Annotated in this window: 53 protein-coding genes (2 of these 53 only partly in view); 32 read left to right on the top strand and 21 right to left on the bottom strand. The window is 59.2% G+C overall.

Features of this window, described 5'->3' with window-relative positions:
- A protein-coding gene (gene mscL / locus AACY11_RS03415; protein WP_339431414.1) for a large-conductance mechanosensitive channel protein MscL crosses the window boundary here: on the bottom strand, positions 1–140 show its 5' portion. 274 nt of this gene lie to the left of the window's left edge; 140 of the gene's 414 nt are visible here — the first part of the coding sequence; its start codon is at positions 138–140; the stop codon falls past the left edge of the window.
- 285 nt (positions 141–425) lie between these two features.
- Here mscL and katB point away from each other — a divergent pair, with 285 nt between their 5' ends.
- The 3 genes from katB to radA all read left to right on the top strand — a co-directional run bounded on the left by katB (position 426) and on the right by radA (position 3,988).
- Positions 426–1,967 (top strand): catalase KatB, encoded by a 1,542-nt coding sequence (katB, locus tag AACY11_RS03410; protein ID WP_339431415.1) that lies wholly within the window; start codon positions 426–428, stop codon positions 1,965–1,967.
- A gap of 61 nt (positions 1,968–2,028) precedes the next feature.
- Positions 2,029–2,574 (top strand): ankyrin repeat domain-containing protein, encoded by a 546-nt coding sequence (locus AACY11_RS03405; RefSeq protein ID WP_339493865.1) that lies wholly within the window; start codon positions 2,029–2,031, stop codon positions 2,572–2,574.
- 46 nt (positions 2,575–2,620) lie between these two features.
- The gene (gene radA / locus AACY11_RS03400) at positions 2,621–3,988 is read left to right on the top strand and encodes a DNA repair protein RadA (RefSeq protein ID WP_007909773.1); all 1,368 of its coding nucleotides are present in this window, start codon (positions 2,621–2,623) and stop codon (positions 3,986–3,988) included.
- Positions 3,989–4,022: 34 nt separating this feature from the next.
- On the opposite strand, the gene AACY11_RS03395 is transcribed toward radA, so the two are convergent.
- On the bottom strand, positions 4,023–4,391 hold the full coding sequence (locus AACY11_RS03395) for a PilZ domain-containing protein (RefSeq protein WP_339431417.1): 369 nt from the start codon (positions 4,389–4,391) through the stop codon (positions 4,023–4,025).
- Positions 4,392–4,550: 159 nt separating this feature from the next.
- On the opposite strand from AACY11_RS03395, the gene AACY11_RS03390 reads away from it, so the two are divergent.
- The 3 genes from AACY11_RS03390 to yjiA all read left to right on the top strand — a co-directional run bounded on the left by AACY11_RS03390 (position 4,551) and on the right by yjiA (position 7,958).
- Positions 4,551–6,617 (top strand): carbon starvation CstA family protein, encoded by a 2,067-nt coding sequence (locus AACY11_RS03390; protein ID WP_221730122.1) that lies wholly within the window; start codon positions 4,551–4,553, stop codon positions 6,615–6,617.
- 15 nt (positions 6,618–6,632) lie between these two features.
- Entirely contained in the window at positions 6,633–6,830 is a 198-nt protein-coding gene (locus tag AACY11_RS03385; RefSeq protein ID WP_003228401.1) for a YbdD/YjiX family protein, read from the top strand.
- A 153-nt stretch (positions 6,831–6,983) separates the two neighbouring features.
- On the top strand, positions 6,984–7,958 hold the full coding sequence (gene yjiA / locus AACY11_RS03380; RefSeq protein WP_339493864.1) for a GTPase: 975 nt from the start codon (positions 6,984–6,986) through the stop codon (positions 7,956–7,958).
- 118 nt (positions 7,959–8,076) lie between these two features.
- Here yjiA and AACY11_RS03375 read toward each other — a convergent pair whose 3' ends face one another.
- The 5 genes from AACY11_RS03375 to AACY11_RS03355 form a co-directional block, all read right to left on the bottom strand.
- On the bottom strand, positions 8,077–8,787 hold the full coding sequence (locus AACY11_RS03375) for a GntR family transcriptional regulator (RefSeq protein WP_339493862.1): 711 nt from the start codon (positions 8,785–8,787) through the stop codon (positions 8,077–8,079).
- 24 nt (positions 8,788–8,811) lie between these two features.
- Complete coding sequence (locus AACY11_RS03370; protein WP_339432754.1) at positions 8,812–9,516, bottom strand: FadR/GntR family transcriptional regulator; 705 nt, start codon at positions 9,514–9,516, stop codon at positions 8,812–8,814.
- A 50-nt stretch (positions 9,517–9,566) separates the two neighbouring features.
- Positions 9,567–10,880 (bottom strand): C4-dicarboxylate transporter DctA, encoded by a 1,314-nt coding sequence (locus AACY11_RS03365; RefSeq protein WP_339432755.1) that lies wholly within the window; start codon positions 10,878–10,880, stop codon positions 9,567–9,569.
- Between the two features lie 276 nt (positions 10,881–11,156).
- The gene (glyA, locus tag AACY11_RS03360) at positions 11,157–12,410 is read right to left on the bottom strand and encodes a serine hydroxymethyltransferase (RefSeq protein ID WP_221730117.1); all 1,254 of its coding nucleotides are present in this window, start codon (positions 12,408–12,410) and stop codon (positions 11,157–11,159) included.
- A gap of 237 nt (positions 12,411–12,647) precedes the next feature.
- On the bottom strand, positions 12,648–16,496 hold the full coding sequence (locus tag AACY11_RS03355; protein ID WP_339493860.1) for a sensor domain-containing protein: 3,849 nt from the start codon (positions 16,494–16,496) through the stop codon (positions 12,648–12,650).
- A gap of 286 nt (positions 16,497–16,782) precedes the next feature.
- Between AACY11_RS03355 and ettA the strand changes: the two genes are divergently transcribed.
- Entirely contained in the window at positions 16,783–18,447 is a 1,665-nt protein-coding gene (ettA, locus tag AACY11_RS03350; RefSeq protein WP_339432816.1) for an energy-dependent translational throttle protein EttA, read from the top strand.
- Between the two features lie 135 nt (positions 18,448–18,582).
- Here the strand turns inward: ettA and AACY11_RS03345 are convergent, their stop codons facing one another.
- The 4 genes from AACY11_RS03345 to AACY11_RS03330 form a co-directional block, all read right to left on the bottom strand.
- Positions 18,583–19,077: a GreA/GreB family elongation factor gene (locus AACY11_RS03345; RefSeq protein WP_339466267.1), complete on the bottom strand. Its 495-nt coding sequence runs from the start codon at positions 19,075–19,077 to the stop codon at positions 18,583–18,585.
- Positions 19,078–19,148: 71 nt separating this feature from the next.
- Positions 19,149–19,505: a hypothetical protein gene (locus AACY11_RS03340; protein WP_339493859.1), complete on the bottom strand. Its 357-nt coding sequence runs from the start codon at positions 19,503–19,505 to the stop codon at positions 19,149–19,151.
- A gap of 216 nt (positions 19,506–19,721) precedes the next feature.
- On the bottom strand, positions 19,722–21,575 hold the full coding sequence (locus AACY11_RS03335) for an Lnb N-terminal periplasmic domain-containing protein (protein WP_339466268.1): 1,854 nt from the start codon (positions 21,573–21,575) through the stop codon (positions 19,722–19,724).
- A 95-nt stretch (positions 21,576–21,670) separates the two neighbouring features.
- Entirely contained in the window at positions 21,671–22,159 is a 489-nt protein-coding gene (locus tag AACY11_RS03330; protein WP_221730112.1) for a DUF3015 domain-containing protein, read from the bottom strand.
- Positions 22,160–22,459: 300 nt separating this feature from the next.
- On the opposite strand from AACY11_RS03330, the gene AACY11_RS03325 reads away from it, so the two are divergent.
- Together AACY11_RS03325 and AACY11_RS03320 are read left to right on the top strand one after the other, a co-directional pair.
- Entirely contained in the window at positions 22,460–24,898 is a 2,439-nt protein-coding gene (locus AACY11_RS03325; protein WP_339432760.1) for a Lon protease family protein, read from the top strand.
- A 327-nt stretch (positions 24,899–25,225) separates the two neighbouring features.
- Positions 25,226–25,546: a PA4575 family protein gene (locus AACY11_RS03320; RefSeq protein ID WP_339432761.1), complete on the top strand. Its 321-nt coding sequence runs from the start codon at positions 25,226–25,228 to the stop codon at positions 25,544–25,546.
- Here AACY11_RS03320 and AACY11_RS03315 read toward each other — a convergent pair.
- Positions 25,543–27,372, bottom strand: coding sequence for a hypothetical protein (locus AACY11_RS03315; RefSeq protein WP_339493858.1), 1,830 nt, complete (start codon positions 27,370–27,372; stop codon positions 25,543–25,545). The two genes, AACY11_RS03320 and AACY11_RS03315, sit on opposite strands and share 4 nt — an antisense overlap.
- A 161-nt stretch (positions 27,373–27,533) precedes the next feature.
- On the opposite strand from AACY11_RS03315, the gene AACY11_RS03310 reads away from it, so the two are divergent.
- The 3 genes from AACY11_RS03310 (at position 27,534) to AACY11_RS03300 (ending at position 29,202) form a co-directional block, all read left to right on the top strand.
- Positions 27,534–28,022, top strand: coding sequence for a TIGR00645 family protein (locus tag AACY11_RS03310; RefSeq protein WP_339432762.1), 489 nt, complete (start codon positions 27,534–27,536; stop codon positions 28,020–28,022).
- Between the two features lie 134 nt (positions 28,023–28,156).
- On the top strand, positions 28,157–28,462 hold the full coding sequence (locus AACY11_RS03305) for a DUF6482 family protein (RefSeq protein WP_339432763.1): 306 nt from the start codon (positions 28,157–28,159) through the stop codon (positions 28,460–28,462).
- Between the two features lie 122 nt (positions 28,463–28,584).
- A complete protein-coding gene (locus AACY11_RS03300) occupies positions 28,585–29,202 on the top strand; it encodes an FKBP-type peptidyl-prolyl cis-trans isomerase (RefSeq protein WP_221730107.1) in 618 nt (205 codons plus the stop codon).
- A gap of 131 nt (positions 29,203–29,333) precedes the next feature.
- Here the strand turns inward: AACY11_RS03300 and AACY11_RS03295 are convergent, their stop codons facing one another.
- The 3 genes from AACY11_RS03295 to AACY11_RS03285 form a co-directional block, all read right to left on the bottom strand.
- Positions 29,334–29,591: a PA4570 family protein gene (locus AACY11_RS03295; RefSeq protein ID WP_221730106.1), complete on the bottom strand. Its 258-nt coding sequence runs from the start codon at positions 29,589–29,591 to the stop codon at positions 29,334–29,336.
- A gap of 205 nt (positions 29,592–29,796) precedes the next feature.
- Entirely contained in the window at positions 29,797–30,138 is a 342-nt protein-coding gene (locus AACY11_RS03290; RefSeq protein ID WP_339432764.1) for a zinc ribbon domain-containing protein YjdM, read from the bottom strand.
- Positions 30,139–30,264: 126 nt separating this feature from the next.
- Positions 30,265–31,233 carry a polyprenyl synthetase family protein gene (locus AACY11_RS03285; RefSeq protein ID WP_339432765.1) on the bottom strand — a complete coding sequence of 323 codons (969 nt, stop codon included), beginning with the start codon at positions 31,231–31,233 and terminating at the stop codon, positions 30,265–30,267.
- Between the two features lie 241 nt (positions 31,234–31,474).
- Between AACY11_RS03285 and rplU the strand changes: the two genes are divergently transcribed.
- The 5 genes from rplU to AACY11_RS03260 all read left to right on the top strand — a co-directional run bounded on the left by rplU (position 31,475) and on the right by AACY11_RS03260 (position 35,229).
- Positions 31,475–31,786 (top strand): 50S ribosomal protein L21, encoded by a 312-nt coding sequence (gene rplU / locus AACY11_RS03280; RefSeq protein ID WP_007924746.1) that lies wholly within the window; start codon positions 31,475–31,477, stop codon positions 31,784–31,786.
- A gap of 35 nt (positions 31,787–31,821) precedes the next feature.
- Entirely contained in the window at positions 31,822–32,079 is a 258-nt protein-coding gene (rpmA, locus tag AACY11_RS03275) for a 50S ribosomal protein L27 (RefSeq protein WP_016773121.1), read from the top strand.
- A 193-nt stretch (positions 32,080–32,272) separates the two neighbouring features.
- A complete protein-coding gene (gene cgtA / locus AACY11_RS03270; RefSeq protein WP_339493856.1) occupies positions 32,273–33,496 on the top strand; it encodes an Obg family GTPase CgtA in 1,224 nt (407 codons plus the stop codon).
- A 137-nt stretch (positions 33,497–33,633) separates the two neighbouring features.
- Positions 33,634–34,752, top strand: coding sequence for a glutamate 5-kinase (proB, locus tag AACY11_RS03265; protein ID WP_339493927.1), 1,119 nt, complete (start codon positions 33,634–33,636; stop codon positions 34,750–34,752).
- A 9-nt stretch (positions 34,753–34,761) separates the two neighbouring features.
- Positions 34,762–35,229 (top strand): CreA family protein, encoded by a 468-nt coding sequence (locus AACY11_RS03260; RefSeq protein ID WP_221730102.1) that lies wholly within the window; start codon positions 34,762–34,764, stop codon positions 35,227–35,229.
- Between the two features lie 179 nt (positions 35,230–35,408).
- Here AACY11_RS03260 and rpsT read toward each other — a convergent pair whose 3' ends face one another.
- Complete coding sequence (gene rpsT, locus AACY11_RS03255) at positions 35,409–35,681, bottom strand: 30S ribosomal protein S20 (protein ID WP_166216506.1); 273 nt, start codon at positions 35,679–35,681, stop codon at positions 35,409–35,411.
- A gap of 252 nt (positions 35,682–35,933) precedes the next feature.
- On the opposite strand from rpsT, the gene murJ reads away from it, so the two are divergent.
- The 6 genes from murJ to ispH all read left to right on the top strand — a co-directional run bounded on the left by murJ (position 35,934) and on the right by ispH (position 43,417).
- Positions 35,934–37,472, top strand: coding sequence for a murein biosynthesis integral membrane protein MurJ (murJ, locus tag AACY11_RS03250; protein ID WP_339432767.1), 1,539 nt, complete (start codon positions 35,934–35,936; stop codon positions 37,470–37,472).
- A gap of 129 nt (positions 37,473–37,601) precedes the next feature.
- Entirely contained in the window at positions 37,602–38,540 is a 939-nt protein-coding gene (gene ribF, locus AACY11_RS03245) for a bifunctional riboflavin kinase/FAD synthetase (RefSeq protein ID WP_339432768.1), read from the top strand.
- A 13-nt stretch (positions 38,541–38,553) separates the two neighbouring features.
- Positions 38,554–41,385: an isoleucine--tRNA ligase gene (ileS, locus tag AACY11_RS03240; RefSeq protein ID WP_339432769.1), complete on the top strand. Its 2,832-nt coding sequence runs from the start codon at positions 38,554–38,556 to the stop codon at positions 41,383–41,385.
- Positions 41,378–41,890 carry a signal peptidase II gene (gene lspA, locus AACY11_RS03235; protein WP_221730098.1) on the top strand — a complete coding sequence of 171 codons (513 nt, stop codon included), beginning with the start codon at positions 41,378–41,380 and terminating at the stop codon, positions 41,888–41,890. Before ileS ends, lspA begins: the two co-directional genes overlap by 8 nt.
- Positions 41,891–41,897: 7 nt before the next feature.
- Positions 41,898–42,335 carry an FKBP-type peptidyl-prolyl cis-trans isomerase gene (gene fkpB, locus AACY11_RS03230; RefSeq protein WP_339432818.1) on the top strand — a complete coding sequence of 146 codons (438 nt, stop codon included), beginning with the start codon at positions 41,898–41,900 and terminating at the stop codon, positions 42,333–42,335.
- Positions 42,336–42,472: 137 nt separating this feature from the next.
- Positions 42,473–43,417 carry a 4-hydroxy-3-methylbut-2-enyl diphosphate reductase gene (gene ispH, locus AACY11_RS03225; protein WP_221730097.1) on the top strand — a complete coding sequence of 315 codons (945 nt, stop codon included), beginning with the start codon at positions 42,473–42,475 and terminating at the stop codon, positions 43,415–43,417.
- On the opposite strand, the gene AACY11_RS03220 is transcribed toward ispH, so the two are convergent.
- Entirely contained in the window at positions 43,389–43,943 is a 555-nt protein-coding gene (locus tag AACY11_RS03220; RefSeq protein WP_339493855.1) for a GspH/FimT family pseudopilin, read from the bottom strand. The two genes, ispH and AACY11_RS03220, sit on opposite strands and share 29 nt — an antisense overlap.
- Before the next feature lie 130 nt (positions 43,944–44,073).
- On the opposite strand from AACY11_RS03220, the gene AACY11_RS03215 reads away from it, so the two are divergent.
- From AACY11_RS03215 to thiO, 7 genes are read left to right on the top strand one after another with little or no spacing between them, the layout of a single operon-like run.
- Entirely contained in the window at positions 44,074–44,547 is a 474-nt protein-coding gene (locus tag AACY11_RS03215; protein ID WP_221730095.1) for a GspH/FimT family pseudopilin, read from the top strand.
- Positions 44,544–44,993, top strand: coding sequence for a type IV pilus modification protein PilV (gene pilV / locus AACY11_RS03210; RefSeq protein ID WP_339432771.1), 450 nt, complete (start codon positions 44,544–44,546; stop codon positions 44,991–44,993). The genes AACY11_RS03215 and pilV overlap by 4 nt, the downstream gene beginning before the upstream one ends.
- Complete coding sequence (locus tag AACY11_RS03205; RefSeq protein WP_221730093.1) at positions 44,990–45,703, top strand: PilW family protein; 714 nt, start codon at positions 44,990–44,992, stop codon at positions 45,701–45,703. Before pilV ends, AACY11_RS03205 begins: the two co-directional genes overlap by 4 nt.
- Before the next feature lie 50 nt (positions 45,704–45,753).
- Positions 45,754–46,194, top strand: coding sequence for a pilus assembly PilX family protein (locus AACY11_RS03200; RefSeq protein WP_339432819.1), 441 nt, complete (start codon positions 45,754–45,756; stop codon positions 46,192–46,194).
- Entirely contained in the window at positions 46,181–49,261 is a 3,081-nt protein-coding gene (locus tag AACY11_RS03195) for a pilus assembly protein (RefSeq protein ID WP_339493854.1), read from the top strand. The genes AACY11_RS03200 and AACY11_RS03195 overlap by 14 nt, the downstream gene beginning before the upstream one ends.
- Before the next feature lie 15 nt (positions 49,262–49,276).
- Positions 49,277–49,678, top strand: a complete 402-nt coding sequence (locus tag AACY11_RS03190; protein WP_221730090.1) for a type IV pilin protein — start codon at positions 49,277–49,279, stop codon at positions 49,676–49,678.
- A 57-nt stretch (positions 49,679–49,735) separates the two neighbouring features.
- Positions 49,736–50,836 carry a glycine oxidase ThiO gene (gene thiO, locus AACY11_RS03185; RefSeq protein ID WP_339432773.1) on the top strand — a complete coding sequence of 367 codons (1,101 nt, stop codon included), beginning with the start codon at positions 49,736–49,738 and terminating at the stop codon, positions 50,834–50,836.
- Positions 50,837–50,963: 127 nt separating this feature from the next.
- Here the strand turns inward: thiO and AACY11_RS03180 are convergent, their stop codons facing one another.
- The 4 genes from AACY11_RS03180 to AACY11_RS03165 all read right to left on the bottom strand — a co-directional run bounded on the left by AACY11_RS03180 (position 50,964) and on the right by AACY11_RS03165 (position 55,270).
- Positions 50,964–52,310, bottom strand: coding sequence for a sigma-54-dependent transcriptional regulator (locus AACY11_RS03180; RefSeq protein WP_339493853.1), 1,347 nt, complete (start codon positions 52,308–52,310; stop codon positions 50,964–50,966).
- A complete protein-coding gene (locus tag AACY11_RS03175) occupies positions 52,307–53,896 on the bottom strand; it encodes a sensor histidine kinase (protein ID WP_339432820.1) in 1,590 nt (529 codons plus the stop codon). The genes AACY11_RS03180 and AACY11_RS03175 overlap by 4 nt, the downstream gene beginning before the upstream one ends.
- The gene (locus tag AACY11_RS03170; protein WP_339432775.1) at positions 53,886–54,128 is read right to left on the bottom strand and encodes a PP0621 family protein; all 243 of its coding nucleotides are present in this window, start codon (positions 54,126–54,128) and stop codon (positions 53,886–53,888) included. Before AACY11_RS03170 ends, AACY11_RS03175 begins: the two co-directional genes overlap by 11 nt.
- 125 nt (positions 54,129–54,253) lie before the next feature.
- Entirely contained in the window at positions 54,254–55,270 is a 1,017-nt protein-coding gene (locus AACY11_RS03165; RefSeq protein ID WP_339432776.1) for an outer membrane protein assembly factor BamD, read from the bottom strand.
- 151 nt (positions 55,271–55,421) lie between these two features.
- Here AACY11_RS03165 and rluD point away from each other — a divergent pair, with 151 nt between their 5' ends.
- Positions 55,422–56,384 carry a 23S rRNA pseudouridine(1911/1915/1917) synthase RluD gene (gene rluD, locus AACY11_RS03160; RefSeq protein WP_003228314.1) on the top strand — a complete coding sequence of 321 codons (963 nt, stop codon included), beginning with the start codon at positions 55,422–55,424 and terminating at the stop codon, positions 56,382–56,384.
- Positions 56,381–56,453 carry the 5' end (the start) of a peptidoglycan editing factor PgeF gene (gene pgeF / locus AACY11_RS03155; protein ID WP_339432777.1) on the top strand. Its footprint extends 650 nt past the window's final position, so the window shows 73 of its 723 coding nt (coding positions 1–73); its start codon is at positions 56,381–56,383; its stop codon lies off the right edge, out of view. Before rluD ends, pgeF begins: the two co-directional genes overlap by 4 nt.

Below are 56,453 nucleotides of genomic sequence, written 5' to 3'. Positions count from 1 at the left end.
AGGCCGATCGGCGGCATGATCACGTCACCGACAAACGACGAAACGATTTTGCCGAAGGCGGCACCGATGATGATACCGACGGCCATGTCGACCACATTGCCTTTGACCGCGAAGGCCTTGAACTCGCTTAGCACGCCCATAGGTTATTTCCTTGTTACAGATGAGTTTGGTGTACGCAGTGTAAATCAGCAAAACGCGTCCTGCGCGAAACACCTTCTTACAATGCCCGTTTTTATCGACACACTAATCGACGATTAGTTTGCAAAGTGCCACTAATCGCGCGCGAAATACGCCGTAACACCATGAAAAGGAAGAAAAATCTATCAATCATCGAGTTACGAACTTTCTATTTATGTTCGCCGGTTTTGCCCTCTAGCCTCTGTTTGGCGCACCTGGATGCGCCCAAAAAACCAGAGGAACCTGATATGACTTCCACGCTTGGCTTAGGGGCTTTTCCCCATCGCCGCACCCTTGGCGTACTCACCGCCAGCCTTCTGACCTTCTCCGTGCATGCCGCGCCCCTGACCCGGGATAACGGCGCAGCGGTGGGTGACAATCAGAATTCGCAGACTGCCGGTGCCAATGGCCCGGTGCTGCTGCAGGATGTGCAACTGATCCAGAAGCTGCAGCGTTTCGACCGCGAGCGCATTCCCGAGCGTGTGGTACATGCACGCGGCGCTGGCGCCCACGGCACTTTCACGGTCACCAATGACCTCAGTGACCTGAGCAAGGCCAAGGTCTTTGCCGCCGGCCAGAGCACGCCGGTTTTCGTGCGTTTTTCCGCCGTGGTGCACGGTAATCACTCCCCGGAAACCCTGCGCGACCCGCGCGGTTTCGCCACCAAGTTCTACACCGCCGATGGCAACTGGGATCTGGTGGGCAACAACTTCCCGACCTTCTTCATTCGCGATGCGATCAAGTTCCCGGACATGGTGCACGCCTTCAAACCTGATCCGCGTACCAACCTTGATGACGACTCTCGCCGGTTCGACTTCTTCTCCCATGTACCGGAAGCCACGCGCACGCTGACCGAGTTGTATTCCAACTCAGGCACGCCAGCCAGTTATCGGGAAATGGACGGCAACGGCGTACATGCTTATAAGTTGATCAATTCAAAAGGTGAGGTGCATTACGTAAAGTTTCACTGGAAGAGTTTGCAAGGCATAAAGAATCTGGCGCCTAAAGAAGTGACGAAAGTTCAAGGTCAGGACTACAGTCATATGACCAATGACTTGGTGACAAACATCAATAAAGGCAATTTTCCGAAGTGGGACTTGTACATTCAGGTTCTGAAACCGCAAGACTTGTCCAAGTTTGATTTCGATCCGCTGGATGCAACCAAGATCTGGCCGGGTATTCCAGAGCGAAAAGTTGGACAAATGGTACTGAACCGTAATCCGGCAAACGTGTTTCAGGAAACCGAACAAGTTGCCATGGCGCCGGCCAATGTTGTGCCGGGTATCGAGCCGTCGGAAGATCGTTTATTGCAAGGCCGAGTATTCTCTTATGCCGACACGCAAATGTATCGCCTGGGTGCCAACGCCCTGCAACTACCGATCAACGCGCCAAAAGTTGCGGTGAATAATGGCAATCAGGACGGTGCGATGAATGGGGGTGCCAGCCACTCCGGCGTGAACTATCAGCCGAGCCGTTTGCAACCGCGCGAAGAGACGCAAAGCGCGCGTTACAGCCCATCGGCGCTATCGGGCAGCACCCAGCAGGCGAAAATTCAGCGTGAGCAGAACTTCAGGCAGGCCGGCGATCTGTATCGCTCGTTCAGCAAAAAGGAACGTCGTGATCTGATCGACAGCTTTGGCGGCTCGCTGGCCACCACTGATGACGAGAGCAAGCACATCATCCTGTCCTTCCTTTATAAGGCTGATCCCGAATACGGCACCGGCGTGACTAAAGTGGCCATGGGCGACCTGAGCCGAGTCAAGGCGCTGGCGGCCAAACTGGTCGACTGATTCAGCGTTGATGCGACGCGGGGTCTGAATCCGGGCCTCGTTTCGCTCAAGGAGAGTGCTTATGCGTATCTGTCTTTTGTGGCTATCGGGTTGTCTGTCGTTCGCCGCGTGGGCGGCCTCCCCTGAACAGGGGCCCGACGCGATCAAGGCTCAACTTCAGGATTACTATTTCGACGCGGCCCGACGCGGCGACGTACCGATGCTGGACACCTTCATCGAGTCCGGTTACTCCCTCGATACCCGCGACAGCAAGGGTTACACCGCGCTGATTCTGGCGGCGTATCACGGTCAGGCGCCGGCGGTTGAAAGGTTGCTCGCCGCCGGGGCCGATGCCTGTGCTCAGGATCAACGCGGTAACACGGCGTTGATGGGGGCGATTTTCAAGGGCGAGTTGCAGATTGCTCGCCGCCTGATGGCGACCGACTGCAGCCCCGACCAGCGTAACAGCGCCGGGCAGACGGCAGCCATGTACGCCGGATTGTTCAAACGCCTTGAGTTGCTCGACGCACTCAAGGCCAAAGGTGCCGACCTGAATGCCGAAGATCCGCTGGGCAACAGCCCCACGCGTCTGGCCGGCGGAGAAATCCGCACCGCCGCGCCGCGCTGATCGGTGATGGCTGCGTTATCATCGCGGTTTTGCCCCGGGGGTTCAGATGGCCAAGGCCAAGCGCATGTACGGCTGCACCGAGTGCGGCGCCACTTTTCCCAAATGGGCCGGCCAGTGCGGTGAGTGTGGTGCCTGGAACACCCTGACTGAAACCATGATCGAAAGCGGCGGGGCCACCGCGCCCACCGGTCGTACCGGTTGGGCCGGGCAGCAGGCGCAGATCAAGACGCTGGCCGAAGTCAGCATTGAAGAGATTCCGCGGTTTTCCACCGCGTCGGGCGAACTCGATCGCGTGCTCGGCGGCGGTCTGGTGGATGGTTCGGTGGTGCTGATTGGCGGCGATCCGGGGATCGGCAAATCGACAATTCTGTTGCAGACCCTGTGTAACCTTGCCAAGAGCATGCCGGCGCTGTACGTCACCGGCGAAGAGTCTCAGCAACAAGTGGCCATGCGCGCGCGCCGTCTCGGCTTGCCCCAGGATCAACTGCGGGTGATGACTGAAACCTGTATCGAAACCATCATCGCCACCGCCCGTCAGGAAAAACCCAAGGTGATGGTGATCGACTCGATCCAGACGATCTTCACCGAACAATTGCAGTCGGCGCCTGGTGGTGTCTCCCAGGTGCGGGAGAGTGCGGCGCTGCTGGTGCGTTATGCCAAGCAAAGCGGCACGGCGATTTTCCTTGTCGGTCATGTCACCAAGGAGGGCGCGCTTGCCGGGCCTCGCGTGCTGGAGCACATGGTCGATACGGTGCTGTATTTCGAAGGCGAGTCCGACGGACGCTTGCGTTTGTTGCGCGCGGTGAAGAATCGTTTTGGCGCGGTCAATGAGTTGGGCGTGTTCGGCATGACCGACAAGGGGTTGAAAGAAGTCTCTAATCCTTCGGCGATTTTTCTGACGCGTGCTCAGGAAGAAGTCCCGGGCAGCGTGGTGATGGCAACGTGGGAAGGCACTCGGCCGATGTTGGTGGAAGTGCAGGCGTTGGTCGATGACAGCCACTTGGCCAACCCGCGCCGGGTAACGTTGGGGCTGGATCAGAACCGGTTGGCGATGTTACTGGCGGTTTTGCATCGGCACGGCGGTATTCCGACTCACGATCAGGACGTGTTTCTCAATGTGGTCGGCGGGGTGAAGGTGCTGGAGACGGCCTCTGACCTGGCATTGATGGCGGCGGTGATGTCGAGCTTGCGTAATCGGCCATTGCCCCATGATCTGCTGGTGTTTGGTGAAGTAGGCTTGTCTGGCGAAGTGCGTCCGGTGCCGAGTGGGCAGGAACGTTTGAAGGAAGCGGCCAAGCATGGCTTCAAACGGGCGATCGTGCCCAAGGGTAATGCGCCGAAGGAGTCACCGCCGGGGCTGCAGATCATTGCCGTGACCCGCCTGGAACAGGCCCTCGACGCGCTCTTCGAATAAACACTCAGCACCTTGGTGGGAGCGGTAGTGGCTTCTAGATTTCGATCAGAGCGCCCAACTCGCGCTCCAGCTCCTGCGGATCGCCCAGGTTGAACTCAATCAAGCGCCGCAGGCGTTCGATGGACTCCAGGTTGATGTGCTTGCAGACGAAGCCGAGCTGGCCATGGTCGTCATGGGTCAGTTGCGCATCCATCTTGATGACGACCTCATCGTTGAGATGGATATCGACCAGGAAATGCCGCTCCCGATCACCTGGCCACGGCTCAGGCTTTTCGATCAACAGACCCTTTAACGACAGGTCGATCAACTTCACTGGCCAGATGTACTCACCCTGTCTCAGCTCGGTTTTGGCATCGAACGCGATGCGTTTGAAACGGCGACGCTCGTCAGGTTGTTCGCTCATGGCGCAATCCTCCGGATGTTCGCTGACTATAGACCCGCATTCTTCAACCGTGCCAGTGCAGACAAGCGTCTAGACCAACGTCGGGGTATGGCCTTTGTCGCCAGTAGCGCTAAACTCGGGGTGGCTGTCTTTCTTGTCCACCCTGGCTGGAATAAAAAAATGAAAAATAATAATAGCCTGCTACGCCACTTACCCTGGCTAGTGCTGGCAATCGTAGGAGCGTGCGCCCTGGGCGTAGTGGCATTGCGCCGAGGCGAGGCGATCAACGCCTTGTGGATTGTGGTCGCTGCCGTGGCCATTTATCTGGTTGCGTATCGTTACTACAGCCTGTTCATCGCGAACAATGTGATGCAACTCGATGCGCGTCGGGCCACCCCCGCCGTGCTCAACAACGACGGTCTGGACTACGTTCCAACCAACAAACACATTCTCTTCGGTCACCACTTCGCGGCCATTGCTGGCGCGGGGCCGTTGGTCGGCCCGGTATTGGCAGCGCAGATGGGGTATTTGCCCGGCACGCTTTGGCTGATTGCCGGTGTGGTGCTGGCGGGCGCGGTGCAGGACTTCATGGTGCTGTTCATGTCGACCCGCCGCAACGGCCGATCCCTGGGCGACATGGTGCGTGAAGAAATGGGCCGCATTCCCGGCACCATCGCACTGTTCGGCTGCTTCCTGATCATGATCATCATCCTTGCGGTGCTGGCGCTGATCGTGGTGAAAGCGCTGGCGGAGAGCCCGTGGGGCATCTTCACCGTGATGGCGACCATCCCGATCGCGATGTTCATGGGCATTTACATGCGCTACATCCGTCCGGGTCGCATCGGCGAGATCTCGGTGATTGGCGTGGTGCTGCTGCTCGGTTCGATCTGGCTGGGTGGGCAGATTGCCGCTGATCCGGTGTGGGCCAAGGCCTTCAGTTTCACCGGCATTCAAATCACCTGGATGCTGATCGGTTACGGCTTCGTGGCGGCGGTTCTGCCGGTATGGCTGATCCTTGCGCCGCGTGACTACCTGTCGACCTTCCTCAAGATCGGTACGATCATCGCGTTGGCGATTGGCATTCTGGTGACCATGCCTGAGCTGAAAATGCCGGCATTGACCCAGTTCGTCGACGGCACCGGCCCTGTGTGGAAGGGCGGTCTGTTCCCGTTCCTGTTCATCACCATTGCCTGTGGTGCGGTGTCGGGTTTCCACGCGCTGATCTCCTCCGGCACCACGCCGAAGCTGCTGGATAACGAAACCAACGCCCGTTACATCGGTTACGGCGGCATGCTGATGGAATCGTTCGTCGCCATCATGGCCATGGTGGCGGCTTCGGTGATCGAACCGGGCGTCTACTTCGCCATGAACAGCCCGGCCGCCGTGGTGGGTGGGGATGTTGCGTCAGTGGCGCAGATGGTCAGCAGTTGGGGGTTTGCGATCACGCCTGAGGCGCTGCAAGCCGTCGCCCATGACATCGGTGAAACCACCATTCTGGCCCGTGCCGGTGGTGCGCCGACCCTGGCGGTGGGGATCGCGCAAATCCTGCACAGTGTCCTGCCGGGTGAAAACACCATGGCGTTCTGGTACCACTTTGCGATCCTGTTCGAAGCGCTGTTCATCCTTACCGCTGTGGACGCTGGCACCCGTGCCGGACGTTTCATGCTCCAGGATCTGCTCGGCTCTTTCGTTCCTGCGCTCAAGCGTACCGAGTCGTGGACGGCCAACCTGATTGCCACCGCCGGTTGTGTGGCAATGTGGGGCTGGTTGCTGTACCAAGGCGTGATCGATCCACTGGGCGGCATCAACACCTTGTGGCCGCTGTTCGGTATCTCCAACCAGATGCTGGCCGGTATCGCGCTGATGCTCGGCACTGTGGTTCTGATCAAAATGAAGCGTCAGCGCTACATTTGGGTCACGCTGCTGCCAGCCACCTGGCTGCTGATCTGCACCACGACGGCGGGTTTCATCAAACTGTTCGACGCCAACCCGGCAATCGGTTTCCTGTCGCTGGCCAAGAAGTACAGCGATGCCTTGGCCAACGGTCAGATTATTGCCCCGGCCAAGAGCATCGATCAGATGCAGCACGTCATTTTCAATGCTTACACCAATGCCACGCTGACCGCGCTGTTCCTGTTCGTGGTATTCAGCATCCTGTTCTATGCGCTCAAAGTCGGCATCGCCGCCTGGGGCAAAAAAGAGCGTACGGATAAAGAATCGCCATTCCAGGCTCTGCCGGATGCGTAACCAGAGGATTGCACCATGTTCAATGACCTGAGTCGCCTCGGTAAATACCTCGGTCAGGCTGCGCGCTTGATGGTCGGCATGCCCGACTACGACACCTACGTCGAGCATATGCAAACCAAGCACCCGGACAAACCGGTGATGAGCTACGAGATGTTCTTCCGCGAACGTCAGGAAGCCCGTTACGGTGGCAAGGGTGGGCCCAAGTGCTGTTGAGCTGACAGCCTGAGGTTGCTGCAATCCCCCTGTGGGAGCGGGCTTGCTCGCGAAAGCGCAGTGTCAGTTGATGATTGTTCTGACTGATGCACCGCCTTCGCGAGCAAGCCCGCTCCCACATTTGTTTTGTGTTTCTTTTAAGGAGATCGAGTTTTGTCCTCTCCCATTCCGGTCACGGTACTCAGTGGTTTCCTCGGTGCCGGCAAAACCACCTTGCTGCGCCATCTATTGAAAGCCGAGCACGGCCTGAAAATCGCCGTGATCGAAAACGAATTCAGCGACGCCGGCATCGACACGCAGTTGCTGGGCGACGAGCCGGTGCAAGTCATGACCCTGGCCAATGGCTGCGTCTGCTGCACCATCCACACCGATCTGACCAAAGCGCTGTACCTGCTGCTCGAACGGCTGGACAGCGGCGAAATCGCTTTCGACCGCCTGGTGATCGAATGCACCGGTCTGGCCGATCCGGCGCCAGTCGCGCAAACCTTCTTCATTGATGAAGAATTGCGTGAGCGCTACATTCTCGACGGCATCATCACACTGGTCGACGCGGCCCACGCCGAGCAGCACCTGACCCAGACCATCGCCCAGGCGCAGATTGGTTTCGCCGACCGCTTGCTGGTGAGCAAGACCGATCTGGTCGACGAAGCGGCATTCACGGCGCTGAGCGAACGGCTGACGCGGATCAACCGTCGTGCACCGATTCGTGTGGTCGAACACGGCAATATCGATCTGGCCGAGTTGCTCGATGTGCGCGGCTTCAACCTCAATGCCGACCTGGGTGGCGGGCTGAGTCTGCGGCCGGTGAGCCAGGCGCCGTCCATCGACCGCATCTCCAGTCTGGTGCTGCGCACTGAGCAACCGCTGGATATCGATCAGCTCAGTGAATTCATGAATGAGTTGCTGGAGGAGCACGGCAAGCAATTGCTGCGCTACAAAGGCGTGCTGCACATTGCCGGTGAAGATCGACGGTTGGTGTTTCAGGGCGTTTTGAAACTCTACGGTTTCGACTGGGATACGGAGTGGGCCGAGGGTGAGGCGCGGGACAGTGTGATCGTGTTTATTGCCGATGATTTGCCGGAAGAGAAAATTCGGGCGGGGTTTGCCAGGGTGGCGGCGCAAGGCTAAATGTTTGCGCAGGCATTAAGGGCCTCTTCGCGAACAAGCCCGCTCCCACAGGTTATGGGGTTGGTCACAAAATCTGTGGTCACCCTCAATCACTGTGGGGGCGGGCCCGCGATGGCGATCATCCGGTGGCGCACTGTTCATTGACGCAATACAACAGAGTGTCTTCCAGATGATCCAGATGTTGGTTCATCAGCATTGCGGCCTTTGCAGCATCCCCATTTTCCACTGCTTCAACAATCGCCAGATGCTCCTGCCACGCGCAATAACGGCGCGTCGATCCATCACAGCGCGCAATCGCCAATGACGTCAGCGGCACCAGACTGCCGAGAAAATGCGCCAGCGGTGCATTCCCCGCCATGTGCGCCAGTTGCAGGTGGAACTCCCCGGACAACCGAATCGCCATCGCCCGCCGATCCTGCTCGACAGCCTGGCGTTCACGTTCGATCAACGCTCGCAGGCGTTTCAATTCTTCGGCTTGTGGCCGCAGACAAGCCAGGCGCACCAGCGTGCTTTCGGTCAGGCGCCGTGCATGCAGGGTTTGCCGCGTTTGTTCGGCATTCAGCGCGGTGACACGCGGACGATGATTGGCGCGCAACACAATGATGTGTTCATGGGACAGCTGCGTCAGCACCCGCCGCACGTCCGCACGGCTGACACCGAACATCTGCCTGAGGCTGTCTTCGGTGAAACGGCTGGCAGCATCGAGACGCTGTTCGAGGATCGCGTCGAACAGTCGCGGATACAGATCGCCCACCGGCACTTGCAGGCGGGAGAAGGGCAGGGCCGCCGAGGTTTGGCGAGGGTGCGACGGCGTGGCAAGACTGTTCATGGCCGGTCTCCAGTGTGAAGAAATTCAGGTGTTCAAGTGGTCTTCCGGAATGTTCAGCTCGATGCCCATCCGCTGGCCTTCGCGCAGGATGTGTCGACGCATTTCGGCACTGGCCTGAGCGCTGTTTTTGCTGCGGATCGCGCGCACCACCGCTTCGTTTTCTTCGAGGCGTTCGGCCAGATGTTCCGGGGAATTGCGCAGCACGTCGGCACTTTGCTTGAGGGCGTTGCTGGTCTGTTGCACCACGCTTTGGAAAATCGGGTTTGAGGTCAGGGTGAACAATTCTTCGTGGAAGGCGATGTAGGCGCTGACCCCGGCTTCGCTGTCGCCGGCCTCCAGGGCTTCGCGCATGTCCATCAGGGTCAGGCGCAACTGGCCGACTTCCTTGCTGCTGATCGATTGGGCCACGAGGCCGACAATGAACGGCTCCAGGGTGTAGCGCAGTTGCAGCACGTCTTCGAGGCTGGCGCCGGCCACTGCGCTGTCGTGGCTTTGGCTGTCACTCCGTTGCGCGTCGAGCACCACCACGCCTTTGCCCGGCATCGAGCGCACCAGGCCGAGGGTTTCCAGGACGATCACCGCTTCGCGCAGGCTCGGGCGGCTGATGCCCAGTTGTTCGGCCAGTTCGCGCTGGCCGGGCAGCATGTCGCCGGAGCGCCACTGACCACGGGCCAGCGCGGCCCGGAGTTTTTCTACGACTGAGTTGACGACGGTTGAGGTGGTAATCACTTGTCTTGCTCCATGAGCCGTGCCTGCGGGTCAGCAGGCACGGCGGTCATTCAAAATTCTTTGGCGGCTGCTTGAGCGACCGGTTTTCTCGCTTGAAAGGTATAGCCCTGCTGACCGCTGAGCACCTTGTTCGCGCGTTGCACATCGATGTCCTTTTCCCAGCGCGCGATGGCGACGGTGGCGACGCAGTTGCCGATCAGGTTGGTCAGCGCTCGGCCGATGCCCATGAACCAGTCCACCGCCAACACCAACACCAGACCGACCACGGGGATGGCGGGAATCGCCGTCAGCGTTGCGGCGAGAATCACCAGCGCCGAACCGGGAATGCCGTGGGCACCTTTGGAGGTGATCAGCGATACCAGCAGAATGGTCAGCAGATCGGTCATGGCCAGCGGTGTGCCGGTGGCGTTGGCGATGAACACGATGGCCAGGGTCAGGTAGATCGAGAAACCGTCGAGGTTGAACGAGTAACCGGTCGGAATCACCAGCCCGACGGTCGAGCTGCCGATGCCCAGATGTTCCAGTTTGCGCATGATCTGTGGCAATACGGCGTCGGAGGACGCGGTGCCCATGACGATCAGCATTTCTTCACGCAGGTACTTGAGCAGCGGCCACAGGCGCAGTCCGGACAAGCGCATTACCAAGCCAAGAATCAAAGCGACAAAGGCCATGCACGTCAGATAGAACAAACCGACCAGACTGCCCAGATGCTGCAGCGAATCCAGGCCATATTTGCTGGTGGTAAACGCGATGGCGCCGAACACGCCAATCGGCGCCAGACGCACGATCATGCCCATGATCCGGAAGATCACATGGCTCAGCTCGTTGATCAGCCGCGAGATCCCGGAGGCGGCTTCGCCGACCAGATTCAATGCGCTGCCGAACAGCACCGAGAACAACAGCACTTGCAAAATGTTGTTGTCGGCAAAGGCACCGATGACGGAGGTCGGGATCAGATCCATCAGGAACTGCGTGGTGGTGTGTATGTGCTGGCCGCGTTCGGCGATATCGCCGATGTCGGCGGCGGACAGTTGCTCCAGATGGATATTGGCGCCGCTGCCGATCCCGGTGCTGAACGCAAACACCAGGCCGATCACCAAGGCGATGGTGGTGAGCACTTCAAAATAGATGACTGACTTGAGGCCGATGCGCCCGACCTTCTTCAGGTCGCCCGCGCCACTGATGCCGCTGACCACTACGCAGAAGACGATCAGGCCGATGAGCATCTTGATCAGTTTGATGAAACCGTCGCCGAGGGGTTTGAGCTGGGCGGAATATTCGGGAAGGGTCAGCCCGCAGACGATGCCGAGCACCAGTCCGAGAACCACTTGGAGGAAGATTGAACGCGAGCACCATCTGAGCATGGGAGGAATCCTGGTCGGTGTCCTGGCTGCCGTGTGCGGGGCACATCAGATTCAGGACTTAATTATTGTGGTCTTACCGGTATGTCCAGTGCAGGCGCAGTCTAGGCGCTGTTTTTTACGGATCGCAAGTTAAAAATGACGAATTGGCATGACCGGTCTTACCAGTTGTGCGCAATCCCCCGATCTTGAGCGGTTGTTGACCCGAAACTTTTTTGCAGGCGAAAAAAAACCGGCCATCACTGGCCGGTTCTTCATGCTGCGGGTTTAACGTCGCACTTAAGCGCCGTAGACCGGCAGTTTCTTGCAGATGGCTTTGACTTTCTCACGAACGGCGTCGATCACCGCTTCGTTGTTCAGGTCAGCCAGGATGTCGCAGATCCAGCCGGCCAGTTCTTTGCACTCTGCTTCCTTGAAGCCACGCGTGGTCACAGCCGGCGTACCGAAGCGCAGGCCGGAGGTGACGAATGGCGAGCGTGGATCGTTAGGCACGGAGTTCTTGTTCACGGTGATGAACGCTTTGCCCAGCGCGGCGTCGGCGTCTTTACCGGAGATGTCCTGCTTGATCAGCGACAGCAGGAACAGGTGGTTTTCAGTACCGCCGGAGACCACGTCGAAACCGCGCTCGATGAACACGCCGGCCATGGCTTTGGCGTTTTTCACCACTTGTTGCTGGTAAGTCTTGAACTCAGGCTGCAGCGCTTCCTTGAAGCAGATCGCTTTGGCGGCAATCACGTGCTCCAGCGGGCCACCCTGGGCGCCCGGGAATACGGCGGAGTTCAGCTTCTTCTCGATGTCGGCGTTGGCGCGAGCCAGGATCAGGCCGCCACGCGGACCGCGCAGGGTCTTGTGGGTGGTGGTGGTCACCACGTCAGCGAAAGGCACCGGGTTCGGGTAGACGCCCGCGGCGACCAGACCGGCCACGTGAGCCATGTCGACGAACAGGTAAGCGCCAACCTTGTCAGCGATCGCGCGAAAGCGTGGGAAATCCAGAATCTGCGAGTAGGCAGAGAAACCGGCCACGATCATTTTCGGCTTGTGCTCAACAGCCAGACGCTCGACTTCGTCGTAGTCGATCAGGCCGTTGGCGTCGATGCCGTACTGCACCGCGTTGTACAGCTTGCCGGAGGAGGAAACGCTGGCGCCGTGGGTCAGGTGACCACCGTGGGCCAGGCTCATGCCCAGAATGGTGTCGCCACCTTGCAGCAGCGCCAGGTAGACAGCGGCGTTGGCTTGGGAACCGGCGTGCGGCTGAACGTTGGCGTAATCGGCGCCGAACAGTTCTTTGGCGCGGTCGATGGCCAGTTGCTCAACCACGTCGACGAACTCGCAACCACCGTAGTAGCGCTTGCCCGGATAACCTTCGGCGTACTTGTTGGTCAGTACCGAGCCTTGAGCCTCCATCACCGCAGGGCTGGTGTAGTTTTCCGAAGCGATCAGCTCGATGTGTTCTTCCTGGCGCTGAGCTTCTTGCTCCATGGCGGCAAAAAGATCGGCGTCGTACTTGGCAATAGTCAAATCACGGCTGAACATGGCGGTCCTCAAGGATCGGGGGCAGAAAAGGGGGGCATTCTAACCCAATGGGTTTTGGATGGCATATGAAACGACATCATGTCGCAGACAAGTGGCATTCATGACAGATGTGCGGTGTTTTTACTGGCCGCTTCGCGAGCCGGCTCGCTCACGCTAACCGAGGCCAGCCTGCGATTTTGTGATCGACATCAATCCTTGTGGAAGCGAGCCTGCTCGCGAAGGCCGCGCCACAGATTTTCAGTCGAACATGAAGAGCGCATCGTTACTGAATTGCGCCTCGAACCGGCTCGCCGGCATTGGCCTTCCAAACAGATACCCCTGCACCTCATCGCAGCCATGCTCACGCAGGAAGTCCAATTGCTCATGGGTTTCCACACCTTCGGCGATCACCGCCAGGTTCAGGCTGTGGGCCATGGCGATGATCGCCCGGGCAATCTGTGCGTCCTGCTCGCCGGACGGCAGGCCGTCAACGAAGGTGCGGTCGATCTTCAGCACGTCGATCGGGAATTGCTTGAGGTAGTTGAGCGATGAATAACCGGTGCCGAAGTCGTCGACCGCAATGCTCAGGCCCAGGTTTTTCAGCCCGTCGAGAATCTGCATCGCCTCGCAGACTTCGCGCATCAGGATGCTTTCGGTCAGTTCCAGCTCCAGGCACGCCGGCGGCAGGCCGGTTTCCTTGAGGATATTGGCGATTCGCGTGCCAAGTTGGCCGTCGGAGAACTGCCGCGCCGAGATGTTCACCGACACTTTGGGCACACGCACGCGGTTCTGGTGCCAGGTCTTGAGTTGGCGACATGCTTCGCCGATCACCCAATCACCGACGTCTACCACCAGCCCGAGTTCTTCCAGTACCGGAATGAAATCTCCCGGCGGCACCAGTCCGCGACGCGGATGACGCCAGCGCAGCAGCGCTTCGGCGCCGGTCAGGCGTTTGCCGTCGCCACTGAATTGCGGCTGGTAATACAGGACGAATTCGTTCTGCTCCAAGGCATGGCGCAGGTCGCTTTCCAGCTCCAGGCGCTCAAGCGCACTGGCGTTCATGTCGGCCTGATAGAACTGGAAGTTGTTCTTGCCGCGTTCCTTGGCGTGGTACATCGCGGTGTCGGCGTTCTTCATCAACTGGCTGAGCTCGTTGCCATCCTGCGGGCTCAGGGCGATGCCGATACTGGCCGTGACGAAGAACTCGCGGCCTTCAAGCACGAACGGGCGCACCAGACTCGCAAGAATTTGCTCGGCCACATGGATCGCGCGGTTCAGCGCCATCTCGCGGCTGGAGCGATGTTGCAGCAGCAGGGTGAATTCGTCGCCGCCCATCCGCGCCACGGTGTCGTCATCGTCGACGCAGGCCAGCAGGCGCGTGGCCATGTCCTTGAGCATGCGGTCGCCGGCGGCGTGGCCGAGGGAGTCGTTGATTGGCTTGAAGCGGTCGAGGTCGAGGAACATCAACACCACCCAGGACTTCTGCCGCTCGGCCGATTGCAGTGCGGTGTGCAGACGATCCTGGAACAGTGTGCGGTTCGGCAGGTGGGTCAGGGCGTCGTAATAGGCGAGACGATGAATCCGTTGCTCGCTGGCCTTGCGCTCACTGATGTCGCTGAAGAAGCACACGTAACTGGCCAGGTCGCCTTCGTCATCGAGCACGGCAGTGATGCCGACCCATGCCGGGTAATGTTCGCCGTTACGGCGCTTGAGCCAGACCTCGCCTTCCCAGGTGTTGTGCTGATGCAGTTGCTTGAGCACGTAACGCAGGTGCGCATCCTGTTGCTCGTCGACGGTGAGCATGTTCGGCAACTGGTCGAGCACTTCGCTGACCGCATAACCACTGACGCGGCTGAAGGCTTCGTTGGCCTGGACGATGTACCCGGCCGGGTCGGTGATCAGGATCGCCGACGTAGAATGCTCGAATACGGTGGCCGCCATGCGCAGGTCTTTCTCGGCGCGGCGCTGTTGGCTGATGTCGCGTCCGACGCCGAGCACGCCTTCAAACGCGCCGTGCTCGTCCCACACCAGCACCAGTCGCAACTCGATCGGGATCTTGCGGCCATCGGCGCGCAGGCAGTCGAACAGGAATAACTGCGTCTGCACTTGATTGCGCAAGATTGCCAGTTGCTCGGGTTTGTCCAGCGCCTTGCTGACCCGATCCATCAGGGTGTAAATATCGCTCAGTTGCTGCGGATTGGCGATGGTCGATTGCCAGCCGTTCTGGAAAATCCACTCGGCGTCGTAACCCAGCACCGCTTGCACCGACGGGCTGACGTAGTTCAGCGAGAGCTTGCTGTCGGTGGAAAAAATCACGTCGCTGATGCTTTCGGCGAGCATGCGGTAGCGCTGTTCGCTGTCGCGCAGCGATTCGCTGGCCTCGATTTGCTCGGTGATGTCTTTGGCCACACCGATGATCCGCGTGACCTGATCATGTTTGTCGCGGGCCAGCGCTTGTTCACGAATATCGAAGCGCCGCCATTCGCCGTCGCGGTGCCGGAAGCGCAACTGGCACTGAAGCAGTTGACTGTAACCGGCGTGACGCTGCATCTGACGCGAGCGATGGTAATAGTCGGCGTCTTCCGGATGCAGGAGTATTTCCCAGAAGTACTCGCCCATTTGATGCAGTTCGGTGCGGTTGTAGCCCAGCGTTTGGCCGAGGTGGTGGTTGCTGAAAATCATCCGTTGGCTGACCACGTCTTGCACATACAGATGATCCGGCACGGTACGCACCACGTCCGACCAGAAACCTTCGCGCTCCAGCAGCGACAGTTCGATGAGTTTACGGCTGGTGATGTCGTTGATGCTCAGGATCACCGCTTTATAGTCGTGCTGCTCCTGCGGCAGGCGTAGAACCATCCACAGGTGTTGATCGCGACCGTTGGTGTCCGGCAGTTTGATTTCCAGTTCCAGCTGACTTTGCTGTTGAAGTACGGCGTCGAGTACCTGATTGCCGATCGCGCAGTGAGGGTGCGGATGACCGTCGATCAACAGTTGCCAGGCGTCGTCGCAGGAGTTGACGTTGAGCAATTGCAGCGCTACCTGATTGACTTCGGTAACGCGCAATTCCTGCAACACCTGCTGACGCTGTTGCGGCTGGTCGAGCCAGGCCTTGAGTTGATCGCTGCTCTGGATCTGCGCCTTGTCGAAAAACTGTTTCAGGCCGGAGAGGTCCAGCACGCACAAGGCGACGCCGGTGCCGTCGAAGATGTCCTGATAACGCCGGCGCCCCTCATGAACCTGGCGCTGACGGCGACGCATGTTCAATAGTGCGATCACCGGCAGCAGCGAGAAGGCCAGGCCCAGTAGGCATTTGCCGATGAACGCGGGCAGCAATTCTTCGAGCACGCGCTGGCGGTCGAACAAACCACGCAGTTGCCAATCGCTGCTGCTCAGCGCAACGGTGAGCACGGTGTTGGCCAGATCGTCGGGACTCAGCACGCCTGGCTTGGCGGATGACAGTATTTCGTCGCGACTGATGATCTGGTGGTTGAGGCGGTTTTCCACCAGCCACAGCGGACGCAGGCCGGTTTCACTCTGCTTGGTCAGCGAGTCGAAGAATGTCGGGGTCAGGCGCAGTGCCCAATAACCACGAACGTTGCCGCTGGCCTGATGCAATAACAGGTGTACCACCGAGCCATCGTCGGCATTGCTGAAGTAGTGCGCTTGGGCGCGGCTGCGGCGTACCAGTTCGCTAAGGTAGTCGGCGTCGGAGCTTTCGGCACTGCTGTCGCTGAGGATTCTCCCGGAGGGGCTGAGCAACGCCAGGCTGCGCAGGTCCGGCAGTGATTTTTGAAGCTTGCGTAACAGCGCCTGCTGTTCGTCGGCTGATTGCGGTTGTTCGACGATCGGTAGCAGATTGAGGGCAATTTGCGCATTCAGCGCCATGTTCAGGCTGACCTGAGAGGCGAGGTCGGCGGTGTAATCGATGGTGTATTGGCGCTGGTTTTTCTGGGTTTCGTGCAATTGATCAAGCAATTGCCAGAACAGCAACGCCAGCAACAAGAGCACCAATGTGGCCAGCGCACCCTTTAATGTTCCGCGCAGGGGGGAGCCTGGCGCCGGTTGGGAGCTGCTCACGGAGGCTGGCGGAGTGACTTTGGACAAGCTGTAATCCTGCGGTTTGGCTGGACTGGCGCGACGTGCACTATAAGCCGGACGCCCGAAGGGCGGCTAGCATGCCTTGAGTCGTGGCGAAGTGCCAGCCCCGCGCGGCTGGACTGCCACCGGTCATTCAGGTAGCTTTGCCGGTTACGCGGGAGCGTTCCAGCTCCTAGACTCAGACTTTTTTCAGCGCGCACGCATTGATCAACATCAAGTGAACGACGCGCACGGTCTGGCCGGGCATCGCCTGCGCTCCAATCATTCATCTGTCACTGACCCAAGGTTCTCCATGGCTCAATACGTCTTCACCATGCATCGGCTGGGCAAAGTTGTTCCGCCGAAGCGGGAAATCCTGAAAAACATTTCTCTGTCGTTCTTCCCCGGCGCCAAGATCGGCGTACTCGGCCTCAACGGTTCGGGTAAGTCCACGCTGCTGAAAATCATGGCCGGCGTCGACACCGAGTTCGAGGGCGAAGCCCGTCCGATGCCGGACCTGAACATCGGTTATCTGCCGCAAGAGCCACAACTTGACCCCACCAAGACCGTGCGTGAAGTGGTCGAGGAAGCGGTCAGCGTGATCAAGAACGCCCAGGCGCGCCTGGACGAGGTCTACGCGGCTTACGCTGAAGAAGATGCCGACTTCGACAAACTGGCGGCAGAACAGGCCAAGCTCGAAGCCATCCTGCAAGCCAGCGACGGTCACAACCTGGATCGCCAACTGGAAGTCGCCGCCGATGCGCTGCGTCTGCCGGCGTGGGATGCCAAGGTCGAACATTTGTCCGGCGGTGAAAAACGCCGTGTGGCCCTGTGCCGTCTGCTGCTGTCCGCCCCGGACATGCTGCTGCTCGACGAACCGACCAACCACTTGGACGCTGACTCCGTGGCGTGGCTGGAGCACTTCCTGCACGACTTCCCGGGCACCGTGGTTGCGATCACGCACGACCGTTACTTCCTCGACAACGTCGCGGGCTGGATTCTGGAACTCGACCGCGGCGCGGGCATTCCTTACGAGGGCAACTACTCGGGTTGGCTCGAAGCCAAGTCCGATCGTCTGGCGGCCGAATCCAAGCAGCAGTCGGCTCACGAAAAAGCCATGAAAGAAGAACTGGAGTGGGTGCGCAAAGGCGCCAAGGCCCGCCAGTCGAAATCCAAGGCTCGTCTGCAACGCTTCGAAGAAATGCAGTCGCAGGAATTCCAGAAGCGCAGCGAAACCAACGAGATCTACATCCCGGCCGGTCCGCGCCTGGGCGACAAAGTCATCGAGTTCAAGAACGTCACCAAGGGCTACGGCGATCGCGTGTTGATCGACAACCTGTCGTTCTCCATGCCTAAAGGCGCCATTGTCGGCGTGATTGGCGGTAACGGTGCCGGTAAGTCGACCCTGTTCCGCATGCTGATGGGCAAGGAAACGCCGGATTCGGGCTCCATCGAAGTCGGCGAAACCGTGCAACTGGCCTGCGTCGATCAGAGCCGCGAAGACCTCGACGGCAGCAAGACGGTGTTCCAGCAGATCTCCGACGGTTCGGACCAGATCCGCATCGGCAACTACGAGATTCCGTCGCGTACCTACGTCGGTCGTTTCAACTTCAAGGGCGGCGATCAGCAGAAGTTCGTCAAGGACCTGTCCGGTGGTGAGCGCGGTCGTCTGCACCTGGCGCTGACCCTGAAAGAGGGCGGCAACGTCCTGCTGCTCGACGAACCGTCCAACGACCTCGACGTTGAAACCCTGCGTTCGCTGGAAGAAGCCCTGCTGGACTTCCCGGGCGCCGCCATTGTGATCTCTCACGATCGGTGGTTCCTTGACCGCGTCGCGACGCACATCCTGGCGTACGAAGACGACTCCCAGGCGGTGTTCTTCGAAGGCAACTACACCGAGTACGAAGCTGATCGCAAAAAGCGCCTCGGCGAAGCAGCGGCCCAGCCACACCGGGTACGCCACAAGAAACTGGCCTGATACTGGGCGGGTTGCATAAAAAGCGGAGCCTTCGGGCTCCGCTTTTTTGTGCCTGGTTTTTTAGCAGGGCTTTGATGGGCGGCAGGTGAGGTGGGCAACATTGGTCGCCGATGCGATGTGGGCCCAAGGCGTGGTTTACGAAGGTTCGACACGGATCACTTCAATCAGTTGGTCACCGGCGGGGCGCTGCCACAGCACCTCGTCGTTAAGCTGGGCGCCGAGCAATGCCCGGCCCAGTGGTGAGCCCCAGTTGATCAAGCCTTTGGCGGCGTCGGCCTGGTCTTCACCCACCAGTTGCACGCGGCGCTCGGTGTTGTGTTCGTCGGCATAGGTCACCCAACTGCCGATCTGCACCTTGTCGGTAGAGGTCGCGGCGACGGCGACTTGGGCACTGCCCAGACGTTGATTGAAGTAACGCAGATCACGTTCAAGATCGGCCAGACGTTGTTTGTCAGCCTGTTCACCCTTGGCCGATTGCTCGGCGTGCAGGGCTTGCAGCTCGGCGACTTTCCCCTGCAACTGGGCGAGCCCCAGCGGTGTGACGTAATTGGGTTGCGTGCTGACCTGCCGTTCGACGGGCTGATCGGCTTGCGCGGCGGCATTGTCTTCGTTAACGAAAGCGCGGCTCATGGTGTCCTCCTCTTCATAGAGTTTGGGCCATGGTCGCCGGCATTTGGTTTCACTGGATGTCTGGAAGCGACCTACTGCGAGCGGTAAGCCCGCCCGGCGCCCTGATCTTTCTGGCGCTGCCAGGCGCGTTCGCGTTCGTCCCAGTGTTCGTTGCGATACTCCTCGCGACCCTTGTTTTCCAGCATCGCCTGACACTGGCGAAAGCCGTCGGTCCAGCCTTCGGCGTATTGGTTGTCCTTGAGATAGCGCGGCACGTTCTTGCGGAATTCGCCGCTGATCGAGCCGGCCGCTTGCCGGCCGCTGACACAACCGTCATCAAAACCGTCGGCGAAGGCCGGTGGGTAACCTTTGGCGATCAAATCTTCGTGAGTGGTCTGGCAACCGCCCAGCATCAGCAAAACACCTAGCAAACCCGCACACCGCCACATCGCACTCTCCCGCGCCGGTTCTCGGCTGATAGGGAAAGTCTAGAAGGGGATTCGTCGGGCGTTGGTGAAAGGTGTGTGAGTAATTCGTTGAACACTGGAGATTCCTGTAGGCGGGCTTGCTCGCGAAACCGGTGTGTCAGCCGACATTTGAATCGCCTGACACGACGCCTTCGCGAGCAGGCCCGCTCCCACAGGGGTTATTTGCTGGGCTTCAGATCAGTAGTGATACCACTTCACCTCGAGCATGACTTCGGTTTCAGGCGTGGCCAGATGACTGAACTCGCGTTGCGCACTCAGGCGCAAACCAAGGTTGCGCGACAATTCCCACTGCTGATTCAGGCTCAGGCTACGGCGCACTTCGCCGTTGGTGAAGTAATCACCCTTGGCCTCCAGGCTCAGGTTGCCCAGCGGGTTTTTCCACAGTACGCCGCTGTTGAAGCCTGCGGCTGGCGCAATGAAACCGGCGAAGTCATTGTTGTGTTCGACACGTACCGTGCCCAGGGCAAACCCGAGCACATCTTCGCCCAACTGCCACGTGCCGCCGCCACCACCGTTGACGTGGCTGACCAGGGTTTCGTCATCATGCTTGCCCGGCACACGCTCAAGACCGCCGGTGACTTGCCACGACAATGGCTGCAACAACTCATTGCGCGGCGTCAGCGAGCGAATGGTCGCCAGATCCAGTTGCTGGAATTGCCAGTGGTTGCCTTCGTACTGGCGCAGCTTCATTTGCAGGATTTCGATCTGCGCGCCGAGCGGGAAACTTTCGGCGTTGTCGTTGAGGTCGTGATAGGCCATGCGCAAGCCGTATTCGCCGAACGCACGATCACCACGGGTGCCGAGACCGGCCTGCCAGGTGCGCGATTCGTGGCCGTCTTCAGGCAGGCCCGGTTGCGCAATGTCCAGCTCGGGTGCGGGGTTCTTGTTGATTGCCCGCAGCAGTTCGAAACTGCGTTGCGCTCGTTGCGGATCGCGCTCCTGGCCGTTGGCGCGGTAGCGTTCCAGGCGATAAGCCGCGTCGATGATCAGTGCTTGGCGCTCGCGAGGCAGCGCTTTGAATGTCGGCTCTTGCAGTTGCTGTTGATCGGCGCTGACGTTCAGTACCCACGCCTGTTCGTCATCGGTCAAAGGCTCGGCGCGACTGAGCAGTTCACGTTCACGAGAGGGGCGGTATTGAATGCTTTCCACCAACCCGGCTTCTTTCACCGCTTTGACCGTGTCGGTGGGAATTGCCGTCAGCGGGAATTGTTCGGTCAGGCGCAAACTCGGTCGCGCGACCTGCAGCAATTCGAGCAAGCGGTAGGAGCAGTTTTCGTCGAAGAAGAAATAGTCGAACTGGATCTGCTTCAGCTCCCACACATGCTCGACCATGCGCGCGGTTTCTTCTTGCGTCAGATTGAGCCGGTACTCCCACAGATCGCGGTTTTCCAGGCTGCGGTATTCGGAGAGTTTTTCCTGATACGGCACCAGCGCAAACAGCCCCGGGTAGCCCCCCATCAAGCCTTTCCAGGCGTACAGAATGCTGTTGTCCGAACCTTCGATGTAGGCGCCGAAGTTGATGGCGTAACTGAGCAGCGAGGTCTTGTCGGTCTGCACGTCAGCCTGATCGATGCGCAGCAACGTGTGGCCGAACATCGATGACGGGCTGTTGAGATAAGCCGCGGGGAAGATCATCACCGCGCTGTGCGGCGAAACGTCCTTGAACCACTTTTTGTACTCGGCACACGCAGGCGTTGGCAGGTCGCTCAGGTTGAGTTGCGTTTTTAGCCAGCGCGTGCGGGCGGGGTAGACGCATTGCGCGTGCTGCTCGCCGAGGCTGGCCGGGGCGTACAGCGCTTGTACCGTGGCGGCCAGTTCATGGTCGGGATGTTCATTGCCATCGGGCGCGAGGAAGAATTTCTTGTCGCTGACATAGCTGCGCCAGCCGCCGAGCTTGGCGGTTTCGTAGTGGCCGAGGGAAATCCAGAAGCGGTCATTGGCCAGTTGCTGCAAACGTTGAGGATCGATGGTTGGCGCGGCGGACAGCGGGGCGCAGACACAGAGCGCCAGCCAGGCAAGGCGTTTGAGCATAGTCGGCAACTTAAACAGGAAAGAAAAAAAGACCCAAGGAGGGACGGGCCGAAAAAACAAAACCCGCTTCCCGAAAGAAGCGGGTGGGGTCGAGCTTAAGCCTGAGTGGCGTACTTGGCCAGACGTGGGTCTGACTTCAGAACGGCCAGGGTGTTGGTGTGCACGTCTTCAGCGGTCACGTCAGCCTTGCTGAAGATCTGCTGGAAGTGCTCGTGAGTGACGGCCGCGAAGTGCGCACGGTCTTGCGGCGCCACGCCCAGTACCACGGCATAAGTCGTCAGCGCTTCGCCGTTGCCTTTGGCCATGTCTTCGGACAGCTCGTTCATCATGCCATTCATGGCAATCCAGGATTTGCCGCCGTAGGTCAGCGATGCGTTGGTCGAGCAACCGTTGGTGCCGGACGTCATGCCGAAGGTAGCGTTACCGGACGTGCCGTTGGTGGTGGAAGCGAGGAAGTGAGCCGGGGTGCCACGCTGACCTTCGAACAGCATGTTGCCCCAACCGCAATCCGGGCCGCCCGGGGCTTGCGCCATTGCGTTGATGGATACAGCGGTGAAGAGAGTACCGAGAAGAATCCGTTTCATAGCTTTGTTCTCTTTGTGTGCATACCAATGGACAGGGTTCTGGCCCCCCAAGCTCTGTAGAAACAGATCCAAACGAAGCCAGTGGGCCGGTATTAGTTCCAGCCGCGCAGTTTGGAGTTTAGGCACGTTCCTGGGGTTCCGTGATTTTTTACAAAAGATTTGGCGATAACCCCGATTTCACAGGGGAGGGGGCGGGGGCGACCGGTTGTCTATGCTTTGTCATAGGGCGCGCCTTGCCAGTGGGGTACGGGCAGCGCCAGAATGCCGCTATCTGCCCCGCCTGATTGTTAAGGAAGCCCGATGCCTGATCCTGTTGCTGCCAGCCTGCGTATAGCGCCCGAAGCGCTGACCCGTCCGTTTTCCGCTGAACAGTTCAGCTTCACTACCACCAATGATCTGGAGCCCTTTCGCGGTGTGCTCGGCCAGGAACGTGCGGTCGAAGCCTTGCAGTTCGGTGTGGCCATGCCACGCCCCGGTTACAACGTATTCGTGATGGGCGAGCCCGGCACCGGTCGTTTCTCGTTCGTCAAACGCTACCTGAAAGCCGAAGGCAAACGCCTGCAGACCCCGGCGGACTGGGTCTATGTCAATAATTTCGACGAGCCTCGCGAGCCTCGCGTTCTGGAACTGCCATCGGGTACGGCCGGCTCGTTTATCGGTGACATCAACGGCTTGATCGACAACCTGCTGGCGACCTTCCCGGCCGTGTTCGAGCATCCGTCCTACCAGCAAAAGAAAAGCGCCATCGACCGGGCTTTCAACCAGCGCTACGACAAGGCCCTCGACATCATCGAGCGTCTGGCTCTGGAAAAAGACGTCGCCCTGTACCGCGACAGCAGCAACATCGCCTTCACGCCGATGCTCGACGGCAAGGCGCTGGATGAGGCTGAGTTTTCGCAATTGCCGGAAGCCGATCGCGAACGTTTTCACGATGACATCTCCGGTCTCGAAGAACGCCTGAACGAAGAACTCGCCAGCCTGCCGCAGTGGAAGCGTGAGTCGAACAACCAACTGCGTCAGCTCAACGAAGAAACCATCACCCTGGCCTTGCAGCCGCTGTTGTCGCCGCTGTCGGAGAAATACGCGGAGAACGCCGCCGTCTGCGGTTACCTGCAAGCGATGCAGGTGTACCTGCTCAAAACCGTGGTCGAGCAACTGGTCGATGACAGCAAGACTGACGCCGTTGCGCGCAAACTGCTGGAGGAGCAATACGCACCGAGTCTGGTGGTCGGGCATCCGGCCAGCGGCGGCGCGCCAGTGGTATTCGAACCGCACCCGACTTACGAAAACCTGTTCGGTCGTATCGAATACACCACCGATCAGGGCGCGCTCTACACCACCTATCGCCAGTTGCGTCCAGGCGCGCTGCACCGTGCCAATGGCGGCTTCCTGATTCTTGAAGCGGAAAAAATGCTCAGCGAGCCATTCGTGTGGGATGCGCTCAAGCGCGCTCTGCAATCGCGCAAGCTGAAAATGGAATCGCCGCTGGGCGAGATGGGCCGCTTCGCCACCGTGACCCTCAACCCGCAGCACATTCCGTTGCAGGTCAAAGTCATCATCATCGGCGCACGTTCGCTGTATTACACGCTGCAAGACCTCGATCCGGACTTTCAGGAGATGTTCCGCGTCCTGGTCGACTTCGACGAAGACATTCCGATGGTCGACGAGAGCCTGGAGCAATTCGCCCAGTTGCTCAAAACCCGCACTTCTGAAGAAGGCATGGCGCCTTTGACTGCCGATGCGGTGGCGCGCCTGGCGACGTACAGCGCCCGTCTGGCGGAGCATCAGGGGCGTTTGTCGGCGCGAATCGGTGATTTGTTCCAGTTGGTCAGCGAGGCGGATTTCATCCGTCATCTGGCCGGCGATGAAATGACCGATGCCGGGCATATCGAGCGTGCGCTGAAAGCCAAGGCCACTCGCACCGGGCGTGTGTCGGCGCGAATTCTCGACGACATGCTCGCCGGGATCATCCTGATCGACACCGACGGGGCGGCGGTCGGCAAGTGTAACGGTTTGACCGTGCTGGAAGTCGGCGACTCGGCGTTCGGTGTGCCGGCGCGGATTTCCGCCACGGTGTATCCGGGCGGCAGCGGGATCGTCGACATCGAGCGCGAGGTCAACCTCGGCCAGCCGATTCACTCCAAGGGCGTGATGATCCTCACCGGCTATCTGGGCAGCCGTTATGCGCAGGAATTCCCGTTGGCGATTTCCGCGAGCATCGCGCTGGAGCAGTCCTACGGTTACGTTGATGGCGACAGTGCTTCGTTGGGCGAGGCCTGCACGTTGATTTCGGCGCTGTCGAAAACACCGCTCAAGCAATGCTTTGCGATCACCGGCTCCATCAACCAGTTCGGCGAAGTGCAAGCGGTCGGTGGGGTCAACGAGAAGATCGAAGGCTTCTTCCGCCTCTGCGAGGCACGCGGGCTGACCGGCGAGCAGGGCGCGATCATTCCGCAGGCCAACGTCGCCACCTTGATGCTCGACGAAAAAGTACTGGCGGCGGTGCGCGCCGGGCAGTTCCACGTTTACGCGGTGCGGCAGGCCGACGAGGCGCTGAGCCTGCTGGTCGGCGAGCCGGCCGGTGAACCGGATGCAGACGGTCAGTTCCCTGAAGGCAGCGTCAATGCGCGCGTGGTTGAGCGTCTGCGGGTGATTGCCGAGATGATCAGCGAAGAGGATTTGAAGGAGGCTGAGAAGGAACTGGCGCAAGAGGCGTTGGTAGAAGCCAAACCGGCGTAAACCTTAACCAGGTCAAAAACTGCAACGGCATCAAAACAATGGGAGGGGGCTTGCTCCCGGAGGCGCAGTATCAGCCAACGAATCTGTTGCCTGACACACTGCCTTCGGGAGCAAGCCCCTTCCCATATTTTTCAGGGTGCAGCCAATAGAAAGCGCCACTACTCTGGCGCCAATATTCACACAATGACCATTCGGCGCATTCTGGTTTCGTGCGGCTTGCGCGGCGAACTTTTCTTCTATTCTCAGCTCAAGGATATCGACAGTATCACTGGATCGAGCCAGTCCTCCCGTGAGGGCTGAATACCGGCTTCACCGAGGGTCGCCGCCATGTCGCGCAACCTCTGCCTCACCCGTCAATGCCTGGGTCTCGTGACCCGTATCGAATGTGTCATCAAACCGTTGGCCGGCGATACCGGCATGTGGACGCTGCTCTTCGCTGCCGGCATGGCCGGTGAACAACCTTCCGCTATCAAAGCCCAAGGCCCGTTCCACGGGCCAGTCGCCGCCGAGTCGATCCTCGACACCATCGTCGAAAGTCTGACGCTGCACGGCTATGAGCTCGCCGACGATCCGCAGATCTGGAGCCTGCACCTGCAAGCCCAGCTTCGGCAGATCAACGGGGGGCGCGGACGAAGTCTCAACAGTTAGAGCGCAGGGTCGGTCAACTGTGCTGGGTCGAGTTTGACCTCGAAGCCGTATTGCAGGGTGGTGAGGTCAGTTCGCTGATAGGTTTCCACGTGGGTTGGGCGGCCATAGAAGTAATGCACGCCGAACAACGCCGGGCCCTCTGCGCTCGCATCGTGGCTGACCGAGAGAATCTGCTTGAGATAGTTGCCGCTGTCGTCCTTGACGAAGAAGCGCCATTCGTTGGCCGGAAACTGTTTCAGGTCTACCACCAGCATGTTGTTCTTGATCTCCAGCCCCTTGGGCAAGGACTTGGCGTCGTACGCTTGCTTGGCCACCGTTGCCAGGAACAACGGCATCGAGCCTACGGCGATCGCTGGGGTTTGCGGGAACAGATTCAGATCGTAAGTGATCGTCGCTCGCAGCGGATCGACCTGATAGGCCTCGGGCGGCAGTTCGATCGGCTCATCGAGTTTGCCGTTGTGTTTCTCGGTGAAGAACGTCACCGGGCTGTCGCCGGGGTTGAAGTCGTCGCCGAGCAACTCGTCGTTGAAGGTGCGGCGATGGGAAAACTCGATGCGCGCGGCGCTCGGGTCTTCCACGGATTGGTGGACACGGATGCCGGCTTTCAACTGTTCTTCAGTCAGGCTCGCGCCCTTGAGCCAGTTCTCGGCCAGATCGTCATACACCACCACTGGCAGATCCAGCGGCTTGATGGCTTTGTCCGTGGTGTGCTGATGAAAGGCGCGAATGGGGAGATCGAGCGACTGGCGGGTGACGGTGGCGGATGAGAAGTCCCGCGCGCGGACCTCCAGCGTCTCGATCGGGCCATTGAAATAGACCTTGTTATAGCGCTGCGGGTGTTGTTGCTCGAAGGCTTGCTGATCGGCGCTGAGTTGCTTTTCCAGCGCGTCGCTCCAGGTTTTCTGTTGTTGCAGGTGCGCCAGTTGTTTTTCGTAGAAGGCTACTTGTTCCGGACTTTCATTGATTGAACCGGCGCGCACCAGGTATTGCCCGGTGACGTCGCGGGCCTGAACGATCAAAGGATTGAGTTGCGAATCGGCGACTTGCGCAGGCAAGGGCAGGTTGTTGCTGAATTCGACTTCGGCGTAGTTCTTTCCAAGCTTCAGCAGTTTGACGCTCAGGTTGTCGTTGGTGCGAGTCTGGCCGACGTCCTTTTGCGTCAGGTCGAAGCTGTACAAGCGTCGCGGCGCGATGACTTCAACCTTGCCCTGCAGGCTCACCGGTTGCGGCTGACTTTTCTTGTCCACATCCAGACCTTCGATGAACGGGTAGGTTACGGTCAGGTCATCGGGGTTGGTGACGTTGGAACTGGACGGGCTGAGCTGAATACCGGGATCGGTTTCCGACCACTCGGGCTGGTAGGGGATGACGCGTTTGTTGCTCAACGTCACCGATTGCCATTCCACACGATGGGGAAACAGGAAGCCGCCGGGAATGTTGAGGTTGAACGGGAATACTGGCTGCAGGTCGGTGAGGTAATCGGAGCTGGCGTCCTTGTGCAGCACGAACAGGCCACTGATGAAGGTATCGACCAGCGCCTGCGGGGTCGGGTAGTGCTTGAGCACGCCGAGGGCGTCCTCGCCATATTCGGTGCGCAGTGGATTGCCTTCGAGTTTGAGCTGTGCCCGTTCAAGCAACAGCAGCGAGCCGCCGAGCTCGGTGACGGCGTCCTTGAGCTTCGGATCAGTGATGGCGTCGAGAGACTGTTCGAACGTTGCCGTCTTTTCCTCAAGGCTGACTGCGTGCTTCTTGTCGCCGGGCGAGCAACCGCTCATCAATAGCACAAGGCACATTCCGGCAATCGTTATCGGCAATCGCACATCCATTTCCACGCGTCCTGTCCACTGTCACGGGGCTTTCATTGGCTTGGACACTAGCAGAAAAACTTTGGCACACACACGCAGGTGCCGGACTTGCGGGCAGTTTCTGGCTGTCCTCGGTGGCTGGTATACTCGCCGCCATTTTCCAGCCCCTTGTGTGAGATTCAATGGAACGCTTTATCGAAAACGCAATGTACGCCTCGCGCTGGCTGCTGGCGCCGATCTATATCGGGTTGTCCCTCGGGCTGCTGGCCTTGGCGTTGAAATTTTTCCAGGAAGTCATCCATATCCTGCCCAACGTGTTCTCGATGGCCGAGTCGGAGCTGATACTGGTGCTGCTATCGCTGATCGACATGGCGCTGGTGGGCGGCCTCTTGGTGATGGTGATGATTTCCGGCTACGAGAACTTCGTCTCTGAACTGGACATCGACGAAGGCAAGGAAAAGCTCAGTTGGCTGGGAACCATGGACTCTTCCTCGTTGAAGATGAAAGTGGCAGCCTCGATCGTGGCGATCTCCTCGATCCACTTGCTACGGATCTTCATGGACGCCAAGAACGTCGATCCCGAACATCTGATGTGGTACGTGATCATCCACATGACGTTTGTCGTCTCGGCGTTCGCCATGGGCTACCTCGACAAGGTCACCAAACACTGATCAAGGTTTGAGCGCTGCAAAACACCGCCCGTCTGTTGCGAAACAGACGGGCGGTGTCGTTTGTGGCTTGTGCTTTGATGCGCGTGGGCCTATCCCTGTATAGATCCCGGCTCGCCATTGCGTGAGGTGTGTTCATGAACCTGCAAGAGTTGAATGCGTTTGCTATCGCCAGGAAGGTCGATGAACTGAACCTGATTTCCATGGAGGGCGGAATCTATTTGCTCGAAGCACGGATGCATGGGGCGGCGTATCCGTTAAGTGATCTCAAGGGCAACCTGTTGACGCTGCGATCGGTGGAGCATGCGCGGGATATGTTGCATAACTTCCCGGTGTTGCCGTTCAACCTCGTCCACACCTCGGTACACGATGAAATGTGTGGCCTTGGCGCCAGTGGCGAGGAAAGCCTCAAGGTGCCGATCGCCTGGCGCTCGGTCCTGTAGGCACTGCGTCCCATCGCCTGAGCATCTGTGCTAGTCTGCTCGCCCTTTTGGTTCCGGGCGCGCCGGGACGCGCTGTGCACGCACGGCAAGTCTTGTGGCCGTCCGCACAGCGGAGCAGTGTCATGTCCGAAGTAAATCTGTCCACCGACGAAACCCGCGTCAGCTACGGCATCGGCCGTCAGTTGGGTGACCAGTTGCGTGACAACCCGCCACCGGGCGTTAGCCTGGATGCCATCCTGGCCGGTCTGACCGACGCTTTCGCCGGTAAGCCAAGCCGTGTGGGTCAGGAAGAAATGTCCGCCAGCTTCAAGGTGATCCGCGAAATCATGCAAGCCGAAGCGGCTGCAAAAGCTGAAGCGGCTGCTGGCGAAGGCCTGGCGTTCCTGGCTGAAAACGCCAAGCGCGACGGCATCACCACTCTGGCTTCCGGCCTGCAATTCGAAGTACTGACTCAGGGTGAAGGCGCCAAGCCATCCCGTGAAGATCAAGTGCGTACGCACTACCACGGCACGCTGATCGACGGCACTGTGTTCGACAGCTCCTACGAGCGTGGTCAGCCAGCCGAATTCCCGGTCGGCGGCGTGATCGCTGGTTGGACCGAGGCCCTGCAACTGATGAATGCCGGCAGCAAATGGCGTCTGTACGTGCCGAGCGAACTGGCTTACGGCGCTCAAGGCGTTGGCAGCATCCCGCCGCACAGCGTTCTGGTATTCGACGTCGAGCTGCTGGACGTTCTGTAAGACCTGGCCTGTCCTTATGACAAGCTAATGTGGGAGCGGGCCTGCTCGCGAAGGCGTTCTTTGAGTCACACCTGGTGTTGCCTGAGACTCCATTTTCGCGGGCAAGCTCGCTCCCACGGTTTTATCGCGTTTCATACTTCAATCTTGTTGTGCATCTCACCGGTCGGGCGCAAGGCCCGGGCGTAGCAGAACAGGAACAGATTACGCACCAGCTCCTTTAATACCAGCGGCTCGCTGGAGTTCAGGCTGCTGACATCCAGATCCCCCTGATCCTGCAACTCATGCAGGGCTTCCTCCTCAAGCACTGCACAGACTTCACCGGTTTCCCGATGCAGGATTCTGAGGTACGGATGTGGGCGATCCAGCCAAGCGTCGATCAAATAAGTCATGGTTCTCATCTCCTTGAAGGGTTTCAATGAGAATAATTCTTATTCGTCAAATAGCAAGGAGCTATTGGCTGTTTCTGGTTTTTTCCGGGTAAAGGTTGCGTAAGGTCAAAACGGCTGGCGTATGGCTATTGCTTGGATTGATTGGGGCAGGGCGGGGAGGGAGAGACTCCATCCCACGGCTGGCGCGGGATGGATGACAGCGGATTCAGACTTTTCTGACGAACTCGGATTTGAGCTTCATCGGGCCAATGCCGTCGATCTTGCAGTCGATGTCATGGTCGCCATCGCACAGGCGGATGTTCTTGACCTTGGTGCCGACCTTGACCACCAGCGAGGTGCCCTTGACCTTCAAGTCCTTGATCACGGTGATGGTGTCGCCGTCCTGCAGGACGTTGCCGACCGAATCTTTCTTCACGGCATCATCAGAGGCCACTTCGGTATCGCCGCTGGCCGACCATTCATGGGCGCACTCGGGGCAAACCAGTTGAGTGCCGTCTTCGTAGGTGTATTCGGAATTGCATTTCGGGCAGGGTGGCAACGTGCTCACTAAGGCTCCTTGAGGGATGTGGTTCGCTAAAAGTCGCACATTGTATAAGGTTTTAACCGAGATAGGGCAGACAACAAAAAGCCGCAGGCTTCGAAGGAAGGCTGCGGCTCTTTGATTACGTGGCGATCAGTGTGTGCGGGCGACCGCAAACTCGCTCAGTTCAACCAGTGCGTCGCGGTATTCGCTGGCGGGCAGTGCATCGAGGCACTTGATCGCGCGGGCCACGTAATCGCGGGCCAGTTGCGCGGTGTACTCCAGCGAGCCGGAAGCTTGCACGGCCGCGCGGATGCTTTCCAGATCTTCGATTCCGCCTTTCTGGATCGCCTGACGCACCAGTGCAGCCTGCTCGGGCGTGCCTTCACGCATGGTGTAGATCAGCGGCAGGGTCGGCTTGCCTTCGGCCAGATCGTCACCGACGTTCTTGCCCAGGGTTTCAGCATCACCCTTGTAATCGAGCAAGTCGTCGACCAGTTGGAATGCCACGCCCAGATGATCACCGAAGGTGCGCAGGGCTTCGCTCTGCCCGGCGCTGGCACCGGCCAGCGCGGCGGCGCTGTGGGTCGAGGCTTCGAAGAGCATCGCGGTCTTGCCGCGTATGACTTCCATGTAGGTTTCTTCGGTGGTGCTGGCGTCGCGCACCTTGGACAGCTGCAACACTTCGCCTTCGGCGATGATGCGGGTGGCCTGGGACAGGATCTTCATCACTGGCATCGAGCCCAGTTCAACCATCATTTCGAACGAGCGCGAGTACAGGAAGTCGCCGACCAGCACGCTCGGAGCATTGCCCCACATGGCGTTGGCGGTTGAGCGGCCGCGGCGCATGCCGGACATGTCGACGACGTCGTCATGCAGCAGGGTGGCGGTGTGCAGGAATTCGATGGTGGCGGCCAGTAGACGCATATCGTCGCCTTCGCGACCCAGTGCCTTGCCACACAGCAACACCAATAAAGGACGCAGACGTTTGCCGCCGGCCGACGTGATGTAGTCGCCGATTTTCGATACCAGCGGTACTCGGGAAGTCAGCTGCTTCTTGATGATGCCGTCGACGGCGCTAAAATCGTCCGCCACCGCGCGGTAGAAAGCTTGGGGTTGCATCAGCGAGAGTCGCTCCAGAAGGGTTGCGCGGCATGCTAGGACCCCCATCCAGACCTGTCAAGGCACGATGGACGGCTACTTGCATGACCGCGGTAGCTTGCGTACAATCGCGCACCCTGAACTTCCTGGGCAGCACCTGCCTTACGCAATTGCACTTGGGCCGTTCCAGCCCCATGCAGCCATGCCAGCCAATACCTCTTCTTATAAAGAGCTGGGTGAGCAGGATTATCGGAGAAATACCATGTACGCAGTAATCGTTACCGGCGGTAAGCAATACAAGGTCGCTGAGGGTGAATACCTGAAGATCGAAAAACTGGAAATCGCTACTGGCGAGTCCGTGACTTTTGACCGCGTTCTGCTGGTCGCCAATGGCGACGACGTGAACATCGGCGCACCTGTTGTTGCTGGCGCAACCGTCAAGGCTGAAGTGATCTCCCAAGGTCGTCACGATAAAGTCCGCATCATCAAGTTCCGTCGCCGTAAGCACCACATGAAGCGTATGGGCCACCGCCAGTGGTTCACCGAGATCAAAATCACCGGTATTCAGGCTTAATTACAGCCTAATTCCTCACTAGGAGAATTGAACTCATGGCACACAAAAAAGCTGGTGGTAGTACCCGTAACGGTCGCGACTCAGAAGCCAAACGCCTTGGCGTGAAGATGTATGGCGGCCAGGTCATCAAGGCCGGCAACATCATCGTGCGTCAGCGCGGCACCCAATTCCACGCCGGTTACGGCGTTGGCATGGGTAAAGATCACACCCTCTTCGCCAAAATCGAAGGCGTGATCAAGTTTGAAGTAAAAGGCGCCTTCGGTCGTCGTTACGTGAGCGTAATCGCGGCCTAATCGCGAGATCGCTGGAAGAGCCCTGTCTTGCGACGGGGCTTTTTCGTTTGTGGGGTGAGTCTCTTGCAAAGCTGTTTGTATGGGCTGTCGGCGTGCGAAGCAGGTCGTGTTTTGGGGTCGCTGCGCTCATTTTTGCAAGAGTCTTATGTCTTGATTGTTTTTCGGCTCGTCCGTACGGCGAGAGGCGTTGGTTATGAAGTTTGTTGATGAAGTATCGATTCGCGTAAAGGCTGGTGATGGCGGTAATGGCGCCATGAGTTTCCGTCGGGAAAAGTTCATCGAGAACGGTGGTCCGAACGGTGGTGATGGTGGTGATGGTGGTTCCATCTACATGATGGCCGACGAAAACCTCAACACCCTGGTGGACTACCGTTACACCCGGCATTTCGATGCTGAGCGTGGCTCCAATGGTGGCAGCACCGACTGCACCGGCAAAAAGGGTGAAGACCTGATCCTGCGTGTTCCGGTCGGTACGACCGTGATCGACTCCGGGACTCAGGAGGTCATTGGTGACCTGACCAAGGCTGGCCAGAAGTTGATGGTCGTGCAGGGCGGTTGGCACGGTCTGGGCAATACCCGTTTCAAATCCAGTACCAACCGTGCGCCGCGCCAGACCACGCCGGGCAAGCCGGGCGAGCAGCGCGACCTGAAGCTGGAAATGAAAGTGTTGGCCGACGTAGGTCTGCTGGGCTTGCCGAATGCCGGTAAAAGTACCTTTATCCGTTCGGTTTCGGCCGCCAAGCCGAAGGTCGCCGATTACCCGTTCACCACGTTGGTCCCGAACCTGGGTGTGGTCAGCGTCGATCGCTGGAAGAGCTTCGTCATTGCCGACATCCCGGGCTTGATCGAAGGCGCTTCCGACGGTGCCGGCCTGGGGATTCGCTTCCTCAAGCACTTGGCGCGTACGCGTCTGTTGCTGCACCTCGTGGATATGGCGCCGCTGGATGACACCAGTGCGCCTGATGCGGCTGAGGTCATCGTCAATGAGCTGATCAAGTTCAGTCCGTCCCTGGCTGAGCGTGACCGCTGGTTGGTGCTGAACAAGTGCGACCAGATCCTTGAGGAGGAGCACGATGCTCGCGTCAAGGAGATCGTTGATCGTCTGGAGTGGACAGGTCCGGTCTACGTGATCTCGGCAATTGCCAAGATCGGTACGGAGCGTCTGTGCCACGACATCATGCGTTACATGGAAGATCGTGCCGATCGCCTTGCTGCCGACCCGGCTTACAAGGAAGAACTGGCCGATCTCGATCAGCGCATTGAAGACGAAGCCCGCGCGCAGTTGCAGGCGCTGGATGACAAGCGTGCCCTGCGTCGCAGTGGCGTGAAGTCGGTCCACGACATCGGCGACGATGATTGGGATGAAGAAGACGTGGATGACGAAGACGGTCCGGAAATCATTTACGTGCGTGACTGATTCGTTGCAGTAAACTTAAGCGCCGCTCAATCGAGCGGCGTTTTAGTATCTGGAAATCGATCGTTGGTCACCAATAGCCACGATTAACGTCACGGGCAGTGCCAGGTCGCGCTGTCCTCAAGCTAAGGTTGAAGATGATGCGGAGCAAGGTGACAGGTGCGCAGCGTTGGGTCGTGAAGATCGGCAGCGCTTTGCTGACAGCTGATGGCAAAGGGCTGGATCGCGCGGCAATGAGTGTCTGGGTCGAGCAGATGGTGGCCCTGCATGAGGCGGGTGTCGAGTTGGTGCTGGTGTCTTCCGGGGCGGTGGCGGCCGGCATGAGCCGTCTGGGCTGGACCGCACGACCCAGTGCGATGCACGAGCTTCAGGCTGCGGCGGCAATCGGTCAGATGGGCTTGGTGCAGGCTTGGGAATCAAGCTTTGCCGAGCATGGTCGGCACACCGCGCAGATTCTCCTGACTCACGACGACCTCTCTGACCGCAAGCGCTATCTGAATGCCCGCAGCACCTTGCGTGCGCTGGTCGAGCTGAAAGTCATTCCGGTGATCAACGAGAACGACACCGTGGTCACTGATGAAATCCGTTTTGGCGACAACGACACGCTGGCGGCGTTGGTGGCCAACCTGGTCGAGGCTGATCTGCTGGTGATCCTGACGGATCGCGATGGCATGTTCGATGCTGATCCGCGCAACAATCCCGATGCTCAGTTGATTTACGAGGCGCGTGCCGATGATCCGGGTCTGGATGCGGTGGCGGGTGGTACAGGTGGCGCGCTGGGGCGTGGAGGTATGCAAACCAAGCTGCGTGCGGCGCGTCTGGCGGCTCGTTCCGGCGCACACACCATCATCGTGGGTGGGCGTCTTGAGCGTGTGCTTGATCGCTTGAAGGCGGGTGAGCGTATCGGCACGTTGTTGTCGCCTGAGCGCGGCATGCTGGCGGCGCGTAAGCAGTGGTTGGCAGGGCACCTGCAAACCCGTGGTACGTTGGTGTTGGATGATGGTGCGGTGTCGGCGCTGTCCCGGGGTAACAAGAGTCTGTTGCCGGTGGGTGTGAAGCTGGTGCAGGGGAGTTTCCGGCGCGGTGAAATGGTGGTTTGCGTGGCGTCGGATGGTCGTGAGATTGCTCGTGGCCTGGCCAACTACAGTGCGCTGGAGGCGCAAAAAATCATCGGTCAATCGTCGGATGCGATTGTCGGTTTGCTCGGTTACATGGCTGAACCTGAACTGGTTCACCGTGACAATCTGATTTTGGTGTAAGGAAAACTCATGCGCGTAGCAAAAGGATTGTTGGGCCTGTTGATGGTGCTGCCATTGCTGGCTTCGGCTGAAGAAATTGGTCAGGTGTCGACAGTGTTCAAGTTTGTCGGTCCGAACGACCGGATCGTGGTCGAGGCTTTCGATGATCCGAAAGTCGAGGGTGTGACCTGTTACCTCTCGCGCGCCAAGACGGGTGGCGTGAAGGGTGGCTTGGGGCTGGCTGAAGATCGCGCCGAGGCATCGATTGCTTGTCGTCAGGTCGGTTCGATCAAGTTCAAGGGCGAGCTTAAGGATGGCGAAGAGGTGTTCAAGGAGCGCACGTCGCTGGTATTCAAAACCATGCAAGTGGTGCGTTTCCTCGATAAGAAGCGCAATACGCTGGTGTACCTGGTCTATAGCGATCGCTTGATCGAGGGCAGTCCGCAGAATGCGGTGACGGCGATCCCGATTTTGCCGTGGATGCCGGCCGGGCAGTAAAAGCGTCAATCTAAATGTGGGGGGCGGGCTTGCTCGCGAAGATGTCGTGTCAGTTGCTGGATATGTCAGCTGACAGATTGCATTCGCGAACAAGCCTGCTCCCACATTTTTTCTGCCTTTATCAAATCACAGGCAATAAAAAACCGACCCTAGGGTCGGTTTTTTAATGACTACGTCGATTAAGCAGCAGTTTTCAGTGCTTTGACGTGGCCATTCAGGCGGCTCTTATGACGAGCAGCCTTGTTCTTGTGGATGATGCCTTTATCGGCCATACGGTCGATAACTGGCACAGCCAGAACGTATGCAGCTTGAGCTTTTTCAGCGTCTTTTGCGTCGATGGCTTTAACTACATTCTTGATGTAGGTACGAACCATGGAACGCAGGCTGGCGTTGTGGCTGCGACGCTTCTCAGCCTGTTTTGCACGTTTTTTGGCGGAAGGTGAGTTGGCCACCGTCGAGCTCCTCGAAAGACTTTTTAGGAAATAGCAAACAAAATAGGCCGCGAATCATGCCGATGAAGAGATGTCTTGTCAAGGGCGCTTGAAACGTTCCGCTAAGTGGTAGGTATAAAGAGGCGGGATATTTATTTCCGGCGCTTGACCTGTAAACTCGCGAGCTTTGGCTCTGTGCTGTTGCGGCGCAGAGTATCGCACAAGTAGGCGCATTGTTCGCCTGCTGTTTATCGACAGGCACAAATTCCCTCAATGAATCTGCTCAAATCGTTGGCCGCCGTCAGCTCTATCACGATGCTTTCGCGGGTTCTCGGGTTCGTCCGTGACACGCTCATCGCCCGTATATTCGGGGCCGGGATGGCGACGGACGCCTTCTTTATTGCCTTCAAGCTGCCTAATCTGCTTCGGCGAATCTTCGCGGAGGGTGCGTTCTCTCAGGCTTTTGTGCCGATTCTGGCCGAATACAAAAGCCAGAAAGGCGAGGAGGCGACGCGCACCTTTATTGCTTACGTGTCGGGGTTGCTGACCTTGGTGCTGGCGCTGGTAACGGCGCTTGGCATGATCGCCGCGCCGTGGGTGATCTGGGCGACAGCTCCCGGTTTTACCGACACGCCGGAAAAATTCCAGCTGACCTCCGACCTTTTGCGGGTGACCTTTCCTTACATATTGCTGATCTCCCTGTCCTCGCTGGCTGGTGCGATCCTCAATACCTGGAACCGTTTCTCGGTGCCGGCATTCGTACCGACCCTGCTCAACGTCAGCATGATCGTGTTTGCGCTGTTCCTGACGCCATACTTCGATCCGCCAGTCATGGCCTTGGGCTGGGCGGTGCTGGTGGGCGGTCTGGCGCAGTTGCTTTATCAACTGCCGCACCTGAAGAAGATCGGCATGTTGGTCCTGCCGCGCCTGAATCTGCGCGATACCGGCGTCTGGCGAGTGATGAAGCAGATGCTGCCGGCGATCCTGGGGGTGTCGGTCAGTCAGATTTCGCTGATCATCAACACGATCTTCGCCTCGTTTCTGGTCGCAGGTTCGGTGTCGTGGATGTATTACGCTGACCGTTTGATGGAGTTGCCGTCCGGCGTGCTGGGTGTGGCGCTGGGTACCATCCTGCTGCCGACCTTGGCCAAAACCTACGCCAGCAAGGATCGCCACGAATATTCGCGGATTCTCGACTGGGGGCTTCGTCTGTGCTTTGTGCTGGTGCTGCCGTGCTCGCTGGCGCTGGGGATTCTCGCCGAGCCGTTGACCGTTTCGTTGTTCCAGTACGGCCAGTTCAGTGGCTTTGATGCTGAAATGACCCAGCGCGCGTTGATTGCCTATTCGGTGGGCCTGCTCGGGATCATCGTGATCAAAGTGCTGGCCCCGGGTTTTTATGCGCAACAGAACATTCGCACTCCGGTGAAAATCGCAATTTTCACGCTGATCGTCACGCAACTGTTCAACCTTGTTTTGATTGGTCCGTTGGCTCACGCCGGCCTGGCGTTGGCGATCAGTGCCGGCGCCTGCCTGAATGCCGGGTTGCTGTTCTATCAACTGCGCAAACAGCAGATGTACCAGCCGCAGCCAGGCTGGGCCAGGTTCGGCTTCAAACTGGTGGTGGCGGTGGCGGTGATGTCGGCGGTGTTGTTGATTGGCATGCATTTCATGCCAGCCTGGGATCAGGGGCACATGCTTGAACGCTTCCTGCGTCTGGGGGCCTTGGTGGCAGCCGGCGTAGTTGCGTATTTTGGTATGTTGCTGCTGCTCGGTTTTCGTCTGCGCGACTTCAATCGCAAAGCCTTGAGCTGAGGTTTTACCCTTTATGAGCGGGCACGGGCCGGCAGTTTTGTCGGCTCGATCACTTTGCGTTACGGTGTTGCCTGTCGTCGGCCGTCGGGTGTGGTTATAATCGACCACTTTATGAGCAAGAAGCGCGTTATGCAGCTGGTTCGAGGCCTCCACAACTTGCGCCCCCAGCATCGGGGCTGCGTCGCCACTATTGGCAACTTTGACGGTGTTCACCGTGGTCACCAGGCTATCCTGGCCCGACTGCGTGAGCGTGCGCTCGAGTTGGGCGTACCCAGCTGCGTGGTGATTTTCGAGCCGCAGCCACGGGAATTTTTTGCGCCCGAGACCGCGCCGGCGCGTCTGGCCCGGCTACGCGACAAGCTGCAACTGCTGGCGGCCGAAGGTGTTGACCGGGTGTTATGCCTGGCCTTCAACCAGCGTCTGAGCAAGCTCAGCGCCAGTGAGTTCGTCGACACCATTCTGGTAGACGGCCTCGGCGTACAGCATCTGGAGGTCGGTGATGACTTCCGCTTCGGCTGCGACCGCCTCGGTGATTTCGATTTCCTGTTGCAGGCCGGGCAGGTCCACGGTTTTAGCGTCGAAGCTGCACAAACCGTCGAGCTGGACGGCATTCGCGTCAGCAGCACTCAGGTGCGCAACGCATTGGCCGCCGCCGATTTTGCCCTGGCCGAACGCTTGCTCGGCCGCCCTTACCGCATCGTCGGTCGCGTGCTGCATGGCCAGAAACTGGCCCGGCAACTGGGGACGCCCACTGCCAATATTCAACTCAAGCGTCGTCGCGTGCCGTTTACCGGGGTGTATCTGGTGGATGTGGATATCGACGGCAAGACCTGGCCCGGCGTCGCCAATATCGGCGTGCGGCCCACGGTGCAAGGTGATGGCAAGGCCCACCTTGAAGTCCATCTTTTAGATTTTGCCGGCGATCTGTATGACCGGCGTTTGACGGTGGTTTTCCACCAAAAGCTGCGTGAAGAGCAGCGATTTGCCTCCCTGGAGGCGCTGAAAACGGCGATCAATGCGGATGTCGCCACCGCCCGTGCACTAGCCGCACCTAGCGCCCATCGCTAATGAAGAGCCTTAAATGACCGACTATAAAGCCACGCTAAACCTTCCGGACACCGCCTTCCCAATGAAGGCCGGCCTGCCACAGCGCGAACCGCAGATCCTGCAGCGCTGGGACAGTATTGGCCTGTACGGAAAGTTGCGCGAGATTGGCAAGGATCGTCCGAAGTTCGTTCTGCACGACGGCCCTCCGTATGCCAACGGCACGATCCACATCGGTCACGCACTGAACAAGATTCTCAAGGACATGATCATCCGCTCGAAAACCCTGTCGGGTTTCGACGCGCCGTACGTTCCGGGCTGGGACTGCCACGGCCTGCCGATCGAGCACAAGGTTGAAGTGACCCACGGCAAGAACCTGGGCGCGGACAAGACCCGCGAGCTGTGCCGTGCCTACGCCACCGAGCAGATCGAAGGGCAGAAGTCCGAGTTCATCCGCCTCGGCGTGCTGGGCGACTTCGCCAACCCGTACAAAACCATGGATTTCAAGAACGAGGCCGGTGAAATTCGTGCCCTCGCCGAAATCGTCAAGGGCGGTTTCGTGTTCAAGGGCCTCAAGCCTGTGAACTGGTGCTTCGATTGCGGCTCGGCCCTGGCTGAAGCCGAAGTCGAGTACGAAAACAAGAAGTCCTCGACCATCGACGTTGCCTTCCCGATCGCTGACGAAGCCAAACTGGCTGCCGCGTTTGGTTTGCCGTCGCTGAGCAAACCAGCCTCGATCGTGATCTGGACCACCACCCCGTGGACCATCCCGGCCAACCAGGCGCTGAACGTTCACCCGGAATTCAACTACGCCCTGGTCGATGTCGGCGACAAGCTGCTGGTGCTGGCTGAAGAGCTGGTTGAAGCCTGCCTGGCTCGCTACGGCGTTGAAGGTTCGGTCATCGCCACCACTACCGGCAAAGAGCTGGAGCTGATCAACTTCCGTCACCCGTTCTACGACCGTCTGTCGCCGGTATATCTGGCCGACTACGTCGAACTGGGCGCTGGCACCGGCGTGGTTCACTCCGCTCCGGCCTACGGCGTGGACGACTTCGTGACCTGCAAGAAGTACGGCATGGTCAACGACGACATCCTCAATCCCGTGCAGAGCAACGGTGTGTACGTGCCGTCGCTGGAACTCTTCGGCGGCCAGTTCATCTGGAAGGCCAACCCGGCCATCGTCGAGAAGCTGACCGAAGTCGGTGCGCTGATGCACACCACCGTCATCGAGCACAGCTACATGCACTGCTGGCGCCACAAGACTCCATTGATCTACCGCGCCACCGCGCAGTGGTTCATCGGCATGGACAAAGAGCCGGTCAGCGGCGACACCCTGCGTGTGCGCTCGCTCAAAGCCATCGAAGACACCCAGTTCGTCCCGGCCTGGGGCCAGGCGCGTCTGCACTCGATGATCGCCAACCGTCCGGACTGGTGCATCTCCCGTCAGCGCAACTGGGGCGTGCCGATCCCGTTCTTCCTGAACAAGGAAAGCGGCGAGCTGCACCCACGCACCGTTGAACTGATGGAAGAAGTCGCCAAGCGCGTTGAAGTCGAAGGCATCGAAGCCTGGTTCAAGATGGACGCTGCCGAACTGCTTGGCGACGATGCGCCGCTGTACGACAAGATCAGCGACACCCTCGACGTCTGGTTCGATTCGGGTACCACTCACTGGCACGTTCTGCGCGGTTCGCACCCGATGGGGCACGAGACCGGCCCGCGTGCCGACCTGTACCTGGAAGGTTCCGATCAGCACCGTGGCTGGTTCCACTCGTCGCTGCTGACCGGTTGTGCCATCGATAACCACGCGCCGTACCGCGAGTTGCTGACCCACGGCTTCACCGTCGACGAGTCCGGCCGCAAAATGTCCAAGTCTTTGGGCAACGTGATCGCACCGCAGAAAGTCAACGACACCCTGGGCGCCGACATCATGCGTCTGTGGGTCGCTTCGACCGACTACTCCGGCGAGATGGCCGTGTCCGAGCAGATCCTGCAGCGCAGCGCGGACGCCTACCGGCGTATCCGTAACACCGCGCGCTTCCTGCTCTCGAACCTGACCGGTTTCAACCCGGCCACCGACCTGCTGCCGGCCGAAGAGATGCTGGCACTGGATCGCTGGGCGGTGGATCGCACGCTGCTGCTGCAACGCGAGTTGCAAGAGCACTACGGTGAGTACCGTTTCTGGAACGTCTACTCCAAGATCCACAACTTCTGCGTGCAGGAGCTGGGTGGTTTCTACCTCGACATCATCAAGGATCGTCAGTACACCACTGGCGCCAACAGCAAGGCCCGCCGTTCGGCGCAAACCGCGTTGTTCCACATCTCCGAAGCGCTGGTGCGCTGGATCGCACCGATCCTGGCGTTCACCGCCGACGAGCTGTGGCAATACCTGCCGGGCGAGCGTAACGAATCGGTCATGCTCAACACCTGGTACGAAGGTCTGACCGAGCTGCCGGAAGGCTTCGAGCTGGGTCGCGAGTACTGGGATCGCATCATGCAAGTGAAGGTCGCGGTCAACAAAGAAATGGAAATCCAGCGCGCGGCGAAAGCCGTCGGTGGCAACCTGCAAGCCGAAGTGACGCTGTTCGCCGAAGACGCCTTGAGCGCCGATCTGGCCAAGCTGAGCAACGAACTGCGCTTTGTCCTGATCACTTCGACCGCCAGCGTTGCACCGTTTGTCCAGGCTCCGGCCGACGCGGTAGCGACCGAAGTCAGCGGCCTGAAGCTGAAGATCGTCAAATCGGCCTTCGCCAAGTGCGCCCGTTGCTGGCACTGCCGCGAAGACGTTGGCGTAAACCCGGAGCATCCGGAAATCTGCGGTCGCTGCGTTGAAAACATCAGCGGCGCCGGCGAGGTTCGTCACTATGCCTAATGCCGTTGGCCGTTTCGGACGGTTGAGCTGGCTCTGGTTGAGTTTGCTGGTTCTGGTCATTGACCAGGCCAGCAAGTTCTACTTCGAAAACAAGCTCGAAATGTTCCAGCAGATCGTGATCATTCCCGATTACTTCAGCTGGACCCTGGCTTACAACACCGGTGCTGCGTTCAGCTTTCTCGCTGACGGTTCCGGCTGGCAGCGCTGGCTGTTCGCCCTGATCGCGATCGTGGTCAGCGCGGTGCTGGTGGTCTGGCTCAAGCGACTGGGGCGCAACGAAACCTGGTTGGCCATCGCTTTGGCGCTGGTGCTGGGTGGTGCGTTGGGCAATCTGTATGACCGCATTGCCCTGGGCCATGTGATCGACTTCATTCTGGTGCACTGGCAGAACCGCTGGTACTTCCCGGCGTTCAACTTCGCCGACAGCGCCATCTCCGTTGGCGCGGTGATGCTGGCACTGGACATGTTCAAAACCAAGAAAACCGGAGAAACCGTTCATGACTGAACAGGTATTGGCTGAGCAACGCATCGGCCAGAACACGGAAGTCACCTTGCACTTTGCATTGCGCCTGGAGAACGGCGACACGGTCGATAGCACCTTCGATAAGGCCCCAGCGACTTTCAAGGTCGGCGACGGCAACCTGCTGCCGGGTTTCGAGGCTGCTTTGTTTGGCTTCAAGGCCGGGGACAAGCGTACGCTGAGCGTCGAGCCGGAGAACGCTTTCGGTCAACCGAATCCGCAGAATGTGCAGATCATCCCACGTTCGCAGTTTGCTGATATGGAGCTGTCGCCGGGTTTGCTGGTGATCTTCAACGATGCGGCCAATACTGAGCTGCCGGGTGTGGTGAAAGAGTTCGACGACGCGCAAGTGACCATCGACTTCAATCACCCGCTGGCGGGCAAGACGCTGGCCTTTGACGTGGAAATCATCAGCGTCAAGGCGTTGTAAAAATGTGGGCGCGGGCTTGCTCGCCAAAGCGGTGTGTCAGGCAACTTATAGGTTGAATGTCAGTCAGCATTCGCGAGCAAGCCCGCTCCCACAGTCGTTATTCACTGTTTTTTCGCGCGCAAGACACGAGGCACAGCATGCAAATCAAACTCGCCAACCCCCGTGGCTTCTGCGCCGGCGTGGACCGGGCGATAGAAATCGTCAACCGCGCCCTGGAGGTCTTCGGGCCGCCGATCTACGTGCGTCATGAAGTAGTGCACAACAAATTCGTCGTTGAGGATTTGCGCAGCCGTGGCGCCATTTTCGTCGAAGAACTGGATCAGGTTCCGGACGATGTCATCGTGATCTTCAGTGCCCACGGTGTTTCGCAAGCCGTGCGTACCGAAGCCGCTGGCCGTGGCCTGAAAGTCTTCGACGCCACCTGCCCGTTGGTCACCAAGGTGCATATCGAAGTCGCCAAATACAGCCGCGACGGTCGCGAATGCATCCTCATCGGCCACGCCGGTCACCCGGAAGTTGAAGGCACCATGGGCCAGTACGATGCCAGCAATGGCGGTGCAATCTACCTCGTCGAAGACGAGAAAGACGTGGCCGAGTTGCAGGTACATGACCCGGAAAAACTGGCGTTCGTCACACAGACCACGCTGTCGATGGACGATACCAGCCGCGTTATCGATGCTTTGCGCACGCGTTTCCCTGCCATCGGTGGCCCGCGCAAGGACGACATCTGCTATGCCACGCAAAACCGACAAGACGCGGTCAAGCAACTGGCCGACGAATGCGACGTGGTCCTGGTGGTCGGCAGCCCGAACAGCTCCAACTCCAACCGCCTGCGTGAACTGGCCGAACGCATGTCCACTCCGGCCTACCTGATCGACGGTGCCGAAGACCTGCAAAAGAGCTGGTTCGATGGCGTCGAGCGCATTGGCATCACCGCCGGTGCTTCCGCACCTGAAGTGCTGGTGCGTGGCGTGATCCAACAGTTGCAGGCCTGGGGCGCTACCGGTGCCGATGAGCTGGCGGGCCGCGAAGAGAACATCACGTTCTCGATGCCTAAAGAGCTGCGCGTACGTTCGATTTAAGCGTATTTGTTTTCTGACACAACGCCTGTTCAGCGTTTTTGCTGCTCAGGCGCACTCGACCGGTCGCCGCCAGCACCACCTGGCGCTGGCTGACCGGCTCGCGAGTCGAACAGATGTGTAATGTCCCAGCCTGAAAGGCTCGACCGGGCATCAGCGGTTGCCCCAGGCTGCTGAAGCGCACATAACGGCTCACCAACCAGTTGCCGACAATCGGCACCTTCGCGTCACTCGCACGCTCCACCAGCAGCGGATTGCTGCTGTCCTCCGGCCCCTTGCCGCTGATATCCAGAATGATCCGCCAGCCCTGACTCCAGTCGCCATTGATGCCATGGATTACCACGCTTTGATTGCGTGTGATCGCCATTGTGCGGGCATTGCGGATGCCGTCGAGCAACGACTGTGCGGCCTGATCCCGATGGTTTGACTCCCTGAGCGTGGCAAACGCCGGACTGACCAGCATCAGAACAATTGCGCCAATCGCCAGTCCCATAAGCAGTTCAATCAGGCTGAAGCCTCGTTGCGGCATGAAAATTCCCTCCATGGCGTGTGATGTGCGGGGCGATCCGTGCGCCGCACAGGGCAAATCAACCGACACAGGTCGGTTGAATGTTCTAGCGTGTAGAAGCAGGTATAGCTGACGGCAACGGAGGGCAACGATGGATCTTCGTACAAAAGGTTTCACGCTGATCGAGTTGCTGGTTGCGGTCGCGATATTCGTAACCCTGATCACTTTGGCGGTGCCTGCGTTTACCCGTTCGATACAGGGCAGCAGGGCCGATACCGAAATGGGCGACCTGCAACGAGCGATCAATTTCGCACGACTGGAAGCGATTGATCGGGGCGTGACGACGCGGCTGCGGCCGACGGCCGGGGGCAATGCCTGGACCGGCGAACTGTCGGTCTACGACAGTACTGGCACTTCGGCCAATGTGTTGCGGGTTGTTCCAGCCATGAGCAGCGGCGCAACTCTGGCGCTAACCTCTGGGGTGACCGCACTGGACTTCAACAATCTCGGCGGTCTGGCCGCGCCATCGACGGCGGTGGTCTTCAGTTACACCTTGGGAACGCAAAGCAGGACGCTGAATGTGTGTTTGAACGGACGAATTCAATTGGGTGGAAGTTGCGGATGAGGGCAGGGAGTAAAAACGCACAGGAAGGCATGACGCTGATCGAAGTGCTGGTCGCGTTGTTGATTCTTACGGTCGGGCTGTTGGGGGCGGCGGCCGTGCAACTCAATGCCCTGAAGTACACCGACAGCTCGCGCATGACCAGTCAGGCCAGTTTCATTGCCTACGACATGATGGACCGTATCCGCGCCAATTCCGGCGCCGACTACACCGTCACGCCACCGACGTCGGGCAACCTCAGCGTCGCCCGCGATCAGGATCTCTACGATTTCACCACCAACATCGTCGGTTTCGGCGGGCCGACGGCGACCGGCAGCATCACGCTCAACCAGCGGGTTTACACCATCACCATCACCTGGAGTGACGCGCGGGCAGCCAACACGGCCAGCGCTCAACGCAGTTTCGTGCTGACCAGTCGCGCTGCGGTCGATCCGGTGGCCACGCCATGAAGCGTCACAACCGCGGTTTTGGCCTGATCGAGATGCTGGTCGCCCTGGCACTGGGGCTGATTGTGGTGTTGGGCGTGGTTCAGACTTTCATTGCCGCGAAGAATACCTACGTCAGCCAGAACAGTGCCGCTGCCATGCAGGAAGATGCGCGTTTCGTGTTGAGCAAAATGATTCAGGAAATCCGTATGGTCGGGATGTTTGGCTGCCTTGGCACGATCACCGACGCCAGCACGTCAGGGGATTTCAGTGCGGCGCAGATCACGCCGATCAGTTGGGACAACGCGAACCTGAAACTGACGCTGGTCACGGCCGACATCGGCGGCAGCGGCGGCACACCGACCTGGACAGTGCTCTCCGATTGCCGCAACAGCGCAACGGCTTACACCGGTTTGCGAAGCCCGGCGACCGGGCAGATCGCTTTCCCGATTCGCCGTCTGCTCTACAGTTTCAGCAACAATCAGATTCTGATGGGCACCGGCAGCGGCACACCTGCTCAGCAAGTGTTGGTGAATAACGTCAGCGCTTTCAACGTGACTTTCGGTCTGGCCAGTTCAGCCACCGATGTGGCGGCTTCGACTTACAGTACCAACCCCGGTGATCCAGCACGGATCCGCAGCGTGCGCTTGAGCCTGACCCTCAACGACCCGAGCAAACGGGTGGCCGATCAAACCTTCAACGTGGTTGCGGCTGTCCGCAACCGCTTGCAGTGAGGGCTGCTCCTGTGAGGATTTCTTTCCATCAACGTCAGGCGCAACGCGGCATGGTGCTGCTGGTCAGCCTGGTGTTTCTGTTGTTGCTGACGATGATCGGCCTTTCGTCGATGCAAAGCGCCACCCTTCAGGAAAAAATGGCGGGCAGTGTGAGCCTGCGCAATCAATCGTTCCAGACCGCTGAAGCCGCGTTGCGGGTGGGTGAGAGTGCGGTGCAACTCGATACCTATACGCTGGCAGTGTGCAGCGGCACGACACAATGTGCGCCGCCGGCAGAGTCATCGGTGGTCAGTGCGGCCGGGTTCAATTCGACATCGGGCGTGACCTGGATCACCGCCGGTAACGGCTTCTATGGCGTGCAGAACATCGGCACGACGCTGACCGCTGTCAACGTGCCGAGCAACACCTCGGCAACGCTTTATCGGGTGACCGCGGTCGGCATTGCCGGCACTTCGCGCAGTGTGGTGGAGAGTGTCTATGCGAAGTATTAAGCGCTGCGCATCGCTGCTGTTCGGCATGCTGCTGGGTTTCTATTTGGCAACACCGGTCTATGCGTTCACACCATCCGACTCGCCGCTGTTGAGCGCTGCAGCAGTAGCGCCGAATGTGATGCTGCTTATCGACGACTCGGGGAGCATGAACAGCATCATTTATGCGCCGGAATTCGATCCTGCCGTTGACCGCACACCGGCACGACAGTGCAACGGTTTTTTCGGGTTGTGCTTCAGTTCGACGGAGATCCGCGGTAACACGGTATTTTTGTCGAGCCTTTCGACATCCGGTTGCTCCGGTGGAGCGTATGCGTTTTACAACAACAGTCTGACGCCGCTTTGCCTGAAATTGCCGGATCCGGTGGGTGGTGGCAACACCCGATACTCAGCGGACTACATTTCCTACGTGGTCGGCCTGGCCAACGGCAGTAACCGTGACTTCACCACCGGAGCGATTCCCAACGACTACCGGATCAATGTCGCGCGCAACGTATCGACAGCTCTGGTGACCAGCAATCGCACATTGCGCATTGGCCTGTCGACGTTCAATCCGGTCACCAGCAACAATTCAGGTAATGGCGGTTACATCGCCCGTACCATCAGTGATCTGTCACCGGTGACCGGCAGCGTTACCCAGGCCCAGGCCGACAGCAACTACAACGCTCTGATCTCCTCGATCAACGGACTGAGCGCTGTGGCGAACACGCCGCTGGCGGAAACCTATTACGAAGTCACCCGCTACATGCGCGGTATGACGCCGTACTACAACAATTCGCCGAGCACCTACACCAGCCCGATCCACTATCGCTGCCAGAAAAATTACGGTGTGGTGATCACTGACGGGTTGCCGACATTCGACCGTACCTTCCCGACCAACGATCCGTTAGGCGGCAGCCGTTTACCGAACTGGGATGGCGTCAACAATGACGGCAATAACCTCAATGGCGACGATGAGGGCGACACACTCTATCTGGATGACATCGCCAAATTCGCTTTTGACATCGACATGCGTTCAACCGGTACGGACGCGGCGGGCAAGAGCTGGAATGCAGTGGATTTTCCCAAACAGAACATGAACACCTACACCGTGGGGTTCACCGCTGACAACGAGATGCTCTCCGATGCGGCCAGTTACGGACAGGGCAAGTACTATCAAGCGACCGACAGCACTGGGCTGAACGCGGCATTGTCGTCGGCGCTCAGCGATATTACGTCCAAGGCCGGCTCCGGCGGCAGCGGTGTCACCAGCGGCACTACACTCGCCAGCGGCACCAGCTATTTCCAGACCAGCTACGACCCCAAGGACTGGCGCGGCACGATCAAGTCCTTTGGCTTCACAGCGGCCGGGGCGGTGAACACGTCGGCGACACTCTGGACCACTGACACGACCATCGTGCCGGGGGCTACGGCGCCGATTTACCAATCCTGGAACACATCCAGCAATGCCGCTGTAACGCTGTTCTACGGTAACTTTTCCGCCACACAACAGACGACACTCAGTCAGGGCCTGCCCACCGGCATGACGGGTAACGATCTGGTGGAATGGAGCAAAGGGACCAACAAGGCCGGGTTCAAGGTTCGCAGTGTGTTGTTGGGCGACATCATCAACTCGCCACTGGTGCTGGCGTCGCCAACAGATAAAACCGCCTCAGACCTGTCCGGCGACACCACTTACAGCGCCTACCTGACCACCAAAGCGGCGAACATGAACGCCAGCCTTGTGGTGAATGCCAACGACGGTTTCGTCAACGTCATCAACTCGGCCAACGGCACTCGGCGCTACGCCTACATGCCGTCCAGTGTGTTGCCGTCGCTGCGCTTTATTGCCGATCCGACGTACATCAACGGTGTCAGCCACAAGTTTCTGGTCGACGGTCAGGTCGGCGTGTATGACGCCCAACTCAACAGCGCCTGGAAAACCCTGGCCATCGGTGGCACCGGTGCCGCTGGCAAGACGTTCTATGCGCTGCAACTGTTTGACGCGTCTGCGGGCAACGTTTTACGCGCTCTGTGGGAAGTCAGCGCACCGGCCACCGCCAGCACCGCCAACGCTTTTAATGATCTGGGTTACGCCTATGCCCGACCGGAAGTGGCACGCTTGGCCGATGGGCGCTGGGCGGCGTTCATTGCCAACGGTTATGGCAGCAACTCCGGGGTGGCCGCCTTGTATGTACTGGATGTGCGTGATGGATCGTTGATCAGGAAAATCGTGATCGACAGTAGAGAAACCACTAACGGTCTGTCCTCGGTGAAACTCAAGGTCAACTCGTCCAATGTGGTGCAGGCTGCCTATGGCGGCGACTTGAAAGGGCGATTGTGGAAGTTCGATTTGAGCGCGATGTCGACCAGCAGTTGGGGTGTAGCATTTTCCGGCAAACCGTTGTTCACCACGGCAGGTGGATCGACTCAGCCGATTACCGCGCAACCGTTGCTGGCAGACAACGCGCTGGGCGGCAAACAGATTTTCGTCGGTACCGGTAAATTCAACGAAACGGCAGATAAGACCAACAAGGATTTGCAGGCGTTCTACTCGGTGTGGGATGCCGATGGTGGCTCGGGGCAACTCACTGTCAGTAGTTTGCGGGCGCAGGCCGTCACGGGCGTATTCTCCGGCAGTTCCGGGCAATTCATTACCACCACCCAGAACGACACGACTTATCCGGGGGAGAAAGGCTGGTATCTGCCATTGGTGTATAACAACGCGCTGACCGGTGAGCGGGTGATCAATCAGGCCAGCCTGGTGCTCGGTCGGATCATCTTCACCACGGCGAGCGTCGATACCTCCGATCCCTGTGCCAGTTTCGGCACTGGCAAACTGGTCGAACTCGATGCGTTCAGCGGTAAGATGCTTAACTACGCGGTGCTCGATACCAACGCCGATGGTGTGGTCGATAGCAACGACACGATTTCCAGTGGCGTTGTGTTTACCGGCGGTATCCCGACCCTGAATGCCATCGTCAACGGTGCAACGCGCAAGATCGTGAGTGACTCCAGTGGTGGCGTGACTACCCTGGTGGAAAAATCCGGCGGCGGCAGCCGTCGTATCATGTGGCGACAAATACAGTAAGTGAGAGTTTGAGGCATGCGCAGATTCAACCGAGGTTTTACCCTGATCGAAATCATGATCGTGATTGCGATCATCGGGATCGTCATCACCATCGGCTATCCAAGCCTCACCGAGTACGTGAAAAAGGGCCGCCGTGCCGAGGTGGTATCGCTGTTGTCGGAGCAGGCGCAGACCCTCGAGCGTTTCTACACCAAGAACAATGTCTACACCGGCATTACCGGGCTCAGCACAGGCAACGATTTCTACACCGTCACGCCGACCATTGCTGACCAGACCTTCCTGCTGACCGCCACCCGTAAAACGGGCACGGCCATGGCCACCGACAAGTGCGGGGACTTCACCCTCACCAACACCGGTGTCAGAAGCATGAACAACGCGACTACCGGGCTGACCACCAAGGATTGCTGGGGCCGCTGAAGCGCTTTTCTCAGGGGGCCTTTTGCGCCCACTGTCTTTTTTACGGTTGGATCAAACATGACCAGGCAACAGCAAGTGGTGATTGTCGGTGGCGGGGTAATTGGCCTGCTCACCGCCTACAATCTCGCCTCCGAAGTGCGCAGCGTGGTGCTGCTGGATCGCTCGAACGTCGGCCAGGAATCGTCCTGGGCTGGCGGCGGCATTGTTTCTCCGCTGTATCCGTGGCGCTACAGCCCGGCCGTTACCGCGCTGGCGCATTGGTCGCAGGATTTTTATCCACAGCTCGGCGAGCGCTTGTTCGCCGATACCGGGGTTGATCCCCAGGTGCATACTACGGGCTTGTACTGGCTGGATCTCGATGACGAGGCCGAAGCGCTGGCGTGGGCCAAACGGGAAAACCGTCCGCTGCAGGCTGTGGATATCTCGGCTGCCCACGAAGCGGTGCCGGTGCTCGGTGAAGGTTTCTCACGGGCGATCTACATGGCTGATGTAGCCAATGTCAGGAACCCACGGCTGGTCAAGTCGCTGAAAGCGGCGCTGCTGGCGCTGCCAAACGTGACCATTCACGAACAATGTGAAGTCAGCGGATTTGTTCGCGAGGGTGAGCGCGTCGTGGGTGTCGAGACATCCAATGGGCTGATCGCGGGCGATCAAGTGGTTCTGACGGCGGGCGCATGGAGCGGTGACTTGCTCAAGACGCTGGACCTGACATTGCCGGTCGAGCCGGTCAAAGGCCAGATGATTCTGTACAAGTGCGCAGCGGATTTTCTGCCAAGCATGGTGCTGGCCAAAGGGCGCTATGCGATTCCGCGCCGCGACGGGCATATCCTGATCGGCAGTACGCTGGAGCACGAGGGCTACGACAAGACACCGACCGACGTGGCGCTCGAAAGCCTCAAGGCTTCTGCGGTTGAGTTGTTGCCGGCGCTGGCAGATGCCGAAGTGGTCGGGCATTGGGCGGGGTTGCGTCCGGGGTCGCCGGAAGGTATTCCCTATATTGGCCGGGTGCCGGGGTTTGATCGGTTGTGGCTCAACTGCGGTCATTACCGCAACGGACTGGTGCTGGCACCGGCGTCGTGCCAGTTGTTTGCCGATGTGATGCTGGGACGGACGCCGATTATTGATCCGGCGCCGTATGCACCTGAAGGCCGTATCTAGTCAGGTATTCGTTGGCGTTTGCGTTACCGCTTTCGCGAGCAAGCCCGCTCCCACAGGGGGCTTGCTGTCCACACTATTCATGTACACCCTCTAAACCTGTGGAAGCGAGCCTGCTCGCGAAGGGGCCTCAATCCAGACCGAGCTTCTTCAGGCGATAGCGCATCGAACGAAACGACAGACTCAAGCGCTGCGCCGCCGCCGTGCGGTTCCAGCGGGTTTCCTCCAGCGCCTGCAAAATCAGTTTGCGCTCGACGTTCTCCAGATAATCCTCAAGATTGTCGATCTGCGTGAGGTCGGCAAGGCCGCTCTCGGCCGTGCAATTACCTTCGCTCAGTCGCAAGTCCCCCACCTCGATCACTCGGTTTTCGCACAATGTGTGCGCGCGTTCGAGGACGTTTTCCAGTTCCCTGACATTCCCCGGAAACCGGTAACTTTTTAGTGCTTCCAAGGCCTGTGGGTGCAAGCGTGCCGCCGGTTGGTCGCTGCCGCTGGCCAGGCGCTTGAGCATATGACTGGCCAGCACTTCAATGTCATCGCGTCGTTCGCGCAGGGACGGTACGCGCAGTTCAATCACGTTTAGCCGGTAATAGAGATCCTGACGAAAACGCTCGGCCGTAACCTGCGCCTCCAGATCTTTGTGTGTGGCGCAAAGAACCCGCACGTCGACCACGCTTTCCTGCTGGCCGCCAACACTGCGCACGGCTTTTTCCTGAATCGCCCGCAGCAGTTTTACCTGCATCGACAGAGGCAAGTCCGCCACTTCATCAAGGAACAACGTGCCGCGATTCGCAGCTTGAAACAACCCGGGTTTGTCCTCGACGGCGCCGGTAAAGCTGCCTCTGCGATGACCGAAGAATTCGCTTTCCATCAGCTCCGAAGGAATCGCCCCACAGTTCACCGGCACGAATGGCTGACTGGCGCGTGGTCCTTGTTCGTGAATCAGTCTTGCGACCAATTCCTTGCCGCTACCGGACTCGCCACTGATGTACACCGGCGCCTGGCTGCGGGCGAGTTTGTCGATCTGTTTGCGCAAGTTGCGCATCGGTGGCGATTCGCCCAGCAAGCGTCGATCAATCGATGTTCCGAGTCCGCCAGAGGCAGGCATGCGCAGGGCCGTGCCGACCAGTTCGCGCAGGCGAGTGAGATCGACAGGTTTGGTGAGAAAGTCGAACGCGCCGGCTTTGAGGGCGTTGATCGCCGTTTCCAGGCTGCCGTAGGCGGTAATCATCGCCACCGGCAGTTGCGGGTAACGTTGCTGGATGTGCTGCACCAGTTCCAGCCCCGTACCGTCGGGCAAGAGCATATCGGTCAGGCACAGGTCGAACGACTCGCTGTGTAACAGCGTCCGGGCTTCGCTGAAGTTGCGTGCGCTGAGGGTGTCGAGTTTCATCCGTCCCAAGGTGATTTCCAGGAGTTCGCGGATATCCGGTTCGTCGTCGACGATCAGGATTTTTTGCCGTGGGCTCGTGTTCAACTTTGTTTCCGTCCGTGAGCAAAGGTGATGCGAAAGCAGCCGCCGCCTTGGCGTGGTTTGAAGTCTAGGCGCGCTTGGTTGCTTTCGCACAGCTCACGGGACAGATAAAGCCCAAGGCCGGTGCCTTGGCTGCTGGTGGTGAAGAAGGGTTCGAACAGGTGCGCCTGTTCATCGGGCGGCACGCCGGGGCCGTTGTCCTGCACTTCGAGTGTCGCCAACTGGCTATCGGCGTCGATGAACAGTGCCAGCCAGACCTCGGCCTGATCATGCAGCAAGGCGCTATGACGCCAACCGTTGCGTAACAGATTGTCGAGAATTTGCGTGAGTTGGTTGGGGTCCATCAGGGTGGTGAAGTCACCCGAGTTGATTCGCAGATGAATCTGCTGGCGCTCGGTGGCCTGTTCGCGGCTTTCGGCGACGAAGTTTTCCAGCCACGGCTTGAGTTCCAGCCGTTGGGGGGCGCTTTGCTGGCGGCGGGACAGTTGCAGGACGTTTTCGATGACTCGGTTCATGCGCTGGGAGTGATCTTGAATAATCTGCGTCAGACGCCGATCCGCGCTGTCGAGTTCCTCGGATTCACCCAATAGCTGCGCGGCATGACTGATGGCGCCCAGCGGATTGCGAATCTCGTGGGAGATGCCGGCAGTCAAGCGTCCGAGGGCGGCGAGTTTGAGTTGCTGGGCCTGTTGGGCGATCTGCGCCAGATCCTCGAGGAACACCAGGGTTTGCTGGTTCGGACTTTGCTCGAGTGCAATGAAGTTCGGTTGCAACTCCAGACCGTTGCCGGGAATTTTCAGACTCTGCGGGCGCAGGGTCGGGTTATTCATCCACAGTAGCAGGCGATCGACCAGCGCCGGCGAGTAGTCGTCGATCAAATGGCCTTGAAGACGGGCTTGCGCGAGCAACGTCTGGGCGCTGTGGTTGGCCAGTTGTACCCGCCGTTGCTCGTCGAGCACCAGAATCCCGGTGCGCATGCGTTGCAGGATCAACGCGTTGAGGGCTTCCAGGCCTACCACTTCGCTGGCGCGCTGTTCGGCCAGTGTTTCGCTGACTTCCAAGCGCCGGGCCAGTCCTTGCACCAACAGAGACGCGGCAAAACACAGGGCGCCGAGAGTGCCGGCCTGCAGGTATTCGTTGGCGCTCAGGGGATGGCTGAAATTCAGCACAAAACTCAAGCCGACAATACCGAGAGCCCCAATGGCGGCGATCAGCAGACCGATGCGTCGTCGTAGCAAGGTATTGCTGATGGCCACCGAGACAATCAGCAAATTTCCCAGGGCGCTGGCAACGCCACCTGCTGCATAGAACAGGCCGCACAGCAGTAATACGTCGACCAGCGCGAGACTGAACAGTTGCGCGGGGCGGCGGATGTTTTCCAGAAACACCACGAGCAGAATGTTGAGGATCAGGTACAGCCAACTGCCACCGCGCAGCAGATCGTCGTTGGCCGACGTCAGCAGACGGTTGTCCATGTTGCTGGAGATCAACAGCACCAACGTGATGCCGACACTTAAACGGTAGAGATGATAGAGGCGCAGCAGACGCTGAGCCTGTTTGCTGTTGGCGTTGGCGGCCTCAGCGATCACTGGGGCCTGGGCCTTGCTCAAGGTGAGCCTGGCTGCAATACCACTGTTGTTGAACGCTCAGCGCGCGGTCGCGGGGCAGGTGCACGCCACAATGGGCGCAACGCACCATTGGTGCGGCATCCTGTTCGCGAGGCGAGCGTGGAGATTGTGTGGACGAGGCGGATGCCTTGAATTTGCGCCACAGCCATACCGCAGCAAATATCAGGACGATCCAGAACAATAAACGAAACATGATGAGCGGCTTTCCGACTGATGATCCGGCAGTTTAGCCAAGGACCTGACAAGCGCACAGCCTATTAAAGCGCGGTAATGAAAAAGGGAGATCCGAAGATCTCCCTTTTTGTCCATCCGGTGTGATCAGTCGAACACGCCGAAAGTCATGTAGCTGAACCACGAACGGTCGCTGTTGCTCGACTCAGGTTCCGGCTCTTCAATCACGTCGCCGTTTTCGTCTTTAGGCTTGAGCTCGTTCGGGATCGCGTCTTTGGCGTCCTGGAACTGCTTCTGTACGTCCTGGTTGGCGCGGGTCTCGCCTGGCGGCAGCGGTGGACGCGACTCGATCAGACCGAGGGTCGCCTTGCTCAGGAACGAACGGTTGTCGGCTTCGGCGACCGATGGCACGAACTGACCGTCTTGCAGGCTCGGGTGGTTCGGGTAGTTGAGCTTCAGGGTTTCCAGGCTGGTGGCCGCCAGTTCGTCCAGGTGCAGACGCTGATAGGCTTCGGTCATCACCGCCAGGCCGTCACCGACCGATGGGGTTTCCTGGAAGTTCTCCACGACATAACGGCCACGGTTGGCCGCAGCAACGTAGGCCTGACGGGTCAGGTAGTAGTCGGCGACGTGGATTTCGTAGGCCGCCAGCAGGTTGCGCAGGTAAATCATGCGCTGCTTGGCGTCCGGCGCGTAGCGGCTGTTCGGGTAGCGGCTGGTGAGCTGGGCGAACTCGTTGTAGGAGTCGCGGGCAGCGCCCGGGTCACGCTTGGTCATGTCCAGCGGCAGGAAGCGCGCCAGCAGGCCGACGTCCTGGTCGAAAGACGTCAGACCTTTCAGGTAGTAGGCGTAATCCACGTTCGGGTGCTGCGGATGCAAACGAATGAAACGCTCGGCAGCGGACTTTGCAGCTTCCGGCTCGGCGTTTTTATAGTTGGCGTAGATCAGCTCCAGCTGTGCCTGATCGGCGTAGCGACCGAACGGATACCGCGACTCCAGAGCCTTCAGCTTGGCTGTGGCGCTGGTGTAGCTGTTGTTGTCCAGGTCAGTCTGAGCCTGCTGATACAGCTCGGCTTCGCTGAGGTTTTCGTCTACGACTTCCTTCGATGAGCAAGCAGCGGTCAATGCGAGGATGGCGATCAGCAGCAGGTGTTTCACTTGCATGGCGGCTTGCGTCCCTATGACGGCCGCTGTCTTGGGCGGGGCCGTCCTGTTATGATGAGCGCCCCGTTGAAAAGCCTCGGGGCAAAAGACGCCGTATTTAACCACAAGCGCGCAGCCGAAACCAAAGGCTGTGCCGACGCCCAGTCAGAGCATGTCCGATAAAATTGAACTTCGCGCAGAGGTGCCGTCCGATTTGGGCGGCCAACGCCTCGATCAAGTCGCCGCCCAACTCTTCGCTGAGCACTCACGCTCGCGCCTATCCGCCTGGATCAAAGAAGGTCGCCTGACTGTGGACGGGGCGGTCATCCGCCCTCGCGACATCGTGCATGGCGGTGCCATCCTTGAGCTGACTGCCGAGCAGGAAGCCCAGGGCGAGTGGATCGCCCAGGACATCGAACTCGACATCGTCTATGAAGACGACGACATTCTGGTGATCAACAAGCCTGCGGGCCTGGTGGTGCACCCGGCTGCCGGTCACGCCGACGGCACTTTGCTCAACGCTTTGCTGCACCACGTGCCGGACATCATCAATGTCCCGCGCGCCGGTATCGTGCATCGTCTGGACAAGGACACCACCGGTTTGATGGTGGTGGCCAAGACCATTCAGGCGCAGACAAAGCTTGTTGCACAATTGCAGAGCCGCAGCGTTAGCCGCATCTACGAGTGCATCGTGATTGGCGTGGTGACCGCCGGTGGCAAGATCAACGCCCCGATCGGCCGTCACGGCCAGCAGCGCCAGCGCATGGCGGTGATGGAAGGCGGCAAGCCTGCCGTCAGCCACTACCGCGTGCTGGAGCGTTTCCGTTCCCACACCCACGTTCGGGTGAAACTGGAAACCGGCCGTACCCACCAGATCCGCGTGCACATGTCGCACATCAACTTCCCGTTGGTCGGCGACCCGGCGTACGGCGGTCGTTTCCGCATTCCGCCAGCCGCAAACCCGACCATGGTCGAGTCGCTCAAGCACTTCCCGCGTCAGGCCCTGCATGCGCGCTTCCTTGAACTGGATCATCCGACGAGCGGTGAGCGCATGAGCTGGGAATCGCCGCTGCCGGAAGACTTCGTCTGGTTGCTGACCCTGCTCAAGCAGGATCGCGAGGCTTTCGTCGGATGAACTGGCTGACGCCGGACTGGCCTGCGCCGGCCAGCGTCAGGGCCTGTGTCACCACCCGCGAGGGTGGTG

This window comes from Pseudomonas sp. RA_105y_Pfl2_P56 (assembly GCF_963970845.1).
Classification (GTDB): domain Bacteria; phylum Pseudomonadota; class Gammaproteobacteria; order Pseudomonadales; family Pseudomonadaceae; genus Aquipseudomonas; species Aquipseudomonas baetica_A.
The sequence above is the reverse complement of the archived record's forward strand: the minus strand, read 5'-3'. Positions and strand labels throughout refer to the sequence as shown.

What these genes read in the sequence shown, in the direction of transcription:
- ribF (WP_339432768.1), top strand. Translation starts at nt 37,602, where the DNA reads ATGCAGCTGGTTCGAGGCCTCCACAACTTGCGCCCCCAGCATCGGGGC.
- AACY11_RS03305 (WP_339432763.1), top strand. Translation starts at nt 28,157, where the DNA reads ATGAACCTGCAAGAGTTGAATGCGTTTGCTATCGCCAGGAAGGTCGAT.
- AACY11_RS03315 (WP_339493858.1), bottom strand. Translation starts at nt 27,372, where the DNA reads ATGGATGTGCGATTGCCGATAACGATTGCCGGAATGTGCCTTGTGCTA.
- AACY11_RS03220 (WP_339493855.1), bottom strand. Translation starts at nt 43,943, where the DNA reads ATGCCGCAACGAGGCTTCAGCCTGATTGAACTGCTTATGGGACTGGCG.
- ettA (WP_339432816.1), top strand. Translation starts at nt 16,783, where the DNA reads ATGGCTCAATACGTCTTCACCATGCATCGGCTGGGCAAAGTTGTTCCG.
- AACY11_RS03395 (WP_339431417.1), bottom strand. Translation starts at nt 4,391, where the DNA reads ATGAGCGAACAACCTGACGAGCGTCGCCGTTTCAAACGCATCGCGTTC.
- AACY11_RS03320 (WP_339432761.1), top strand. Translation starts at nt 25,226, where the DNA reads ATGTCGCGCAACCTCTGCCTCACCCGTCAATGCCTGGGTCTCGTGACC.
- AACY11_RS03215 (WP_221730095.1), top strand. Translation starts at nt 44,074, where the DNA reads ATGGATCTTCGTACAAAAGGTTTCACGCTGATCGAGTTGCTGGTTGCG.
- thiO (WP_339432773.1), top strand. Translation starts at nt 49,736, where the DNA reads ATGACCAGGCAACAGCAAGTGGTGATTGTCGGTGGCGGGGTAATTGGC.
- radA (WP_007909773.1), top strand. Translation starts at nt 2,621, where the DNA reads ATGGCCAAGGCCAAGCGCATGTACGGCTGCACCGAGTGCGGCGCCACT.
- murJ (WP_339432767.1), top strand. Translation starts at nt 35,934, where the DNA reads ATGAATCTGCTCAAATCGTTGGCCGCCGTCAGCTCTATCACGATGCTT.
- glyA (WP_221730117.1), bottom strand. Translation starts at nt 12,410, where the DNA reads ATGTTCAGCCGTGATTTGACTATTGCCAAGTACGACGCCGATCTTTTT.
- AACY11_RS03390 (WP_221730122.1), top strand. Translation starts at nt 4,551, where the DNA reads ATGAAAAATAATAATAGCCTGCTACGCCACTTACCCTGGCTAGTGCTG.
- ileS (WP_339432769.1), top strand. Translation starts at nt 38,554, where the DNA reads ATGACCGACTATAAAGCCACGCTAAACCTTCCGGACACCGCCTTCCCA.
- AACY11_RS03385 (WP_003228401.1), top strand. Translation starts at nt 6,633, where the DNA reads ATGTTCAATGACCTGAGTCGCCTCGGTAAATACCTCGGTCAGGCTGCG.
- AACY11_RS03310 (WP_339432762.1), top strand. Translation starts at nt 27,534, where the DNA reads ATGGAACGCTTTATCGAAAACGCAATGTACGCCTCGCGCTGGCTGCTG.
- AACY11_RS03340 (WP_339493859.1), bottom strand. Translation starts at nt 19,505, where the DNA reads ATGTGGCGGTGTGCGGGTTTGCTAGGTGTTTTGCTGATGCTGGGCGGT.
- proB (WP_339493927.1), top strand. Translation starts at nt 33,634, where the DNA reads ATGCGGAGCAAGGTGACAGGTGCGCAGCGTTGGGTCGTGAAGATCGGC.
- AACY11_RS03375 (WP_339493862.1), bottom strand. Translation starts at nt 8,787, where the DNA reads ATGAACAGTCTTGCCACGCCGTCGCACCCTCGCCAAACCTCGGCGGCC.
- lspA (WP_221730098.1), top strand. Translation starts at nt 41,378, where the DNA reads ATGCCTAATGCCGTTGGCCGTTTCGGACGGTTGAGCTGGCTCTGGTTG.
- AACY11_RS03285 (WP_339432765.1), bottom strand. Translation starts at nt 31,233, where the DNA reads ATGCAACCCCAAGCTTTCTACCGCGCGGTGGCGGACGATTTTAGCGCC.
- rpmA (WP_016773121.1), top strand. Translation starts at nt 31,822, where the DNA reads ATGGCACACAAAAAAGCTGGTGGTAGTACCCGTAACGGTCGCGACTCA.
- AACY11_RS03200 (WP_339432819.1), top strand. Translation starts at nt 45,754, where the DNA reads ATGGTGCTGCTGGTCAGCCTGGTGTTTCTGTTGTTGCTGACGATGATC.
- rluD (WP_003228314.1), top strand. Translation starts at nt 55,422, where the DNA reads ATGTCCGATAAAATTGAACTTCGCGCAGAGGTGCCGTCCGATTTGGGC.
- AACY11_RS03335 (WP_339466268.1), bottom strand. Translation starts at nt 21,575, where the DNA reads ATGCTCAAACGCCTTGCCTGGCTGGCGCTCTGTGTCTGCGCCCCGCTG.
- AACY11_RS03405 (WP_339493865.1), top strand. Translation starts at nt 2,029, where the DNA reads ATGCGTATCTGTCTTTTGTGGCTATCGGGTTGTCTGTCGTTCGCCGCG.
- AACY11_RS03345 (WP_339466267.1), bottom strand. Translation starts at nt 19,077, where the DNA reads ATGAGCCGCGCTTTCGTTAACGAAGACAATGCCGCCGCGCAAGCCGAT.
- rplU (WP_007924746.1), top strand. Translation starts at nt 31,475, where the DNA reads ATGTACGCAGTAATCGTTACCGGCGGTAAGCAATACAAGGTCGCTGAG.
- AACY11_RS03205 (WP_221730093.1), top strand. Translation starts at nt 44,990, where the DNA reads ATGAAGCGTCACAACCGCGGTTTTGGCCTGATCGAGATGCTGGTCGCC.
- AACY11_RS03170 (WP_339432775.1), bottom strand. Translation starts at nt 54,128, where the DNA reads ATGTTTCGTTTATTGTTCTGGATCGTCCTGATATTTGCTGCGGTATGG.
- AACY11_RS03300 (WP_221730107.1), top strand. Translation starts at nt 28,585, where the DNA reads ATGTCCGAAGTAAATCTGTCCACCGACGAAACCCGCGTCAGCTACGGC.
- AACY11_RS03330 (WP_221730112.1), bottom strand. Translation starts at nt 22,159, where the DNA reads ATGAAACGGATTCTTCTCGGTACTCTCTTCACCGCTGTATCCATCAAC.
- AACY11_RS03190 (WP_221730090.1), top strand. Translation starts at nt 49,277, where the DNA reads ATGCGCAGATTCAACCGAGGTTTTACCCTGATCGAAATCATGATCGTG.
- AACY11_RS03325 (WP_339432760.1), top strand. Translation starts at nt 22,460, where the DNA reads ATGCCTGATCCTGTTGCTGCCAGCCTGCGTATAGCGCCCGAAGCGCTG.
- pilV (WP_339432771.1), top strand. Translation starts at nt 44,544, where the DNA reads ATGAGGGCAGGGAGTAAAAACGCACAGGAAGGCATGACGCTGATCGAA.
- katB (WP_339431415.1), top strand. Translation starts at nt 426, where the DNA reads ATGACTTCCACGCTTGGCTTAGGGGCTTTTCCCCATCGCCGCACCCTT.
- AACY11_RS03365 (WP_339432755.1), bottom strand. Translation starts at nt 10,880, where the DNA reads ATGCTCAGATGGTGCTCGCGTTCAATCTTCCTCCAAGTGGTTCTCGGA.
- ispH (WP_221730097.1), top strand. Translation starts at nt 42,473, where the DNA reads ATGCAAATCAAACTCGCCAACCCCCGTGGCTTCTGCGCCGGCGTGGAC.
- AACY11_RS03165 (WP_339432776.1), bottom strand. Translation starts at nt 55,270, where the DNA reads ATGCAAGTGAAACACCTGCTGCTGATCGCCATCCTCGCATTGACCGCT.
- AACY11_RS03260 (WP_221730102.1), top strand. Translation starts at nt 34,762, where the DNA reads ATGCGCGTAGCAAAAGGATTGTTGGGCCTGTTGATGGTGCTGCCATTG.
- AACY11_RS03295 (WP_221730106.1), bottom strand. Translation starts at nt 29,591, where the DNA reads ATGACTTATTTGATCGACGCTTGGCTGGATCGCCCACATCCGTACCTC.
- cgtA (WP_339493856.1), top strand. Translation starts at nt 32,273, where the DNA reads ATGAAGTTTGTTGATGAAGTATCGATTCGCGTAAAGGCTGGTGATGGC.
- AACY11_RS03195 (WP_339493854.1), top strand. Translation starts at nt 46,181, where the DNA reads ATGCGAAGTATTAAGCGCTGCGCATCGCTGCTGTTCGGCATGCTGCTG.